This window comes from Streptomyces sp. 3-6 (assembly GCF_056323165.1).
This window is the reverse complement of record NZ_JBWHZP010000008.1, coordinates 57,233-112,814: the sequence shown is the minus strand read 5'-3', so window position 1 is coordinate 112,814 and position 55,582 is coordinate 57,233. Positions and strand designations below refer to the sequence as shown.

Genomic DNA, 55,582 nt, shown 5'->3' with positions numbered 1-55,582 from the left:
CGGTTTCGGACCACTCGGGGCCGGTCAGCTCCCGGTCGTTCGGATGGAGCCGGACGTCGAGATGGAGGATCGCGTGCCGGTCGTCGTCCGAGCTGGCAGCGAACGGGTGCTCCAGGTACGGATCTTCGAGATGCTCGGCCCACTCAACGGACGTCCAGGTCCTCTGCTCGTCGTCCGGGGTGTAGTAGTCCAGGCCCGGCCAGTGGGCGACCACGGTGTACTCCGTCAGGCCCTCGTTCGGGGAAACGGGCCGCCCGAGCGCCTCGGCCAGCGGCTCGCGCGGCGAGTGGGCCCTTGGGTGCAGGCGGGGGATCACGACGGCACCCCGCTCGACGCGCGGGTGGGTGACCGGTGCTGATGAAGGTCGCGGGCTGCACAGAGCAGCGAGCGCTCGCGCACCAGGTCGGCGTGGACCGAGATGTCTCCTGGCGGAAGACAGTCGATCGCCCTGTCGATGGCGCTCAGCCCCTCGTCGTACCGGCCCAGCCGGCGCAGGGCGCCGGCCACGCGGAAGAGGACGATCGGGTCGGTGCCGGTGGCGAGGGCGGGCCGGGAGCTGAGGGCCAGGAGACGCTCCGCACCCTCGTCCAGGTCCTGGCCGAGCCACAGTCCGTGCAGCAGGACGTGCAGGGTCTTGGGGTGCTCCTCGGCCTCGGTGAGGACCTCGTCCATGACAGTCAGGCCCTCGGGGCGGGACTGGCCAAGCAGCGCGAAGGCGTACAGGGCACGGGTATAGCAGTCCAGCGGCTGACGCGAGGTCTCCGCGAGCTGTTCGACGAGGCGCTGGAGGGTGGGACAGCGGAAGTCGAACCGCAGGGCGCTCAAGTACAGATGCGCCAACGTTCGGGTGGTGATCGGATCGCGGTTCGTTGCGAGGACATCCTCCGGGGACAGCAGGCCCAGGACGCTGCGGCCGGCTGACCGTGCCGCCCAGGCGGCGTCCGCGCACACCTCGGCTGAGGTTTTCCAGTCGGCCCGGATGCCGTGGAGGTCTTCGGCCAGGTGCAGCGGCCAGGAAGGATCGTCCGCAGTTGCGGTGGCTCGGGCCCTGGCCTTGTGGAGCGCAGCGGCACGGTCCGGGCGGTTCGTGGGGGGAGTCACCGGCCGCCCCTGGCGTCTGCGGTGTGCACGAGCTGGCCCAGGGCGGTGGTGGTGTACCAGCCGCAGTCGATCAGCTCGTCGCGGCCGGCGAACCGCGTAAGGAGGGCGTCTTCCATGGCCCGCAGGTAGATCAGGCAGTCCGGGCAGCGGCGCGAGAGGTGCACGAGGTAGCGGGGATGGGCGGTGACGTAGGACTGGGCACCACCGGTGGGGTCACGCAGTCGCCATCCGTCCTCGTCGGTGGGGGTGTGCCAGGAGGGGGCGACGATGCGCATGGAGTCTCCCCAAAGTTCTCCGCCGGCCACCCCCTTGAGGACGACGACGGTGTCCCCGGCCTGAAAGTGGGCGTGAGTGATATCTCGGGTGGGAGTGAGCGGGTCGGGGGTGAGGGCGGTGACGGGGGTGGGTTGATGGTCCCAGAACGGAGGGAGCACGCGGTTCCTTCCACGCGATGGCTGTCGGGGTGGGAGCATCAATAGTCCGGAGGAACGCCGGTTTGGCTAACCGGCGTTTCCCGGCTATGTTGCCCCGCCGTCAGCGGAACGGATTCTCCGTCCCGCGGTCCGCCTCGGTGGCTGCGTCGAGCAGTTCGAGCAGGTCAGTACCTTCGGCGTCACGCTGGTCGATCCACCACCCGGCACGAGTTACGGAGCGGGCCTTCTCCTCCAGCTCCGCCCAGTCCGCCTCGTCCCAACTGCCCTCGACGACCAGGGCGGTGTGCGCGGCCATCATCAGCTGATGGCGGGAGCGCTCACCCCAGTCCAGGGCCTTGGCCGGGCCCTCCAGCTGCGGCATGTCGAACTGCTTGGCCCAGGTGGCGGCTGCCTCCTGCTCCTCGGCGCGCTTCTCCGCGAGCCACTTCTCCTTGGACTCGGAGTCGGCGTCGCGCGCTGCCTTCCAGCAGTCGGTGCAGTCCTTCGACGCGAGCCAACGGGCGAAGCCGGCCCGCTTGTCGGCGGGGCGGTTGGACAGGTCGTGATCTACCCGGTGGGAGCAGGCGTGCTCCACGGTCCAGTGCGTACTTACCCCCGGGGAATTCCGTTTGATGGGCGTTACGTTCGAGGTCGGGCTGCTGCTCTGGGGCTTCAAATCGAGTGCCTTTCGTTGACGGTTGAGGTTGCACGAGTCATGCGACGGACAGGGGTGGTCTGAAGTGCTTGGCGGTGGTCTCGGGGACGCTTCCGCCTTCTGCGTCGTCTCAGCGGGTCCTGCGGATGGCGTCTGTGGCCGCCTTGGCGATGGCGGCGGGAGCGCTGGAGGGCTGGGGCAGGTGCAGCAAGGTGGTCCCGGGCAAGTGGCGGGATTCCGCGGTGAGGGTGAGCTGGAGTACGGCGCAGCCAGCGGTCGTGAGCTGCTTGACGCGGGTGACGGCTTGAGCGGTTTCGTCGCTGCCGTAGTGGGCGTCGGTGACGATCACGAGGAGGCGGCCGGCGCCGGGGCGGCTGAGTTCGAGGCCGTGGTCGAGTGCGTCGATGGCGTTGGCGAGGTTGTGGTGGCCGCCGGTGGCATCGAACGTCGTCACGCGCTCTGGTGCTCGGTGGGTGGGTCGGGTCAGTGCGGTCAGGTGCCTGTCGTAGGCGATGGTGGCGGTGCGGGAGTCGGGGTCGGTCAGGGCTGCTGCGCGTGCCACGATCCAGGCAGCGGAGGCGACGGGCTTGCAGGCGGCGCGCATGGAGCCGGAAACGTCGACGGCGATACCCACACGCAGCGGTGGGGTGGGGGAGTTTCGGCGGCGGGTGTGGGTGAACGGTTCCGCGGTGGGGACCGACCCGGCCGCGCGCTGAGCATCGCGGGCGAGGGCCGCGCGCATGTTGAGGCGGCCGGGCGGGGTGGGGCTGGTGGTCCGCTCCTCGGTCCGCTCGCGGTAGGCGGCGGCACGCAGGGCGCGGCTCAGGCGCGCGGCGGCACTCTGTTCGGCGGCGGTGGGCCTGCGTGTGCCGGTGACCGGGTTGCCGGAGGGTGCCGGTGTGCCGTCGGGGTGGACGGTGGTGCTACGGGCGTTGAAGACCGACTTGGCGGTGGCAGCGGCTTTGCGTCGCTGGCGGGCCCGCTGGGCGCGGTCCTGAGCCTGCGCCTTGGACCGTGACGCCATGGCGTTGGCCGCTGTGTCCTGTGCCGCGAGGTCGCCCGCGTCGGTGGCTGCCGCGTGGTCCATGACGACCCCCACGGCGCCGGTCAGCAGATCGGAGAGGCCCTCCGGCACGGGCAGGGCGGGGGCCGCGGCGTCCAGAGCGTCGCACCATTCTTGACCGTACGCGAGCATGGTCGTGGCGTCGTGGTCGGCGCACTGGTGGGCTGCGGTCCAGATGCGGGTGAGGGTGGTCAGCAAGGGCGCGCCCAGCACCTTTTCGCACAGATCGGCGACGGCCCGGGTCTCGCCGGCGTCCAGGATGCCGACGTCCCGGCGGCCGAGGATCAGGGCTGCCGCGGCGGCGGCCTGCTCGATGCCCTGGAGGGTGGGGTGGGCGATGTCGGGCATGACCAGGGTTCGGGCACTGGTGCGCAGGTACGTGCGGTCCGTGGGCCGCGTGATCAGGTGCGCGCCTTCGACGCGGCTCTCCTCCAGCAGGAGCGCGGCCTCGACGACACGGGGGTTGGCTCCGGCAGGCTGTGTCCAGACGGAGTGGGCCGCGTGCGCGGCCTCGTGGACGAACACTCCCCAAGCGGCGGGATACCGCTCCTCGTCGCCCACGATCCGCGGATGGATCTCGTGAGGCTGGAGGGGTGCGAACAGGCGGGCGTCGAACTCGACCTCGCCCAGCGTGGGGAAGAACGCGGCCGGTGCGCCGCTGCGCGTGCCGGGGCGGCAGGTGACGAGGAGGTCGTGGCGGCCGGAGAGGGCGACGAGCCGGTCGCCGAGTTCGGCTCCCACGCGCAGCCACGCGGCCGGGGAGGAGCGGGGTTGCGCAGGCGGGGCGCCGTCGTCGTCCCAGCGCGCGAGGTCGGCGTCGTCTTCCGGCGTGGACTGGATGTGGTGATGGGCACTCATCGCGGGCGGCCCCGGTGTGCGGAGCCGGTGCTGGCTGGGGGCTGCCGGGCGGCTGAGGCGGGGAGCTGCTTGCCGAGGGTGAGAGGTGCGATCTTCTTGATCCCGACAGCCTTCGTGACGGCGTCGGCGACGGCGTCGCGATCCTCCACAGGAGCGATGCCGACGAGGTTCGCGAGCGCGGCTTTGGTGCCGAGGACGGCCTCGGTCTTCTGGTAGCTGAGCAGTTCCCGCAGTTGGGGGGCCCAGCCCAGCTCGCCGAGTTCGACCTGCTGGGCGAGGTGTCGGGCGACCCGGACCACCCGGGCATCGATCCTCAAGGCCAGGGCGAGGTCGTAGTCCGTGCCGATCTGGATCTGCACGCTGAACCGGCTCGCGAGTGCCTCCGTCAGCACCGCCCCGTGGACGCCGGGATTGTGGCCCGCCACCACGTAGAAGCCCGGCTCGGCATTGATGGTCTCGCCCTTGTGGGCCTTGACCTGGATCTGCCGGCGCCCGTCCATCGCGGGATACAGCGCCGCCAGGACCTTCGGTGAGATCAAGGTGGCATCGTCGATCAGCAGGGCGCGGCCCTCGGTCATCGCGGTGACCAGCGGACCGTACTGGAAGACGTAGGCTCCCGCGTCGTCCTGTGTGTACTCGCCGATCAGGTCGCCGACCGTGGTGTCGCCGTCACCGGCGACGGTGAGCAGGTCCGGGAACGCCGCCTCGACCAGACTCGTCTTGCCGGTGCCCGGAGGGCCGTAGAGCAGCACGGGCACGTCGGCGTCGCGCAAGCGGTTCAACGCCTCGACGTCGGGCAGATCGGCCAGCTCCCGGGGGTGGTAAAGCTGGCCCCCCGCGCGGCGGATCGGGCCGGTCTGCCTGGGCGCGGCTGCTGCGGTGTAGGTCGTACGGGTCGTGGCCGCCTGGGCGCGGGGAGAGTGGGTGCCCGGTGGGCTGATCACAGCCCTCTGCGCGGCTGCGGCGGTTTTCGCGTTCGCGCGGAACTGCGGTTGTCCGGTCCCGCTTTGGTCCGCCTCGCCCCGTCGCACCAGGGTGAGGGCGGCGTTGCGGACAGCGCCGTGGGAGTGGCCCAGCTGCCTGGCCATGTCCCCGATGGTGAGCTTGTCCGTCGGCCGGTCGGCCAGCAGTCGGGCCACCTTGGCCCGTAGTTCGCCGCCCTTGGTGCGCGCTGGTCTGGTAGGCCCGGGTGTGGTCAAAACGAGAACCCTTCAACAGGTGTGGGTGGGGGCGGGGTGGGCGATGCGCTAAAGAGGCCGGCCGCTCTCGGAGGGGGTCACGGGCTGTGCCGACATCGGCGACCGGGCCAACCGGGGCGTACCGTCGGCGCTCACCGGCCGGCCGAGGGCTCGGTCCAGGGGCACGGGACGGCCGGCGACGAGCAGCTGGCTGGCTGCCGAGCAGGCCCGTGCGTGAGCTCCGTACCGGGTTCCGTCGCTCGGCAGGCGCAGCCGGGCGTTTCTTCGAAGCCGTCCTGGAGCAGGATCCGCCGGGCGGCGGCGTTGTAGCCGGTGGTGGTGATCTCGCCGGTGATGGTGTGCCGGATCGGCATGAACGGCTCTGCTGGTGCCTCGGGCAAAGCGGATCTCCTAACGGTGGCGGGCGGTCGTGCTGGCGCGGGGCGGCGGCGCCAGCGGTGTGGTGTCCACGGCCGGGCGCGGGCGGGCGCGCAGCACGGGGGTGCGGTGCGGAGGCAGGACGGCGACGGTCGCACCGAGGTCCTCGGCTGCCTCTTCGACTTCGCGGGTGAGGAACTCGATCTGCCGTCCCAGCGCTGAGAGGCGGGCGGCGATCTGACGGCCCTGCACAGTCTCCAGGGCGCTGGCGAACTGGCTGCTCGTCTCCAGAAGTTCCTGCAGGCGGACCATCGGGCCGGCGGCGTAGCCGCGCTGGACAGCTCCCAGGAGAGCGTTCGATGCGTCTCCGGCACTGTGGCCTTCGACGACGTCGCGGATGAGGTCCTGCAGGGACAGCTCCGGGGCCGGTGCCGGGCGGTTGAACCGGGAGATGTCCGAGCGCAGCACGCCGGGCGGGACCGGAGCGGGCAGGGCCTTGCCCGCCTCGTACTCGTGGGCGAAGTGCCCGATCACCTGCCAGCCCGGTACGCCCGGGTCGCCGCGCAGCGCGACCACTGTGGAGTCGTCGTCCTCGACCAGGTAAGCGAGGGTGATCGGCTGTCCGTCGGCGGCATACCACGACTCGGTCAGCTCCAGCGCGCCACGCGTCTGCGCGGCCCGGGCCCTGTCGGTCCACAGCTGCTGTTCCTCGTCGGTCAGCGGAGCCTGGTGGTGCTGGCCCTCGCGCTGGTCGGCGAGGTTGCTGGCGATCGGGCTGTGGTCCGCCCAGGCAGTGAGATGCGGCCACAGAGCCGCGTGCTGAGCACGTTCGGCTGGAGAGCCGGGCGCGGCCGGCCGGTCGAGGGCCCGGCGGATCTCGGCGGCGGAGGATTCCAGGCCGTCCAGGACGGCCCGCCACCCGGTCAGGTGCCGGGCGGGCGGCAACTCGTCGAGCGCGAGTCGGGCGGCAGCGAGGAGAGCCTCGGCGTGGGGGGCGAGGTGGGTGGTGTACGCCTCCAGCGCCGCCTTGTCACGGTGGGCTCGTGCGGCTGCGGCGGCGTCTGCGTGGACGGTGCGGCCGCGGCGGTCGCGTGTCCTGTCGAGGGCGGCATCGGTCTCGCAGTCGATGACGGCCATCCGCAGCCGGAAGTCGCGTGCCTTGCTGGCCAGTGCGGACGCTGTCGGCAACGGGCTGTCGGGGGCCGGGCTGCTGCTGCGGGTCATCGGGACCGCCCGCTGGCTGCGGCCGTCAGGTGGACGGTGGGAGCGTAGGTGGGCTTCGGCGGGATCGGCCGGGCCGACGGTAGGGAGGTGGTGAGCGTGGTGGAGCGCTGCGTCGTTCGGCCGGCGGCGGCCTGAGCGAGCCGGCTGCGGCGCTCCTGGAGTCCGTGGGGCCGGACGGGGCGCGGCGGGCCGGTGGAGAGGGCCGGGTTGAGGCGGATGTCGGCCTGCACGGTGTAGCCGTGGCGGCGCAGGTCGTGGACGGCCTGGCGGGTGCGTCGGACTCCGTCGCGCTCGGGATCGCTGAGGCGGTACAGCCCGGGTTCACCGGGAACGGGCTCGAACTGCTCGCGCTCCAGGAACCAGTGGGCGAGGTGCTGGGGAATCAAGGAGGTGAAGGAGGCGACGAAGCCGTGTTCCTTGTGGTCGCCGAAGGAGAAATGGGTGCCGGGTTGCAAAGGGGCGGAAGTCTCCAGACGTTGTCGGGGTGGCACGGTCAGTGGCTGCGGTACGCCGGCCGGGCCGCAGGGAGGGGGCGGGCTGGGGCTGTGACGGGGAAGGCCGGGCGGCGGTGGGGTGCGCTCAGACGGGCCTGGCGCAAGAACGCGTCGCCGTCGGTGAGCCACGTCTCGATGGCCGGCCACGCGCGTGCTCGGCGCTCCTGCTCCGCCACAGCACCACCGTGGACGAGGTCGTCGACCAGGGCTTCGGCATCGCTCACGGCGCCGGCCAGACGGGAGAGGGCTGTAGCGTCCTCGGGCCACGGGCTGTTCGCGGGCCGGCACCGGTCGAGCAGCGTCGGGGCGTGGTCGACGACGGTCAGGAAACGGCGCCAGGCGTGGTCGAGGAACAGCTCCGTCGAGGCGCCGAGAGCGGCGGCGCTCAGCGGGGTGGCGTCGCTGTAGCGGCCGGAAGCGTTCATGGCCTGCCAGGTGTCGTACTCGGAGCGGACGTCCCCGAGCACGCCAGCGATGGCCGCCGTCTGGCGGGCATGGACGGCCTGCTCGTAGGCGGGAAGGTACCGGTCGGTGAGGGCCTGAGCAGCCCGCCCGGGAAACGGCGGCAGGACGATGCTGCGCGGAGCGTGGGGATCGCCGTAGCCCCCTTCGAGCCCTTCCGGCGAGAAGGCGCCCACCAGGTAACCGAGATGACGGCCGGGCCGCTCGACGAACAACAGCGTCGTGCCCTGCGCCGCGTCGGTGAGGACCGCAGCGTAAGGGATCCGCTCGCTCCGGACGGCGCGGCCGAGGTCGCCGCTGTCCCAGATCCACGGGACCAGGTCCTCCTGCCAGGCCGGGTGCGCATAGACCTCGACCGAGGCATGCCACTGGCCGGGCAGCAGGCGCGCGAGGTCACGGGCGGCGTCGCCGATAAACCGGCGGCTGCTCGTGTGCACGCTGGCGCGGTGCCGCTTCGCGCACGTGACCAGATCGACCACGGTGGTCTGGGTGCCGTCCGCCGGCAGGTGCCAGACCCCGTCGTCGTCCCGCTGGAAGCCACTCTCCGCGAGGGCGGTGTGCGCCCACGGATACTGCTCGCCCGAGGCAATGGCGACGATCCCCGACTCCCGGCTGTGCGACAGGATGATCTGAGCCTCAGCCACGGACCAGGTCCTCGCCACCGCGCAGGACGGCGCGCAGGCTGCGCCCGTACGCCCAGGCGTGCTCCCGGGCCGCCGCCTCCAACTGGTCATATCCGGCCTGGACTGTCATCTGCCCGGGGTGCTTGCGGTACCGGTACACCGGCACCGGAAGCAGGATCCCGGGCGCCAGCGAGGTCACGCCGAGGGCCGCGCAGTAGTCCTCGCCCTGGACGAGGCCGCCCATGGGGGCGGCGCGCACGAGGTCGGTGCGAGCGAGGATCGTGGTCGGCCCGATGGGGATGGTGTCCGCAGGCGACTTCCAGTACGTCCACACCTCCCCGGCCTGGTGCCGGCCGGGCGGCGTGGGGCAGCGCCAGAGGGTGGTCGAGCCGTCGGGATGCTGGTCCTGGCTCCAGCCGGCGCACCAGCCGACGCCGGTCGACTCCAGGATGTCTAGCCGCACGGACATCGCGCTGTCCGTGAACTCGTCATCGTCATCCGCCCAGTTGACGTAGCGGGTACGGACGTGGGTGAGAGCGAGGTTACGGGCGCAGGCGGCGCCGACCGGCCGGGGCAGGGCCAGCGTGCGGACCCGGGGATCCTGCGTGAGCGAGGCCGGCAGGCGGTCCGGCGAGGCGCCGTCGAGCGCGATCACGGCCTCCCACGGCACGGACTGCCGGGTGAGGCTGGCGTGCATGGCGGTCAGGTAGTCGAGGCGGTCGTCGCGCAGGCGGGTGGCGATGACGACCGTAATCAGGGGAGCGGGCAGGGAAGTCTCCGGCAGTGAGAGGCGGTGCGGGTCAGCGGCGGGCAGCCGTGCGGGGCCCGGTCGGCGCTGCACCGGCAGCGGGGCGCGCGGTGCGCGAGGTGTTGGGCGTCCGGCGTGTGGTGATGGCGGGCCAGTGCGCCGGGTGGTCGCTGAAGGGGGTGCTGGGGTCGGTGTCCCAGGCCACGAGGGGACCCGCGCCTGTGTGAGCCATGCTGATCACTTCGATGCCCTGCGGATGCAGGATGTAGCCCCACGGCATGCCCAGTTCGCCGGCGGTGGTGGCGGTGACCGTCATGCGCACCGGGGGCGAGCCGTCCGGAGTGATCAGGTGATCGAGGGTCCGGCTGGGCCAGTGTTCGCCGCCGGTCAGCGCGGCCACGAGCGTGGGCGGGGCGCCGTCGAGGAGATCGGTGCCGAGTTCGTCCCAGCCGACGGCGATGTCGTCGATGAGGTGCTGGGCCATGGCCTCGACGTCGCGTCCGAACTTGTACTGGTAGGCGGCCAGGAGGAGCGAGAGGTGGTGGCTGGGCACGCCGTCGAGCTGGACGTGGATGCCGCTGTACCCCGTGCCGGCGGTGGGGCGGGCGATGAAGGAGTGTGTGGACAGGGAGTTCTCCGGAGCGAGCAGGGGCGGGGGATGTCCTCGGTGGCCGTCGAAGCGGCGGGCGGTGCGGCTACGCGCGGTGTGACCAGGAGGGGACCGGGGGGCCGGAGGCGTCGGTGCGGGCGCAGGTGTAGCCGATCAGGCGGGAGGGCTCGGCCTTCGCGGGGACGGTGGCGGCGTCGTTGCACACGAACGTGTACTGGATGGACATGCGGGGCACGTCGTGGAGCCAGGCCCGGTCTTCCTTGCCGGGGTTGATCTGCAGGCCGGAGTGCGCGACGGCGTCGGTCTGGGTGTGCGTGTGGGAGAAGAGGACCAGCGCGCCGCCGTCTTCCGTCTTGAGGGCGTAGGCGTCCGTGAAGCGGTTGTCGGCTTCGTCGAAGACGCTGGTTCCCTTGTCGCCGAAGCGTGTTGCGGCATCGCTGTGGACCTTGACTTGCCGCTTGCTGGCCTTGGTCGGCGCGAACACCTTGCTTCCGGTGTTCGTGCCTCCGGTGGTGAAGTTGTCCAGCACGGCAGTACGCAGCAGGTCGGCGTCGGCGGCCAGCTGCTTGTTGTCGTTGGCGGCGACGGCGGTCGCGTATCCCTCGCGGTCCAGGGCGACGTCGGGCAGCTTCTGGCTGTCGAGGTCGACGACAGACACCATCTCCCAGCGCTTGTGCTGGGGCTGTTCGGCGAACACGGCCAGGCGGGAGGGGGCCTTGCCCTTCTCGCTGGAGAGGGCGGCAGCGAACCAGCGGTCCTGCCCGGAAGCCAGGCGGGGGATGTACAGCTTGGCGCTGGCGAGGTCGTAGGACCAGCGCTCGTACGGCTCGCGGTCCTTGGCGGGGAGTCCTTCGGTCTCGGTGTAGTCCGAGACGGACATCGCGTACAGCGGTCCGTCCTCGACGGTGTCGAGGAGGCGCCGGTCGCGGTCGGCGTTGGCCTCGTTGTTGATCTTGGAATAGCGGGTGATGACGTCGCGGGCCTGGGCGGTGCTGAGAGCGGGCGCGGGCTTCGGGGCGGTGCTGGCGCTGGGCGTCTGCCGGGCCTGGGCGGGGCCGTCTTCGCCGGAGCAGCCGGTGAGGGCCAGGGTGAGGCAGGTGGCGCCGGTGATCAGCGGCAGGGTACGGCGGGCGGTGCGGATGGAGGCTCCAAGGGTTCGCGGGGGAAGGAATCAGGGAGTGCGCCTGGCCGGTGGGGCGGCTTTCGGCGATGCCGGCGGGAGGGCCCGGGCTGGGGGCACGTGTGAGTTTTGTGGGGCAAGACGGGGTGCGGTAGCAGCCCGAGCTGGGCGAGGCGGTGGTCGATCGCCTCGATCAGAGGTTGGGCGCTGCCGCCGTGGCGGGCTTCGGGCCGCTGGGGAGCACTGGGATCGTTGGAGGGCGCCGAGTCGTAGATGACCTCGAACAGCATCTGGTCGTCGGGGTGCTCGCGAGTGGCGATCCAGCCCTCCGGGTCTCCGGGCGGTCGCTCGGAGGGCGGGTCGTGCGGCGGACTGATGACCAGGTAGCTGTCGTCGGGGAGCGAGACGCGCACGTTGTAGGTGCTGAGGCCGAATTCGATGTCGCACTGCAGTCCGCGTGCCCGAAGCGGCGTGATGACGTGTGCGTGGCGACGCCACAGCTCCTGCCACCACGACGTGTGCACGTTGCGGTGGTCGGGCAGCGGCGCGAGCGGTACCTGGCCGGGTTCCGGGGCTCTCGTTTCGTCAGCGGCCATGGCTCCTCCTGCGGCTGCCGCCGTTTGCGGCCCGGAGGTAGGCGTGCGGGTCGTCGGGGCGCGGGGGAGAGGTCAAAGGGTGTGATCCTTCCTGCCGGCGGGCAGAGCGGCGACGGCTGTGGCGTCGGGGTGATCCGGAGTGCAGTGGGTCAGGGCGCGCACGGGCACGGCCGGTGGAGAAGAGCTAACGGCGAGGCGCGGGTCCGGTGGAGGGGGGAGTGGGTGGCAGGCTCGCGGTAGCTCCACGCGAGGCGTCGGCCGACGCTGTGGGGGCGGGGGCCGGGTCATATTCAGCGCGCAGCCTCTTCAGGCCGGCTTCGTCGGCGAGAGCGAGGGCGGACAGCGCCCGGCTGGCGGCTGTCATCAGCAGGTGCGAAGGCGATCCCTTGGCCGCGTCGCGGTTTTCCTGCTTCCACCGTGCTGCGGCGACGAGGTAGTCACTCAGGGCGCGCAGTGCGGGTTCGGCGGCGTCCAGGACGTGGTCGGTGACCGCGTCGATCTCCGCCGGGGTCCGGGCTGCGGCGAGGGCGTCCAGGTACGGGGTGAGGTCGGGCGCCGGCCAGGGCTGGTCGGGCAGGGGGTGCGCGGCGCGGAAGGGCTGTGCGTCGCGTCGTGCCCACCGCTTCAGGTCGCTGCGGGTGGCGAGGTTGTACCGGGCGGCTTGGATCTGGTCGGCGTCGCGGCCGACGTTGTCGTAGAGCTCGAAGTCTGGGTCGCGGGGGATGATGCAGGAGTCCTTCGGGCTGGTGCGGGCTGCAGGTCGTTGCGGGCGGACTGCACCGGGGTGGCGATCTGTTGCACGAGCAGTTCACGGCTCTGGCGCGGTCAGCGGTGGAGACCGCCAGGCCGGGACGGCGGTGGTTCCGGCGGTCCCTCCCGGCGGGTCAGAGGCGCAAGGAAGCGCTGGACGCCGAGGTGGTCGTCGAGTTCCTTGGCTGCGTCGCGGAGGGCTTCCGAGGCACGCCGCAGAAATGCTCGCGCTGAGGCGTGGTCGATGACCATGCGATTCGTGAGGTAGTGCCGGTCGGTGGGGTTGGTGGTCCGGGGCAGGGACAGGGCGGCCTCTGCGGTCTCGGTGAAGTGCGGGGCTGCGTGGCTGGAGATGGTCGCGGCCGTGGCGAGTTGCTTCAGGACGGTCCGGCCGGTCCGGGTGGTGTGGTGAGGGCTCCGGGCGAAGGCGTCGGCTAGGCGGAGGACCTCGCGTGAGAGGTCCTGCGCATCGGTGGCGTGCTGGAGCAGCGCGGTGTAGGACGGCGCGGCCGGAACGTGCCCGTTCTCGTCGAGCAGCTCCCACCGCTGGGCGGCGTCGTGCAGTTTGTCCTTCATGGCGTTGAGTGCGCCGATAAGGTGGAGCGCGTCGTCGCGCGGTATCAGGTCGCGTTGGAAATCGGGCTTCACGGGCCTTTTGCTCCTCAGTGCATACGGGCGTCGGTGTCGAAGAGCGCCAGTTCGTGGCTGTGCAGGAGGTGCTGCACGATGAAGCTCCGACCTGCGACTTTCCACAATCCGCGCCCTCGGTTGAGGTGGGCGATGGCGTCCATTTCGACGGAGGTCAGGCCGAGCAGGGAGGCTGCGGCGTGGAGCTGGTCGGTCTCCTGGCGGTAGATGATCCGGGTGGAGCAGTCCGCCAGGAGGCCCTCGGCCAGGGCGCGCCCCTGTGATCCGGCGTCGCCAGCGGTGAGCAGGTCGGACAGCCGGTGGATCACCATGAGGTTGGCGATGCCGAGGCCGCGGGAGAGTTTCCATTGGGCCTGCATGCGCTGGAGCAGGCCGACGTGCCGCATCAACCGCCATGCCTCGTCGTACACGATCCAGCGTCGGCCGCCGCCGGGGTCGGAGAGGGCGGATTCCATCCAGGCGCTCGCGCAGGTCATCGCGAGGACGAGGGCGGTGTCGTCCCCGGAGCCGCCAAGGCGGGACAGGTCGATGGTGAGCATCGGCGCATTCGGATCGAAGGCGACGGTGGAGGGGGCGTCGAACATGCCGGCCAGGTCGCCGTGGACCAGGCGCCGCATGGCGTGGGCCAGGTCGCGGGCTGCGTCGCCGAGTTGGCCCGCCATCATCCCGGCGGCCTCATCGAGGTCGGTCGGGTTGTTGAGGGTGGCGGCGATGTCGCCGAGGAGCGGGGTGCGGTGTGTGTCGGCGGCGCGGGTGACGACGGCGTCGAGGGCGACGTCCAGGGCGGTGTGCTCCATGGGCATCAGGTCCCGGCCCAGTACGGTCCGGGCCAGGGAGCCGAGCAGGAGCAGGCGCCGCTTGCGGATCTCGCCGACCCAGTCGGCCTCGGCCACGCTGTCCGGGCGCGGGGCTGCGTCCAGGGGGTTCAGGCGTCCGGGCAGTCCGGGCCCGAGGGCGACGGACCGGCCGCCGAGGGCTTCGGCCACCGGAGTCCACTCGCCCTTCGGGTCGCACGGGACGTAGACGCGGTACCCGAAGGCCACCGACCGCAGCGCAAAAGACTTGGCCAGCGCGCTCTTGCCCTGGCCGATCACGCCGGCGAGCAGCAGGTTCGGGTTGGTGAACCCCTCGACCTTGCCGTACAGCGCGAACGGGTCGAAGACGAATGAAGCCTCGGCGTGGACGTCGCGGCCGATGTAGATGCCCTCGGCGCCGAGTCCGCCTTCGGCGAGGAAGGGATAGGCGCCGGCCGCGACGGCGGTGGTCATGCGGTGGGCCGGAAGTTTCAGCCGGTTCCCGCGGGCGGAGGCGGGACCGGGGCGTCCGCTCGGTGGGTAGAGCGGGACGGGCATCTGCTGCTCGGGGCGGGTGCTTTCGCTCTGGTGGGCGCTGGCTTCGGCACGGGCTTTGGCGGCGGCCTCGGCGAGCTGGCGGCGGGCGGCCTTGCGGCTGGCGCGGTCGGTGCCGTGGGGGGTGAACAGCGGGCTGGCGGACGCGCGGCGGGCGCGACGGGCGGGCCGGTGGCTCATCGGGGGCCCTCGATTCTGCGGGTGGTGCTCATCGCGCGCAGGCGGTGGTGTGCGGGCGGAGGTCGGTGGGGGTGGTCTTGCGGCGGACGACGTGTCCGGCGGCGAGGTGGCGTTGGCAGATCGTCAGCACGGGCGGGCCCTCGGGGAGCCGTTCCGGATGACAGGCGCTCGTCGCGGTGGTGGCCTCGGTCGTGCCGGGCAGCAGATGGAAGGCGGCGTGGACTTCGGTGGTGGCTTGCCAGAGCCTGGTGTGGGCGGTGGCCAGGTGGCGTCCGGCGGCCGGGTGAGGGGGCCGGGAGTGGTCGGCGAGCAGGTCCAGAAGCTGGAGCAGAGCGGTGAGGTGGGCGTGCAGTACGTCGATGTGCGGACGGTCCACGGGCCTGGGCGGGTCTGCGTCCGACGGCGCCAGGGCTCGCGCGTGGTGGCGGATGCCGGCGCTCGCGGCGCGGAGGTAGGGGTGCGCGTCGTCGGGGCGCGGGGGAGAGGTCAAAGGTGGTGGTCCTTCCTGCCGGTCGGCAGGGCGGCGACGGGAGTCCCGTCGCGGGTGATCCGGAGGGCAGTGGGCCAGGGCACGCTCTGGTTCATAGGGCGGTGCGGGCGAGCGGGAGCGCGGAGAGGGCGAAGGCGTCCGGCTGCTGGTAGTTGAGCCTGCGGAGATCGACGCCGGAGGTGACGGCGTGGGTCTCGATCTGTGCGCAGGCGGCGTCCAGGAGCGCGTCGGTCTCGGCGGTGACGGTGACCAGGCCGGTCAGTGCCACGTCCGCGTGCCCGGCGATGAGCTGGCGTTCGCGGGTCTTGACGTCGGCGTACTCGACGGAATCCTCTTCGGAGTCGACCTGCCCGCGGCGGGCGCGCTCGTTGGCGTCGGCGATGATCGCGGCCTTCTTGCGCTGGACGTCCCGCAGCGCCGACTCGAGCCCCTGCGGCACGTAGATAAGGGAGAGGCTGCGGCGCACACCGGCCGTGAACATGATCCCGTGCAGGAACCCTGCCCCCATCTCGGTCCTCGGCCAGTTCTCCACCCAGTACGTCGCGTGCCGCGCGCTGTCGGTGGCGAGGCGGTCGTACTCCTCGAACTGCACGACGGGCCCGGCGGCTGCGGGGTCGGCCTCGGCACGGCCGGTCTCGGACCACTGCTGGAGCGCGGCGAGCGCCTTGGGGTCGTAGGCGGTGCGGATGACGGCGGCGATCTCCCGCGCGCTCAGCCAGCCGGTGACCATCAGGCCGGCGTTGCGGGCGGCCTGGGCGATGGAGGCGGTGGTCTGCTGCATGACGGTGAACGCACCGGGCAGCCCTCCGCCGGCCTGATTGATCAGGCGCCGGGCGGCTTTGAGGTCGAGGGAGATGGCGAGGTAGGTCTCGTGCGGAGCGGCGGCCGGGCCGGCCGAGGCGACCAGTTCGGAGTAGACCTGCCCAGCGACGGGAGCTTGGGGTTGCCCGTTCTGGGTCCAGTGGCGGGTGAGCGTGTCACTGCTGTCGGGCACGGTGCGCTCCAGTACCTGGACGGTGGCGACGTGCCCAGTGCGGGCGATGCCGGCGAGGGCGCGTCCCCAGCTGGTGACGTTGTGGTTCTGGGTGGCGGGGTCGAGGAGGGCGAAGGCGCGGCTGGTGACGCGGGCGATGGCGGTCAGGGTTTGCTGGTGCGGGTCGTGGACGGCCGCAGCCTGGTTGGCGGAGTCGCCGGGGGTGACCACCTTCAGGGAGGCGGCGGTGCCGGGAAGGTGGAGGACGCCGTCCTGCCGGGGCCGGGTGACGGGCCGGGCGAGCCAGAGGGTCTGGCCGGTGCGGCGGCGGTGCGCGTACCGGGTGACGATCGGTGCCCAGTCGATGAGGGAGCGGCCGTGGCGGCGGATCGCGACCAGTGCACCGGATGCCGCCCACAGCGGTGCCAGGGCAACGGCGCCGAGTAGCCCGGTGGAGATCACCGTCATCAGCAGCAGGGCCAGCGTGCAGGAGAAGAGAACGAGTTGGGGCAGGGAGAGGCCGAGGAGGATGCCGCGGCGGCTCCGGTGAGGAAACTTCACCGTGACCGGAGCGACAGAAAGATCAGTCATGGGGGCGGGTCCTGGAGGCGCGGGGGGAGTCCGGGGGCGGGAGGTGGTGTGCACGTCCCGCCCCCGGGAGTCGGGCAGGGGTCAGAGGCCGGTCGGAGGCGGCGGCGGAGCCGACCCGCTCGACGCGGCATCCTGTGAACCGGAGGACGGGGGTGCGCCCTGCGGAGGCGGTGTCGTCGTCGGCGGAGTGGTCTGCCATCCGCCGCCCTGGCCGGACGCGGCATTCGCGCCGGATCCGCCAGAACCTGGGGTGCCTCCCACCTGGCCGCTGGTGTCGTCGGACACGCTGGTCGGCGCGGGCTGGACGGCTTTCTCCAGGCCGGACTTGACGGCATCGCCGCCGGGCGAGCCTCCCGTACCACCGCCCTGCGAACCGTCCTTGCCTTCGCCGCCGGTCGGGTCGGTGGCGACGTCGCCGGGGAATCCGCCGCCGTCGGGGCCTTGCGGTGCGGCACTCCCCATGGCGGCAGCGCCACCTGCTCCGGCTGCGGCGCCACCGGTTCCGGCGGTGGCCGCGGCTGCGGCGGCCTTGCGGGCGGCCTTCTCGGCATGGGCCTTGGCGATCTGGGCCCCGGCGCCACCGGCACGGTGGATGGACTCGCCGTCGGTGCCGTCGGCTGCCCAGTGCACGAACTTGAAGACCGCGTACGGACACAACAGCACCAGGACCATGATCACGATGCCGGACATGACGTCGGCGAGCGCGGCGATGCCGTCATTGGCTTCGGTCTTGCCCATGGCGGCGATACCGAGGACGAAGATGACGGTCATCAGGAGCTTGGAGACGACGAGGGTGGCGGTGGCTTCGATCCAGCCCTTGCGCCAGCGCCGGGCGACTTCCCAGCCGCCGCCGGCGGAGGCGAAGACCGCGAGGGTGACCATGACGAGGATGCCGACCTTGCGGACCATCATCACGCACCAGTAGAGGAAGGCGCCGATGGCGGCGCCGAGCCCGGTGACGACCGGGACGAGCCAGCCGAGACCGGACAGCGCCCCGATTTGGCCGACCTTCACCACGCGGCGCACGGCCGATTCGATGTTCAGGTGTGCGGCTTTGAACAGGCCGTCGCTGACGGCGTCCACGACCTCGATGGCGACTGTGGTCAGGGCGATGGCGCAGAAGGCGAACAGGACTCCGGACGCGGTGCCCGTGCATGCTTGGGTGAGGGCTTGCCCGTCGCGTCTGATGGCGGCCCGGACCAGTTGCGCGCAGAAGGTGGCGACCAGCAGGACCAGGCCCAGCGGCAACAGCATTTCGTAGTTGTCGCGGAACCACCCGGCGTTCAGATCGACCTTGGTGGTGGTGTTGACGGCTTCGGCGGCCAGGTCGGCTGCTGCGGCTGCCAGTTCACCGGCGGACTTCGCCATCCAGTCACCGATGGCTTTGCCGGGGTCCGAGGCGAAGTCCACCGCGTCGCCGACGGCGCACAGTTTGTCCGCCAGGGGGAAATCACAGAAACCCACGAGGAGTTACTCCTCCTTTCGTGTCTCAGGCGCGGGTCACTGCGTGACGCTCGGTGCGATGGCGGCCAGGGTGCAGTCGTGGTTCGGGCGGCACTGGACGGCCAGGGTCACGGCGCGTTCCTCGGCTCCGCCGCCGCCCTTCTTCCAGCTGAGGGTCTGCTTGCCGTTGACGGTGACGACGTAGATGTACGCCTCGGTGATCGCGGACGGATCCTCGGCCAGCGCCTGTTTAAACGCGCCGGGGTAGTGGCCCTCGGTGATGTGGGCGGTGGCGTGCTGGTCCTGGTCGGCCATCCGCGACCAAAGCACCGGGTCGGGGACCTGGCCAGCGACCGAGGTCCAGTCGGCGTACTTGGTCTCGGTGGTCATCCAGGCGCGTATGCCAGCGAGTTGCTGGTCCCGGCTGGTGTCGCGGGTGTCGTAGGACCAGAGCATCTGGGCCGCTGCCTTGGCGTAGGCGACCGGCTCGGCGATCTGCGGCGGCTTGGGCACCGACCCGGACCCGGAGGAAGGCTTGGGAGCAGCCTCGGAGTGGGACGGGCCGCCCGTGGGAGCCGGTGGCGCGGCATCGTGAGTCTGCTGGCCGTTGCCACCGCCGGTCAGCAGGGCAACGACCCCGGCGAGGGCAAGTAGAACGGCGACAACGGTGGCGCCGATCGCGATGCGCTGGTTTGTCGACCAGCCCGAGCCGTACGAGGACAGCGAAGAGGAGGGGAAGCGTTTCCGCATCAGTGGACCTGCGATCCCAGGCCGGAGAAGAAGGCCACGATGCCGTTCGCGGCACCCAGACCGAGAGCGGCGCCGGCGGCGACGACGGCGCCCTTCTTCCCGTTGGCCTCGGCCTGGTGTCCACCGGTGTGGTGGCCCCAGGCCCATACGCCTAGCGAGACGGCGAGGGCGCCGACGACGGCGATGATCCCGAACATGTTGATGCTGTTGACCACGTTCTTCAGCACGGCGAGGCCAGGCAGCCCGCCGCCTTTGGGCGTGATGCCTGGGTCGTAGGCGAGCTGGACGACGCGGTCTGCGAGAGGGACGGACATAGGTGGTGCGAGGCTCCTTGCATACGCGGGCCCGGCGAGGCCCAACGGGAAGGTGAAAGCGGAGGGAGAGGCGAGCGAAGGGCACGGAAGTGGCCGTGTCAGCCCGGCCCGCCCGGGCTGACACCGGGCGGGGCGGCGTCAGAGGACGCGGCGGACGGCGAGAATGTCCCAGTCCTTGATCGGGGTGATCCGCACCGGCTTGGTGGTGCGCGGCGCCTCGATCACGAGGCCCTCGCCCATGTACATGCCGACGTGCTCAGGCCGTGCGGCGGTACCGCGGCTGAAGATCAGGTCGCCGGGCGTGAGGTGAGCGGGCGAGACAGCCTTGCCTTCGTTGACCTGCGTGTACGTGGTGCGGGTGAGCGTGATGCCGGCATGGGCGTACGCCTGCTGCATCAGGCTGGAGCAGTCGCAGCGGCCCATGGGGTCGGGGCCGTGCGCGTTGGTGCAGGAGCCGCCCCACTGGTAGAGCGTGCCGAGCTGGTGCATCGCCCACTCGATGGCCTTACGGGCCCTCGGGTCGGCGTCCTTGGGGATCGAGTAGCCCTTGGGGACGCTCCCTTCGGGTATGCGGCCGAAGCCGGAACCGTCCTGGCCCGGCGCGCAGCCGGTCGTACTGGTCGACTGCTTCTCGTCCTGGTTCGCGTCCTTGTCATCCGTGGCATCCCCGGCGCCGGGGAAGGTCTTGACGATGGCGGCCTGCAGCGCGGTGGCCAGGTTCTCCCACTGCGCGTACGCGTCCGGCAGGCCGGATTTCTGCACGGCTTGGGCGGCCTGGGTGACGGTCATCTGCTGCCAGCCGTCCACCTTGAGCAGGTGCTTGTAGAACTGCTCGCTTGCGTAGGTGGGGTCGCGGATCTGCTGGGCGCTGCCCCAGCCCTGGGAGGGACGCTGCTGGAAGAGGCCGAGGGAGTCGCGGTCGCCGTAGCCCAGGTTGCGCAGCCGGCTCTCCTGCATCGCCGTGGCGAGTGCGATGATCTGGCCCTTCTTGGGAACGTCGAGCGAGAGGCCGGCGGCCACGATCGTCGCTGCGTTGGGGACCTGCTCGGCGGGCAGGTCCAGGCCCTCGATGTGGACGTCCTTGCCGGACGCGCCGTCGAGGATCTTGGTGACCTGCTCGGCGACCTTGTCGCTGTCGATGTCGGTCAGGCAGTTGCTGAAGGAGCTGCTGCTCTGTACGGCTTCGGCGGAGGAGGCGAGCATCATGCCGGTGCCGGCGAGCAGGATCGGGGAGAGGAAGACGACGCCGATGCCGGCGGCGAGTGCCTTCAACCCGAGCGGACCGCTCGCCGGTCAGCGGGTTCGGGCATGGATGGGTGGTCAGACGTCATGAACGAGTCCTTCGGGATGTGGTGTCCGGCGTGTCGCGTGCGCGAGGCGTGGTGGAAGGGCGCGGCAGCCGGGGTGGGCGATCGGAGGCGGGCCGGTGCGGGGGAGTTGCCGCTCGCTCCGCGCGGCCGTGCTGTGAGCTAGGTGTGCCGGGGCAGGGGTATCTCCATGAGGTGTGGCGAGGATGTAGCCAGCGGCGGTGTGCGCCGGGCGGTTCAAAAACAGTAGGTGCGGATCGGCGGTTGACCAAAAAGCTCGGCGTGAGGTGCCGGAAACCGGTACATCGGTAAGGGTTTCTTGGTCGTCGGCGGATTCGCCTCTACAGTTTTTTGACTCCCCCTCGCCCTCCTCGGTCTGCGGCCACGGGCTTCTGCATGCCTGCTTTCGGCCCGCGAGGACTCCTGTGTGAGGCGGGGTTTCCCTCCGCGATTCCGCACCCGAATAGGGGTTCCTCTTTGCCTTTTTCCCTGCACCAGGGCGACGCTCTGGCCGTTCTCTCCGGCCTACCGGACGGCTGCGTCGACTCCGTCATCACCGACCCGCCGTACAACAGCGGCGGCCGGACCGCGAAGGAGCGCACCACCCGCTCCGCGAAGCAGAAGTACACCTCCGCCGATGCCAAGAACGACCTTGCCGACTTCACCGGCGAGAACATGGACCAGCGCTCCTACGGCTTCTGGCTGACGCAGATCATGACCGAAGCGCACCGGCTGACGAAGACCGGCGGGACCGCCCTGCTGTTCACCGACTGGCGCCAGCTCCCCACGACGACGGACGCGATCCAGGCGGCCGGGTGGCTGTGGCGGGGTGTGCTGGCCTGGCACAAGCCGCAGGCCAGGCCCCAGAAGGGCCGGTTCACCCAGAACTGCGAATTCATCGTCTGGGCGTCCAAGGGGCCGATCGACGGCTCCCGGAACCCGGTCTACCTACCGGGTATGTACTCGGCTTCGCAGCCCTCGGGGTCCAAGCGCCAGCACATCACGCAGAAGCCGGTGGAGGTGATGCGCGAGCTGGTCAAGATCAGCCCCGAAGGCGGCACGGTCCTCGACTTCTGCGCCGGCTCCGGCTCCACGGGCGTCGCCGCCCTGCTGGAAGGCCGGGACTTCATCGGCGTGGAGAAGACCGAGCACTACGCGTCGATCGCGGCCGACCGGATCACCGAGACGATCCGCGCAACCCTCACCAAGGACGACGTGGTTCTCGCAACCTGAGCCGCGCCCTCTCCTGCCGCCACCGCAACCGGCTCCCTGCTGAGCCGCCGGCGGAGCACCGCCGGAGTGGACGTGCAATTTCACTGCCCGGTCCGTGCAAGGACGCCTTCGCCTTTCTCCCAACCCGTGTCTCGTAGGAGGCTGAACTTTCAATGTCCGAATCCGCAAGGCCGTCTGACGATGGGGAGCTGGAGCCGGTTCGTATTCCGGATCCGCAGTTGGAGGGAATCGAGGCGAGCGTGCGGCGGCTCATGGAGCAGTCGGCGCAACAGGCTCAGCAGCTCGACCACCTCGCATCCGCGCCGGCGCCGAGCGGGTCACCGTTCGCCGCGTTCGGTATGCCGGGACTCGGCGGGCCTCCGGCCGCCGTTCCGCCGGAGCCTCGCCCGATCCTGGAACTCGACGGGGAGGAACGGGAAGACGAACTCGACGCCCTCTCGGACTGGGTCGACGACTTCTTCCTCCCGGTCTACGGAGCGGAGGTCACCACCGCGGCACCTTGGTGCCTGCAGTGGCAGGAGCACGACGACGTCGTGGCCTGGCTGCACGCCCTGTGGCTCGCCTACCAGCAGCACAAGGACCCCGAAGCCGGGCTCTCCGGCCTGTTCGTGTGGCACCGCGACTTCCTCACCCACGCCGTCGCCGCGATTCGCGCGCCGGGCGGACCGCTGTCGGCCTGCATGACCTCCCCCGACCGGCCCGCTCACCGTCTCCTGCCCGGCCCGCCGCCGTCCGTGCGCACCGAGACGGCGGCCACGGCGGATGGCGCCGGCACTGCCGGGCCGGGCGAGCCGACGTCATGACCGCGGGAGCGGGACAGCCCGCCTTCGGACTGAGCTTCGACCCTCGCGCGCTGACCGATCTCCTCCAGGCCCCCAGCGATATCCGCGACCTCACCCTCGCCTACCTGCAGGAAGTCGTGAACGCCCAGCGCTTCGGACAGCGCCTCGACGGCGACCTGGAGGGATTCCGGAAGCTGTTCGTGGACCGCCGCAAGGACTGGCGCGTCGTCTACGGCGTCCGCCCGGCGCCCGCGGAATCCGCCCACCCCAAGGAGATCCACGTCGTCGCGGTACGGCCGCGTGCGGGCAACGACGTCTACGACGAGGTCGGCCGCCGCCTGGGGATGACCCGCCGGCCGCTGAGCGCTCGGACGCACGCGGCCCGCTCGCGTTCCCCGCAGCTGACCACCCGTCCTCCCGCGCCCCGGCCCGGTCCGCCGCCTGCCGCCCTGCCGGGCCTGCCCCGTCCCGCACCCAACCCCGCGCACCATCCCACCCGCTGAACGCACGGAGCGCCGCCCATGCCCCCTCAACCCGCGCCGACACCCACCCGGCGTGCGGTCACGCAGCTCGACCACCGCCTCGAAGCGGTCACCGGCCACGACATCGACACCCTGTGGACCTACCGCGACCGCGGCGCCCTCGACGAGCCGCACACCCAGCTGGTCGACCGGCACCGCACCCTGGCCAACGCCCAGATCGGCGTCACCTTCTACCTCAAGCTGCTCAACCGTCTCACGAGCGGTGAGTTCCCTGTCGACGGTGCCCTCTTCGTACGCATCGACCGCACCGTGGACCAGCTGGAGGAAGCCGCCAACGCGCGCGACGCCGCCGCCCAAGAGGTGCTCGCCGCCCTGGAGCCCATCGAGGCCGCCGCCGCAGCATCTACGCCCGACGAAGGACGACTCTCGACCGACGACCGGGCGGCACTGCTCGCCATCGCCGGCGGTGCCAAGCTCCACGAACACCTGCTGACAGGCCGACTGTCCGTGACCGCCTCCTCCGGCACCCGCATCCCCTATCCCCAGATGCAGCAGCTGGAACGCGCCGGCCTCACCGTCCGGGACACCAGCCACCCTGTGCACGCCGGCCAGCCCGTCTCCCTCACCGACGCCGGACGAGCCGCACTGCTGGACGCCCGCCGGACTCCTGCAACGCATGCGCCGACGAGCCCGGCTCGCCCCGGCGCCCCGCCGTCCACTCCAGCGAAGCGGCGCTGAACTGCACCGATCCACCGAAAGGCTCTTGTTGTCCCCCACCGAACCGGCGCCGGCCCGGAAGACCATCCCCCACGTCGACTTCGAGCTGGACGACCTCGACTCCGACGAGGAGAGGTACCTCGACTTCTACCGCAAGGTCGCTGTCCACGAGGACATGCTCGTCCCCCTCGCCGAACACCACGACGGCCCGAACAGCTACTACGTGCTGTTCGACCGCACCGCCACCTGGGGACGCCCCGGCATGCCCCAGGTGCTCGCCGTGCATCTGCAACGGGACCACGAAAAAGGCATGTTCAGCTTCGAGCACGCTCAGCTGCCGCTGTCTGCGATGGCGCAGTCCTGGCTCATCCACCGCGGCTGCCCGCCCGACGCCATCGGCCTCCACCCCGAACTGGGCCCGCCACCGGCGGACGAGGCCACGCGAGCACTGGAGCGACGCCTCGTCGGCGACGGCGACCACTACGCCATGGGCTACTCCTACACCAGCGACGACCCGGACGACATGGTCATCGTCGTGGTACTGCGTGCACAGGACGAGCAAGTCCCCAGCCCATTCCGCGTGGTGGTCGAGGAGGTCGATACCGAGACGTGGACGCACACCCTGCGGGAGGGCGGCTTCGACACGGCCGGTGAGGCCCTGCAGTGGTGCGACGACCGCCTCACCGGCGAGGCCGGGCCGCTCCCGCCGATCCGCCCGGCAGCCACCCCCAGCCGCCCGGCAGGTGTAGCGAAGGCCCCTGCCCCACACCCGCCCGGCCGCTCTCGCTGAGCGCTGTTCCAGTCGCGGGCGGCGCAACATAGCCGACGATCGCCGGTTAGCCAAACCGCCGATTCTCCGGACTCTTATACAGCCGCCGGGACAACTCCCGCGGCACTTTCCCCGCATTCCCTGTGCCTTCACGGAGGTTTCTTCCGCATGCGCTCCACCCGAATCGCCATATCCGCGGCGATGCTCGGCACGCTCGCGCTGCCGGCGCTGTCCGCCACGCCCGCCAGCGCCGCGACCGTACCCACCGCAGCAACCGCCACCCCTGCCGTGAGCTGCCACAACCTGCCGCCGCTCCCGTACGCGGTGCACACCAAGGCCGTGACCATCCGGTCCAAGGCCAGCTCGAAGTCCACCGCGCTCGGTGTGCTCTACAAGAGCCACAAGTTCAGCGTGTCCAAGAAGAGCGGCAACTGGCTCTACATCACGGACAAGACGACCGGCGTCAAGGGCTGGGTCTCCGGCACCTACGTCTACCGCGACGTCCGCATGTGTCTGGACTGACTGACCGGATCCAGCACGTCCCGCCCAGCGGCGGGGGCACCGAGTACGGCCACCCCTCACATTCCGCAGGCACCGGCCCATCCAGAACAGGAGATTCCCTTTGACCGACGGCATATCCGATGAGTCTGCGGATGTCGTGGGCGTGCTCACCGAACGGATCGAGGCCCGCTTCGACATGGGCATGGACCAGTTGAAGGCCGCGGTCGCCGCCGCTCCGACCGCGAACCCCGACGCCACCGACGTCGTCAAGTGGCACGGCCTTCTCGTCGAGGCCCAGTCCGTGCTGGAGCGCGCGGAGGACGACCTCCTCGCCGCCCTTGAGACCCAGCCCAGCGAGGTCGACGACCCGACGATGGGCCTCGCCCATCGGGTGAACGCCGCCGTCACCACCCGCGACGGCCGGGCCATGGTTGTGCGGTGGCTCCTCGACCCGGACGCCCCGGGAAAGAAGGACCTCGCCGCACAGCGCCTGGCCCGCCTCCGGCCCCGAAGCGGCCCGGCGGTGCAGACCAGCGCCCCCAACCGGCCGGCAGGGACACTCGCACCGGCGTCGGCGTGGCGGCCGGCGAGGTCCGCCCGATGAGCCGGGACAAGGCCAGCACCATGGACACCGACCTGCAGAAGGTCTTCGGGAACCCGGTAACCGAGCTGTACGAGGCTGCTGCCGGCCACGATGCCTCGCCTGCGCTCGCCCGTGCTCTGGAGCTGCGCTCGTTCCTGGCGCTCACCGAGGAGCAGGTCGCCCGCGTCCGTGACCGCGTCCACGCCGACATGGACCCCGAGCGGGACATGGGCGAACTGTCGGCGGACAAGCTCCGCTTCGACGCGCAGTGGCTGGAAGCGGCACTGGAGGCCCGCGACGGCTACCGCGCCGCCCTCGGCGAGCTGCTGCGCACCATGCCCCCGCCTGCAAAGCAAACCCGGCCCGCTCGCACGGCACAGCTCAAGGCCACCGCCACCCTGCCTCCGTCTGCCGCCCCGGCACCTCAGCGTGCCGGGGCGGCCCGGGCCCGCCGACCGTGAAAGCCCTCGATTGCCCCACCTCACGTCTACCGACATAGCCGACCGGATCGAGGACCTGTACGGCGCACCGCTCGCCGACCTCGAAGCCTACGCACAGGACCAGCCCCCCGGCATGCTGTCCGCCCTGCTCGGCATGCACGGCGCCCTCGCCCTGGCCGAGCGCAGCATCGGCTTCCACCGCGACCAGCTGGCCCGGCTCGTCCACCCCGAGCGGCAGATCGGCCCGCACGAGGTGTCCCACCTCCTCGACGGCACCCGCCGGCTCGCCGAAGCCGTCGCCGTCCGCGAGGCCCAGGCCACATCGGTCGCAGCCGTCCTGCAGAGCCTGGCCCGCGTCCCGGCCCCGACGTCTGCCTCTCCGACTCCCGCGCCGCCTGCTCCGGCCGCGCCCCTTGTGGCGCAGAGCGCGGCGCACAGCCGCTGACCCGACCCCCAGGCGATTCCCCCTTCTTTCACCCAGGAGTTCCTCCCTTGGCCATCACCGCTCTGCCCCCCGATGCCGACGCCGACATCGCCCGGGTCACCGAGGCCCTCGCCATGATCACCCCGCGCTGGAACGTGAGGATCCTGCTGGCCCTCTCCGGCCCGCCGCTGCGCTACAGCGAGCTGGCGGCCAAGGTGTCCTGGCTGCAGAACGGCCAGCTCCACCCCAAGTTGAAGTCGTTGTGCGACGCCGGTCTCGTCGAGCGCACCGAACACACCGCACGGCACGTCACCTACGGCCACACCGAGCGAGCCGCTGCCCTGCTGCCGATCCTGCCGATGATCGTCACCTGGGCCGAGGAGCACCTGGAGAAGGCGGAGCGCCCGCTGGCCGCGATCGAGCAGATCGAGGACAGCCTCACCCTGCTCACCCGGCGCCATGCTGCCGCCATCCTGTGGGTGCTCAAGTCGCGTAAGGAGGTCAGTGGCCGGGTTCTGGCCCGGATCGTGATGCCCAGCAGCGACTGGACCAACATCTATCCGCCGTTGCGCCAGCTCGTTGCCGACGGTCTGGCCGATACCGAGGGAAACGGCCGGCCCTACCGGCTGTCCGCCGCCGGCGACGCCCTGGGCCCCGTCCTCGGCACGCTGTCCGCCTGGTCCGCCGGGCAACCCCTCGACCAGGCAGCCAGCCACCCCGTCTGGGGGCAGCCGCAGGCCAAGAGCGCGCCGAGGCCGTGGGTCAGCAGCCCGTCACGGCCGGCGCCCGTGGCGCTTCCACCTGCTCGGGCGGTTGGGTCGTCCCCGGTGTGGCACCACCGCGACCTCTTCTCGCACGCTGCCACCGGCCGCCCGACGGCAGCCCTCCCGGCGGGAGGCCCGCGCCGATGAGCACTTCCTTCCCCCCTGCCGAAGCGCGCCAGGTCATCGACCTGCTGGCCTCACGCTCCTTGATCCGTCTGGTCACCGAGATCGACGACAACGGCGCCATACCGCCGCGACGGCTCGCCGGCACCCTGCCCGACCTTTCCGCGCACCAACTGCGCAGTGCATCCGACACGGCCCGTGCCCACGGCCTCGTCCGGGTCGCGCCCGGCGCCGTTCTGGAACTCACGGACTCCGGGACGGAACTGGCCGACCTGTACGACGCGCTAGCCCGGTGGGCGCGGCGTCACTCGGCCCCCGCCGCCGTCTGCGAGTTCAGCAGCCGCATCCAGCACGTTCTCGGCCTGCTGGCACCCTCACTCACCCCCGGGAACGCCGACCGCCCCGCACCCCTGCCCGACGCGCACCCGATCAGCGCGGAGGCTGAGGCGGACCTAGCGCGCGTCCGCACGCACCTGATCCAGTGGCTGGCCGGCAACCCCCAGGTGACCCGGGCCGAGCCCGAGCGGGCCGCGTGAGCGCAGCGGTCACACCCCGGCACGCACGCCACACGGCCGGGCTGATGAGCAGCATTTACCTGCCGCGCACGGCGGACGCGTTGGCGTTCGCGATGTCCACCTACGGCATCCCGTTGCTCGTTCTGGCCACGACTGGATCCGCCGTACTGACAGGGGCCGCCTTCGCCCTGGAGTGGATCCCGCGCCTGGCAGCGTTCGGGTGGGCCGGGTCGATCGTCGACCGACGCGGCGCCTCGGTGGTCTTCCACCTCGCCTCCCTGGGGCGGGCGCTGGCTCTCGCCGCCGGCGCTGTCCTGCTGTACCTCTACCCGTCCGGTGCTGCGGCGAGCGTGACGGTGATGGTGCTGGCGGCGGCGACCGGTGTGCTCACTGAGTTCAGCTACATCGCCGTCGAGACTGCAGGTGCCGCCGCCGGCCGCCGAGCGGGACCTCGGGCTCACCGTGTCCAGGCTGCCCTGCTCGGCATCGACCAGACGGCGACCTTGGCCGGACCGGCGCTCGCCGGCGTGCTGCTGCTCGCCGGGCCGCCGTCGATGCTCGCAGTGGTTACCGTGCTCTCGCTGCTTGCCGCGCTGCTCGCCCTGCGCACACCGCCCTCACCCGTGGCCCCGGCCCGCGCGCCGAAGGGGCGGCCCGGCGCCGGGCTCGTCACCGGGTGGCGCACCATCCGCGCGCTCCCCGCGCTCGGCTGGTTGGTGGCCGGGCTGACTCTGTCCAACCTGTCTATCGGCCTTCTCCAGGCAGCCGGTCCGGTGATCGTCGTCCAGCACTTCGGGCAGTCCACCACGGCCGTCGGCCTGGTGTGGTCCGCCGCAGCGGCGGCCACTTTGGTGGCCGTCACCGTCTGTCGGTTCGCGTTGGACCGCCTGGGCCTGTGGCCGGTGGGAGTCGCCTGCTCCGTCATCGCTTCGCTCGCCTGTCTCGCAGCCGCCCTGGCCCCCGACTACCTGTCCTACCTGGTCATGGTCGCGGTCCTGATGGCAGCCGATGGCGGCTTGGCGGTCGTCCTGCGCACCCTGCGCTCCCGCCTGATCCCCCCGGAGGCATTCGGCAGCACCCTGTCGGCCACCATCCTCATCCTCCTGCTGCCCTTCCCCCTCGCCGGCGTGCTCACCGCGCTCACCCCGCCCGACGCGCTGGGCCACGTCATCACCGCCTGTGCCGCCCTGCAAACCCTCGGCCTGCTCTGCGCCTTCGCCCGCCTGCGCACCGACCCTGCCCTGCGCGCCTGACCCGGCTGTCCCCAGCCCGTGGAGGACCCCTATGACCATCGCCGCCCTCGGGTCACACCGAGCGACCGGCCGCACCATCAGCGAGCAGTTCCACGCCTTCGATGCCCGCAACCCGCACGTGTACCGATCCCTCGAACGCATGGCCGCCCGCCGCCTGGCCGCCGGCGCCACCCGGATCAGCCTCAAGGACCTCTTCGAAGACCTTCGCCGCCAACTCCCGTACGGCGTCGCCGGGCTGAACAACAACTTCACCGCTCTCTACGCCCGTCGCCTCATCGACGAACACCCCCACTGGTCCCACGCGTTCGAGCTGCGCCGGCGCCGCGCCGCCTGAGACACCCCCTTTTCCCCGCCCTGCCGTCCCTCGATACGGAGAATTCCCTCTTGCCCGCTCGCCCTGTTGTACTTGTCGTCGCTCCCGGAGATGAGAACTACCGCGGCTACTGCCTTGAGCAGGTCGCCGACGCCTACAGAGTCGTGCTGCTCACCGGCACCGAACCCTCGTGGGAGAAGCCGCACATCACCGATCACGCCGTCGTGGATCTAAGCGATCCTGCCGCGCTGTTGGCGGGGGGCTGGGCCCTGGCCGCACGCCACGACGTCGCCGGTGTCATGACTTGGGACGAGTGGAGTGTGGTCCCGACCGCCCGCCTCGCCCGCCAGCTCGGCTTGCCCACCACCGCGCCCGAAGTGATGCAGGGGTGCCGCAACAAGGCCACCGCTCGGTCGCTGTTCGCCCGCCACGGCGTGCCCTCGGCCGCTTCGGTGAGCGTGCGTACCCGGCAGGAGGCCGAAGCCGCCGCCGAACGGATCGGCTACCCCGTGGTGCTGAAGCCCGCCTCACACGCGGGTGCCATCGGCGTGCGCCGCGTCGATGACCGCGACCAGCTCACGGCCGCCTACCGGGCGGCCGAACGGACGGCCGGTCAGGGCACCGAGAGCACCAGCGTCCTCGTCGAGGAGTTCCTCGACGGGCCGGAGATCTCCGTGGAGTGCGTCACCTACCGCGGCGCCACCACGGTGGTGGCGGTCAACCGCAAGACCATCAGCCCTCCGCCGCACTTCGAGCAGCTGGCCCACAGCGTGGACGCCGACGACCCGCTCCGGGAGACCGTCGCGCCGGCCGCCCGGGCGGCGATCAGTGCCCTCGGCATCACCGACGGCGTCAGCCACATCGAGATGCGCCTCGTCGAGGGCAGGCCCCGTCTCATCGAGGTCAACGCTCGCCTGGCCGGAGACATGATCGGCCACCTCGTGCGTCTCGCCACCGGCATCGACCTGGTCCGTGCCGCCGCCGACATCGCCTGCGACCGTGCCCCCGACCTCACGCCCACCAGGTCCTCGGCCGCCGCCATCCGGCTCCTCTATCCGGACACCTCCGGCACCCTCACCCGCCTCACCTACGACGGGCCCCGCCCGCATTGGCTGGACCGGGTGCACTTCCAGTGCCGCCCCGGCGACCAGCTCCTCCTCCCCGCTGACGGAGGAAACCTGTACACCGGCCGGATAGGCTACCTCATCACCACCGCCACGACCGGCCAGCAGGCGCGTGCACGCGCCGACCAGGCTGCTCGTGCCGTCACCGCGGTCCTCGACCGGACCTCCGGCCCCCGTAGCGCTGCGGCGTGAGCGCGGTGTCTGCGGCTGACCGGCACAGCCGGGCGTTGCTGACCGGCTATTTCCTCGGCCTGGGGGCCATCATGGCGGTGTGGGGCGCCCGGATGCCCGCCGTGCAGCAGGCTGCCCACCTCGGCACCGCAGGGCTGGCCCTGGTCCTGCTGGCCGCCGCCGTCGGCATGGTCGCTGGGCTTCAGCTCGGAGGCCGCTACGCCCGCCCGGCGCGGCTACCAGCCCAGCTCACCAGTGGGTCCATCGCCCTGGCCGGGTGCCTCGTCCTGGTGGGGCAAGGCGAGAGCCTGTCCGCGTTGCTGGCGGCGGCTCTCGCGTTCGGTCTCGCGCACGGCGTCCTCGATGTAGCCGCCAACACTGCGGCCGTCCGCTGCGAGAACGCCTTCGGCCGGCCCATCATGTCTGGTCTTCACGCCGCCTACTCCCTCGGCGCCCTCGCCGGCGCCGCACTGGCCGCCCTCACCGCCCAGGCCCCGCACAGCACACTCTTCACCGCAACAGGCGCCCTCCTGGCCGGGGCCGCTGTCGCAGCGGTGCCGGTCACCCGAAGCCTGAGCGGCGCAGACCGACCCGCAATGCGCGCCGGCGCCGGGAAGCTGCCCCTGCTTTCGTCGCCGGGGAAGCTCTGGCTTCTGGCCGCGCTGGCCGCTGCGAGCCTGCTGGGGGAGGGCGCCGCCGCTGACTGGGCCGCCGTGCACCTGCACACCCTGGGCGCCCCGACGGCCGCGAGCGCCACCGCGTTCGCCCTGTACAGCGCGGCCATGGCGGCCGGACGGCTGACCGGTGACCGGCTCACCGCTGCCTTCGGCGCCCCGACAGTCGTACGGGCCGGAGCCCTTCTCGCCACGGCCGGACTCACCCTCGGCGTCATCGGGAACAGCACCCCGCTGGCGCTGACGGGCTGGGCGGTCTTCGGACTCGGCCTGTCCACCACCGTCCCCTCGCTCATCACCGCGGCCGGCGCCGGAGGCGCCAAGGCCGTGGCCACGGTCACCGCCACCGGCTATCTCGGCCTCCTCGCCGGCCCGGCCCTCATCGGAGCCCTGGCCAGCGCCACCACCCTGCCCACGGCCCTGCTGCTGCCCGCCCTCCTCGCAGCCGCCGTCGCCGTCCTCGCCCACCGCGCCCTGGAGAACACCACCCCTTGACACCCACCACTGCCCACGCGGGCCTGGACGCCGTCATCCTCGACTACAACGGCGTCATCGGCCTGCAACCCACCACCGACCAGTGGCTCCGCCTGGCCCGCACCGCCCTGTGGCCCGAGGACGACCTTCCCGCCTTCCAGAACGCCTTCTGGAACGCCCGCACCGCCTACGACGCAGGCCACCTCAGCGACCTCGCGTACTGGGCCACGGTCCTCGGCCACCACCCCGGTGCCCGCAGGCTGCGTGGACTCCGCGACGCCGATACCGACATGTGGACGTCCATCGACGATCACGTCATCGATGTTCTCCACCAGGCCCACGAGTCCGGGCTGCCGCTGGTCTTGCTGTCGAACGCACCCCGCCACCTCAGCGATGTCCTCGACCGCCGCCCGTGGCGCCGCCTGATGACCCACGCCTTCTACTCGGCCCGGCTCCAGGTCTGCAAACCCGACCCGGCCGCCTACCAGCACGCGATGAACGCCACCGGCGCCGCAGACCCCGACCGCGTCCTCTTCGTGGACGACCGAGACGACAACTGCCATGCAGCCCGCCACCTGGGCCTGCGCACCCTGCACTACACCGGCCACCCCACCGACCTCGCAGCCGCCCTGCAGCCCCCGAACTGACCCGCTTCCTCCCCCCCCAGGATTCAGTGCCCCACGACGACCACGACACCATCGACGGCGACGTCTACGTCTCCCCACGCCACCTGGCCCGCTCCACCGCGGTCAGCGACTCCGGCCTCGACCCGCTGCGCGACCTCGGCTGGGATCTGCACCACGACCACCTCGGCAACGCCTACCTCACGGCCCCCGACGGCAAGGTCCGCCTCGGCTACCTCCCCGAAGGCGACGACGACGGCCTGTGGCGCATCAACGCCTACAAGGACGCCTTCGGCCCACCGGCCTGGGGCGTCTGCTTCAACGACAGCGCGCCCACGGAGTTCGTCACTGCCTTCACCACCGCCCTCGCCGAGGCGTACCGGCAGGGCCCAGACCGCTACCTTGCCCGCCCGCTTGCCGGAAGCACCGACCGTGACCCGTTCCAGGCCGTTGACCCGCTCATCAACCGAGGCTGGCGCTTCGACCGCCCGGATCTGAGGACCTTCGCCATCACCGCACCCGACGGGCTCGCCACGCTGGAATACACCACCGGCGACCTCGACCCGGCGATCGAGCTGGAAACCCGCGACGCGCGCTGGCACCTGTGGGCCGGCACCTCCTCAGCTCGGCCCTACTGGTACGCCACGGCCAGCACCGACACCCCCGCAGCCCTTCTGCGAGCTGTGACCGAGGCCGTGGCCGACCCCGCACCCCTGCCTCGATGGCGGGACGACACTTCCAGCTACGTCAAGGACCACGCCCAGACTTCCCCGATCCACCCGCCCTCTCCGCCGACGCCCACCCCGCTCGACGTCCGGCGGGCCGCAGCGTCCCGCCGCCCGGCCGCGCTTCCCGCGGCCAGCGTTCCGCGCTGGAGCACCACCAGCCGACATGCCCTGCCCGGCCAACGCCGCTGACTCCACTCAACTCCGACCGGAGACCCTCGTGTTCCTGCAGGCTCCCGAGTTCTTCACCGAGCTGTGCCTTCCTTTCCACGAGCACGCCGTCGTGGGCAACACCTACTACGCCGCCCCCGTGCCGGGCACGCCGCTGCGTTTGCGGATTGACTTCACCCGCACCATCCACGCGGACACCTACGGCGGGCTGCGTGTCGCAGTCGTCCACCCGGAACGCGGGGAGATCGACGCGGTGGCACTCAGCTTCGTGGACCACGGAACCTTCCACCGCCGCGACGAAGCCACCAACACCCCTCCGCACACCAAGCAGTACGGCATCTTCGGCACCTACCACCGCCCCGGCCGCCCACCGTGGGACGGAGCCGTCACCACCGGGCTGCGCGACGCCATCGAGCAGTACACGGCCGTCTGGTTCCCCAGCGCCTGGGCTGCCTCCGCGCCCAAGCGTGCGGCCGGCCCCACGCCGCGCAGCACTCCAGCTCCGCCGACCGTCCCCGCCGGGGCCCGCACCCGCTGAGCCTCGTCCCGATCCCCGCGCCACCTACTCAGCAGGAGCATCTCCTCGTGTTGCCCGACCCACCACGCGACCCCTTCAACAATCTCGACCCTGCCCAGACCGTGAGAGTTCTCCCGCGTCACCTCGCGGGTCCCGGCCAGGCAGACCTGGAGACGATCTGGGCCTTCCCCTTCGACGACGGATGGCACCTTCACCAGGGACTCGAAGGGATGGTGTTCGCCATCAGCCCCTGCGCCCGGCTGTGGACCCGCTTCGCTCCCAAGCCCGAGGAGCGAGGCGCAGACACGTGGACCATCGGCATGGACCGTGCCCCCTTCGGCCCGCGGGCCTGGGAGATCACCTTCGACGCCACCACCCCCGCCGAACTCCTGCGCGACGTCCACACCGAACTGCTCGACCTGTACCTCGAAGACCGCCACAGCGACAAGAACCACCTGGTCGAGGATCCGACGGCCCCGCACGAGGTGTACACGCCGCTCCTCACCCACGGCTGGAGCCACAGCGTCAAAACGGACGGTACGCAAACCTTTCTGCCACCAGAGGGCCTTGGCGGTGTGCGTCACCGGTACGCCACCACTGGGTCCGACGGTCCGGCCTGGCGGGCGTGGGGCGGATACCCGAGCGAGCCGCACTGGCAGGCCCAGTTCTCTGCCGGCGCGCCCACCACCCTCGCCGCGGCTTTCACCGCCTCGCTGATCTCCACCGAACCGCTGCACCGGGCCGTGAAGCAGATCCCCTTCCACACCCGTCGTCACCTCTACGTCGCACCGGCTGCAACCCCGCAGCCGCCCAGCCATCTGCCGCCCGCTCTGCCGTCCGCACCCCACCCCGCCGGCCGCGCCCGCTGACCTCCCCCGACCGATCAAGGAGTCCCCTTCCTCGTGCACGCACATCTCGTCCGATCCGCCGCCGCCATCGCCGTCGCTGCGGCCGGCACCCTCACCTGGGCACCGGCCGCGAGCGCCGAGCCCACCGAACCGACCCCCTCAGCCTCCGCCGCCGCCGAGACTCCGGCCGCGGACGCGGGCAGCGTCGAGATCACCACCAGGGACACAGCCGGAGACGCCCTGCCCGGCGCCGTGTTCCTGCTGCTCGACTCCGCCGGCCAGGAAGCCGGACACGGGAAGACCGACGCACAGGGAAAGCTGACCTTCTCCGACCTCGCGCCCGGCGTCTACCGGCTCAAGGAGACGGCCTCCGGCAGCCCGCTCCACGAGGTCGTCGCCGACCAAGACGTCATCGTCACCCCGGGCGCGACCACCCGGCTGACAATCACCGATCCCTTCAAGGCCGCCAAGGTCCTCCTGCAGGCCAAGGACGACAAGACCGGCAAGCTCCTGCCCGGCGCGACCGTGAACATCGGCACCGGCAGCTCGACGCTGCTCCCTCTGACCACGGGAGCCAAGAGCACGGCCTCCGGAGAGCTGCCCATGTCGAGCCGGAAGGCCCAGTTCTGGGTCAAAGAGATCAAAGCCCCTGCCGGCTACGACCTGTACAAGCCCACCAAGACGTTCACCGCTGGTCCCGGCGACCCGGTGACCGTGACCGTCACCAACGCCAAGACCACCACCACCCCGAAGCCCGAACCCTCGGGCAAGCCCACGCACACGCCCACCGCCACCCCCTCCAGCCCAGGCAAGCCGAACAGCGGTACGGACAGGGCCACGCCGTCCGTAACGGATAGCGACACACCGGAAACCGACACTTCCGCTATCGCAGCCACCCCGGTCGGCGACTCCACACCGAAGACGCCGACGGGCTCCCTCGCCCACACCGGTGCTGACGCCACGCCGTGGCTGATCGGCGGCGCGGCCGTTCTGATCGCGGCCGGTGGAGGCGCCCTCACCGTGGCACGCCGCAGTCGCACCGACAGCCACACAGAAGACAACACCGGGAGCTGACCGCACCCACCCTTCTTCACTACACGGAGCCCCCGCAGCCCCAGCTGGACACGCTGTTCGCGACCGCCAACAGCGTCCTCCTGGATGTGGGGGCCTCGGTGTTTGTGAACCGCCCCTCTATAGTCGAACGTGTGAGCGCTACTCCGTCCCGTCTGGAACTGCTGCAGTTCACGCGCCGCGTGGTCGAGCAGCAGGCGCGGGCGAGCCTTCGGCAGCTAGACCGGTGGATCGCGGACGAGGAGCGTCGCGAGGCCGAGCGACGGCAGGCCGAGGAGCGGCGACTGCCGCCCCCGGAGTGGCTGATCGAGCGGGGCCTTGACCGGAGCAGCCTGGTGGCGGTGCACACGGGGGACTGCTGGGACCCGGGTAAGCGCCAGATGCCGGCGACGCGGGAGCAGGCACGCGACGCGATACGTCAGCAGGTTCCGGCGTGCTCGAAGTGTCGGCCGGACACGCGGCTGGGCCTGCTGGAGTAGTCCGGCGCGCGGGCGGTCCGGGCGGCGTTTGAGGGTGGCGGGGTGGAGTTCCCTGTCGACGTCGCCCTGGCCGAGCTGGTGCCGCAACTGCCGACCGGGCCGCGCTGGTGGTATGAAGTGAAGCTCGACGGTCACCGGACAGTTTTGTGGCGGCTGGCTGAGACGGTTCGACTTCAAGCGCGCGGTCGGGTCGGGACGTGACGACGCCCTGGATGGATCTTGCCGTGGCGGGGATGGCCCTGCCGCCTGGTGTCGTGCTGGACGGCGAGGCAGTCGTCATGGTTGACGGGCAGGTGTCGTTCGAGGCCGCTCAGGCTCGGGCGGCTTCCTCGCCTGCACGGTCGCGGGAGCTGGCGGCGCGGCACCCTGCGCTGCTCATCGTGTGGGACGTTTTGTCGTTGCCCACCGGGGACGTGAGGGGGCGTCCGTATGAGGAGCGGCGCGCCTTGATGCTGGACATGGTGGCCGGGCTGCCGGAGGGGTCGCCAATCCAGGCAGTGTCGGCGACGGAAGACGTGGAGGTCGCCCGGGTTTGGTACGAGACGCTGACCGGCTCCGGTGTGGAGGGGGTGGTGGCGAAGTCGGGGCGGTCGCCGTACCGGGCGGGTCGGTCGTCGTCGTGGAAAAAGGTCAGACACGCGGAGACGATCGACGCGGAGGTGGTGGGGTTCACGGGGGCGGCGGGTCGGCCGCGGGCGCTGGCGGTGCGGTTGCCTGACGGCCGTGTTGCATTGTCTCAGCGGCTCGGGGCGCAGCTGGCCGCGCAGGTCGCGGCGGCGCTGGTGGCCGTTGCTCCGGCCACGCGAGGTCGGGCGGCTGGGGGCGAGTCGTTCACGGCGGCGGAGTCCGGACTGCTCGTCGAGGTGCTGGCGGGGACGACGAGGCATGCCGTGGTCACCGTGACGCGCGTGCGGTGAGCTGCCGCGGACGAATCGGGAGGAACAGCTGTCCTTCAGCTCGGCGAAGGACCGCGGGTCCCAGCGCACGAACTCCTCGCTTCGGCGTGGGTGTGGGCACGCTATCTCTGAGCTGGGGCTCCGTTATCCACGAACGCGCGGACACCTCGTTACGCTGCGGCCGTGACCGAGCCCTCCCCGCTGCCAGGCGACTCCTCCGAGCTACACGTGCGCATCTCCTACGACGACGGACTCTGGGACACTCCCCAGGCGGACACGCTGGAGTGCTGGAACGTGGCCGTCCTGCACCGCCGACGCGCTCATGGTGAACATCACGAGCCGGTCAGCTCCAGCGGGTGTACGACTGCTGATTGCTCCTCGTGCACGGTCGAGGACGTAGTCGTCGGCTCCATGACGTTCTACCGGGTGCACCTCGACCGGGGCCGCAACGCCTACTGGGCCATGGAGGAGGAGTCGGAGGAACTGTACGAGACCGCGCAGGTCCTCCTTGATCCCGAGACGGGTTCTTTCACCGACGAAGTCAGCGAACAGTTGGAGTACGTCGGCTCAGCGCTGCTCGTCATGAATCGCGTGACGCTGGATCCGCCATGGCGCGGGCACGGCCTGGCGGCCGTGCTTGCCTGCGAGGTGATCACCCGGCTCATGGCCGGCTGCCGGGCCGTCGCCTGTTCGCCCGGCATCACCGATCTCAGCAGCCATCGGCTGACGGCCAGAGCCGAGTGGGACCGCGTGAACGCCAAAATCGCCCAGGGGTGGGAGAGCCTGGGTTTCCGTCCCTACCGGGACAACGTCTATCTTCTGTCTCCCGCCTCGCAGGATCTTGAGGAGCAGCGCGGCGCATTGCGCAGGCATCTTGCCGAACTCGGTGGTTCCTGGCGGGCGGGCGCTTCCTGACCAGCCCGCCAGCGCGTGAGGCGAGTTGCCTGCTAACCCAGCGCCCCTCTCGATCCGCAGGCAGCCGCGACGCCTGGCATCCGCTCAGTGGGTAAACGCGTGGTGGCAGCCCGCAGGATTACTCGGCTGCTGGAACATGAGAACCAGAAGTCGACCTAATGGGAACTTGTGTCTCGCGGGTGACGATTTCGAGGAACTCGGTGACGGACTCGGGCCGCATGGCGGGGTCTTCTCTCGTGGCGGTCTCTACGACCGCACGCCATGCGCCGCTCTCCGGTAGGAGGGGAATATTCGCGCGGGGGCGCTTTCCTGTGATTGCCCACCCGACGAATTGGCCCAGGCTGTATATGTCGGCCTGCGGCCCCGCGCTGTGAGCGTCGTCTTCCAGTTCGGGGGCGGCAAACCCAGCCGATCCCAAAGCTACACCCATCCTCGTCCTCTGAGGGTCGGTCGTCATCCCTCGGGGACGCCTAACAATGCCCCAGTCAGCAACCACCCACCGGCCGTCCAGCAGAAGAATGTTGGCCGGTTTGATGTCACGGTGCACATAGCCTTTTTCGTGTGCTACCTCAAGGACCGAACATACGGATTGCAGGAGAAGGGCCAGCGCGTCGTCGTTCCGTAGGTCATCACGGTAGTCCAGGGCCGTTCCCTGCGCATACGGCATGACGAACCAGCTATGATCTGGCGCGTGGTCCAGAATGGGCATGGCATGAGGATGACCGCTCAGGAACAGTCCGACTTCAATCTCCCGCCTCATTCTGGCGACGCGGCGCTCTAGCGGTGTGCGGAGCTTCTTCAGGGCTACCACGGATCCCGTGGACTTGTCTCTCGCCCTGAAAAGCTGAGCTTGGCCGCCATCTATAGGGATGGGATCGCACGCGTAATTTTTGCGCACGCCAGCCATATGACGGGCAGTGAAGTTCGGCTTCTTGTCGTACTCTGAATGCTCGGAGCAGACTTTCAGGAAGGCCATAAGCGCCAACTTGCATTCCTGCGGGTCTTGCCGATCGAGAAGTCTCAGCGCCTTATCGACCCTGTCGAAATGCATCCCCTTTTCCGCTTCAGGTCGGGGTATCTCGTCCCAATGGTCGCAGCGGAAAAAGGGGTGGTTGTTGAAAGGTTCCCTTCCTGCGGTGTGCAGGTCGAAACCGAGTTCCGCGGAAGCGGGTACAAGTACGCGGTGGCATAGGGTTCGAGCCGAATAGGATCGAGCATTGTGTGCCTGCTGCTTGATAGAGCGAGGGTCAACGGTCTCGTCGAGTGTTCGAGCGAGGAGTGCGGTACCCAGTGCGGGGGTGTAAGTGCGTGGCGCTTCTTCCTGGCGCAGTGAGCGCGAAAGGTGCAGCCACGCCTCTGGTAGCGAAGTTGCTTCCATCGCTTGCCTAAACGCCTCGTCCAATGTCTGGCGGGCGATATGCGGGTCGAACCTGACTGCCATCTTTTCCCCCGGGTCGATCAGCCCTAATCCTTCAAGCGTTGGGTTCGCCGCTACCGAATCCCGCGGGCCATGTTATCCATCTGCCAGCATCGGGTCGCATCGCACTGGTGGTGCCGAAGACCGTCGCCGCCCGGTGGCTTTGCTATCGATGGACGGCAGTTCGCCGGGGGCAGACAGGAAAGATCTCGGAAAGACTGGCCAACGTGCGCGAGAGCATGTCAACGTAGACGACCTTGCTAGAAACCCCAGGTCAGAGAGGTGATTGCTCGTGACCGTAGCCCCTGCGGGCCCCGGTTTCTCCACCACTGTCGAGGCCCTGCGACTGCGGGAGTGGCAGCTCGGCCCCGGTCAGCCGACTCTGGTCATGGACCAGTTCTCGGCCGAGGACTTCCACCTGATCGTTGATGATCGCGCGGACGTGCACGTCAGCTCCAAGGACGGCCGGTTCTACCTCGGCTGGTTTCCGCACGGCCGACCCGGCACGGACGGCGAGGGGTGGAAGATCGCCGTCACCGGTACCGCTCAGGTCCGCGGCTACCACATGTCGTTCGACACCGAGACGCCGGCCGACATCGTCGCCGCCACCGTGGCGAGGGTGCTGCAGACCTCATGGCGCCTCTGACAGCGCGGCCACCGATACATAGCGCCCGCCCTGTGAGCGCTGGCGGTGCCGTAGGCCGGCCCGGCTCCACCGCCCCCGTTTCCCTCGAACCCCAGGAGGCTGTCCGTGACGTCCCCGGAGACGACCGTCGGCGATCTCATCGATCTGTTGTCCGGCTGCGACCGGAGCGCTCCGGTCCGCCAGGCCATGAACCCGTTCTTCCCGATGGCGCACCGCTTGGCGCAGGTCCTGCAGTCGGTCGACGAGACCGGCCGGACCGTTGTCTACCTCGCCGAAGGGCGGGACGAGGACGCACAGCTCGGCCACCTTCCGCCGGAGGTCGCCATCGCCCTGACGTGGCAGGGCCCCGTCCAGGCGCCCCCGCGCCGCCCTCGCCGCCGTGCCGGCGGCAACTAGACACGCACCGAGCCCTTGGAGGCGCCCCTGTACCCCGACCTTCCGCCCGACCCGTCCGCCCCGCGCGGCGGCCAGCCCGCGTTCTGGGTCGGCCCCCGGCACCTAGCCGGTGACGATGGACGCCTCTACGACGTCGTCGCCGACGCGCTCGCCGGCCTGGGGTGGACGAGCCTGACGATCGTCCGCGGACGGCACGAGCCGGACGAGGAACCGGAGGACCGCCAGGTCCTGCGCAGCACCGTCCTGCACATCAGCCCCGACGCCTTGCGCTGGGCCCAGTGGGGGCTGGCGGACGAGCCGTTCCACCTGGGTGGGCTGCCGATCGCCTGGCAGATCTCCGCCCGAGCCGAGGCGAGCAGACCGCTCGCGCAGTGGTCGGCCTACTTCACCCGTGACGTCCCCGGCGAGGCGGTGGTCGACTTCCTCGTCGCGCTCGACGCAAGCAACCAGCCTGCCTCGGCGCTCGCCGGACCCGAGCTGGTCCTTGACGCTGTCGCCGCCCACGGCTGGTTCCGCGACATCGACCAGCCCGAGGCGGCGGCGATGGACCCGACGTTCACCTCGCACATCAGCCTGGGGGAGGTGCCGCCCCTCATCCAGGACGGCGACCTGCGGGCCCTGTCCGCCGAGGACGACGAGACTAGACCGGCCGGGTGGCAGGCGTGGGCCGAGCCTGTGCTCGGCGCCCCGCTTCTGTGGGTGGCCTCGTTCGCCGCCAGCGTCCCGCACGATCTCGTCGCCGCCTTCGCCGCCTCCCTCAGCTCGACCGCACCGGTCCTGCGGCGGGTCCTGCCCGAGGCCACCCAGGAGCGCCTCCTGCGCGCGCCGGCCATCTAACGTCCCGCGCACCCCTCTCGACGATCGCAGTCCGGCATCCTCCCAGTTGGGGGTGCCGGACTTTCTTGTTTCCCGGGCGAAGTGGCCGGTCGGGTCGTTAGTGCTTAGCCCATAACGCACTGCTGCCCCCGACCGCGACGGTCGGAGGCAGCAGCGTGACGCGCGCGCAGGTCAGCTCGTTGCCGTGGCCTTGGCGAGGGCCTTGTCGAGGTGGCGGTCGACGAGGGCCGGGGAGCCGGAGAGGACCAGCAGCAGGCTGCCGTCGCGGATCGCGGTCTGCTTGACCACGGTGCTCCGGCCCCCGGCGATGAACGTCAAAAGCAGGCTCCACTGCTCATCACCGCCGACGCTGGGCGCGGGCAGCTTCTGCGAGGTCACGTCGACCTGGGTGCCACCGGCGACGACCTGATAGGCCGGGCAGCCTGTCATGGCATCGAAGATCCGGCCGGTGCCGTCGGAGAGCTTCTTCACGCTGTCGCTGTACAGCTCCTCGGAGATCTCCGAGGAGCTGTAGCCGTAGGTGAAGTCCGCCTTCGCCTTGTGCGGGAAGGCGAGTGTGCCGCCAGTCGCCGCGTCACCGCCCAGCTCGCTCAGGGCCGGGCAGCCGAGGACGGTGACGTCATCGTGCTGGGCCGGACGCTCCGGCTGGGGAAGGTAGCCGCTGCCGAGGTCGCGCGGGTCGAGCAGGCGGGACTCGAGCGCGGCCGAGGAGAGCGCGGCCGGCTCCTGGGCGACCTCGGTCGGCTTTCCCGTACGGGAGGAGGAGGGCTGGTGCTTGGACCCGGGGGTGTCGGTGGAGCAGGCGGGTACGGCGAGGAGGGCGGCGGTGATGCCGAGTGCGGTGGTGGCGACGCGAACGCGCATGACGGAACTGACCCCTTGGTGCTAGGCGACGGGTGGTCAGTGCGGGCCCGCGGGCCCGGTGGGGTCGTAGGAGTGGTGGTCAGTGCCCGAGGTGGCGCAGGCAGTCCTCGAACGTGGCGTGCGTCGAGTCCGCCGGCCCGGAGTGCCGGTTGTACCAGGCGGTGTCGATGCGCGTCTCCAGCTGCTGGTGTCCGGCCCGGCAGCGCAGCCAGATCTCACCGCGGGTGGAGAGGATGAGCCAGTCCCGGTACGCGCCGCACTCGGCGCAGGTGGCCATCTCGCCGTCGAGGACCAGGGGCTGCTTCCACGGCATCATCTTGCCTTCGACCTGGTCGTGGCTCGGCACCCGCAGCTCCGGCGGGAGGAAGTCGTCCACGATGGCGGTCGGCTCGGCGGGCTGCGGCTTGGGCGCCGGCACTCCGATGCCGGGCGGGACCTGTCCCTGCATCTGCGCGTGCAGCTCGGCGAACCGTTTCTGAGCTTCGCTCGGCCCCTTGGCCCTGCGGCGTATCCGGTGAAACACCCTGGCGTCCTCCTCTACCTCGGCACCTCGTCCTGCGCGTTTCATGATCGTGCCCCACGCCGTCGGCGGTTTCAATTCACAACGTCCACAGTCCCTTCGGCCAGGTCAGCACGGGTGTGGCCTCTCGGCTGCCCGGGTGACGAGGAGGCCACGACGCATGTCTCGGTACGGCACAGCGGCGATCCGGGGAGCCTGCGTGCCGTCCGGTGTACTTATCGGGCCTGACGCGGTGACTCCTCTCCGCTGCGCCGCCTGCCGGGCGCGGAGGGCCTGGTCGTCGCCCTGCGCGTCGCGGACCGGTTCGCTGCGGTGCTGGTCTCGGGAAGCTGGGAGGCATCGGCGGGCAGGTCGGCTGTCCGCCGCATCCGCCATACGAGCACGTCGCTGATGGAGTCCGCGGTGCCCAGTTCGCGCCGAGCGGCAACGTCGGACAGGAGGGCGGCCGGGTCGTGGCCGGCGGCTTCGGCTTCCGCAATGGTTGCAGCCAGGGCGTACCAGCCGGGTTCGGCAAGGATCTGCTCGGCCAGCTCCGGCAGCGCCTCGCGCAGCAACACCGATTGCCGCTGGAGCGTCGGTCGGCTCAGACGCCGACCACGCTGGTAGAGCACACCGAGCGGCTGGGCCGAGGCAGCCCGGTAGGCGGCGCGCAGGTGCTCGGCGGCCCGGGCGGCGGCTTCTGCCTGCTGGGCATGCCCCTTCCTGGCGTGCCAGTGCGCGGTGGCGGTGATCAGGAAGAACAGCATGTCGATCGCCATCGCCGTAGTGGCTCCGTCCTCACCCCGGCCGAGGGCCGGACCGCCCTGGACGAGGTCGCGGGCGGCCTGTCGCAGGGCTCGATCATGCCCGCGTACGGCGCGGACGTGAGAGCGCGAGGCCCGTTCGAAAGCCGTTGCAGCGTCGCGCAGTTCGTGGCGGGTGTGTGCGGCGGACGTCTTCGCGAGTGCGTCCAGGACCTCGCCGACCGCGGCGATGTGGGCGGCGGCGACCCCGTCCTCGCCGTGGTCGACGACGAGCACGGCCTGCCACACGGCCGATGCCGTGCCGCGGCGCGCGGAGGCCGGACTGCCCGGCCCTGTACGGCTCGCACCCTCCCGCCGGACAGCCGGAACGTCCTGCACGTCACCGGCCCAGCGCTCGCGGATGCGGGGCAGCGACAGGTCGGGAGCCAGCCGCGCGCCGGGGTAGAACACCGGCTCGCCGTCCTTGTTCAGGTCGTCGGGCAGGGCGACCTTGTATCCGAGGAGGTCGCCGGAGGGCGCGGCGCGCTTGCGGATGAGGAGGCCGGCGGCCGCAAGCCGGTCGAAGAACTCCTCGTCGCCCCGCGCGCCGGCCACCGCACGCCGCACGGATTCCCGCAGTTCCTCACGGGCGGTGCGCTCGCGGCCCTGGCGCTCTGCCTTGTGCCGTTCGGCGCTGGTGGGCCGCCGCGCGGCGGTGCCGTCGCCGGGAGCGACCTGGTGGAGGCCGAGTTCCTTCTCGATGAGGCGGGCTTCCGCCTGCGCACGCTTACCGGATCGGTGATGGTCGGGGCGTCGGCCGTCTTCCCGCACGAGGGTGGCGACGATGTGGATGTGGTCGTCCGCGTGGCGCACGGCTGCCCAGCGGCAGCCCGCACCGTCGCGCGGGTCGATCCCTGTGGCGGCGACGATGCGACGCGCGATGTCCGCCCACTGTTCGTCGGTCAGGACGGGATCGTCGGGCGCGGCGCGCACCGAGCAGTGCCACACGTGCTTGTCGGGGCGCTGGTCTGCGGTGAGGAGGCGGAGCGGCTGGTCGAGTAGCTGCCCGAGATCCCTCTTGGTGGCTGTCGCATCGCGTCCGGGGTCGGGCGACATGTCGTCGAAGGAGGCGACGAGATGAGGATCGACGTGTTCCTCATGGGTACCCTTGCCGTAGAGGTAGTACAGCAGTCCCAGGGTGTTGCTGCCCTGCTTGTGAATCTGTGGGATCAAGGTGCCTCACCTGCCTGGCGATTGGCTACCTTGTCTGCGGCCGTCCTCACCGCGTCGGCTGCTCGGTGGACGTCCGCCAGCACGTGTGCCAGACGTGGAACGTCGCCGCCGGAGTTGAGGATCTTGGTGGCTTGGTTGAGGTTGCTGCCGGCCCAGCCGAGCTGACGCCGCATCGCGAACAATTCGGTGAGGACATCGCGTTCAGTGGCGATGGCGGCGGCGGTGCGGGACTGGTCGCGGGCCATGGCTAGTCCGGCATAGGCGAGGAACCCCGCCACGCTCATACCGGCGGTGTCTGCTCCGGCCTGGATGAGGGCGAGTTCGGACGGGTTGAGGCGGACGCTGTGCGCGCGACGCTGCTTCTTGTCGCGCGGACGCGCTCGCCCCTTCGGCCGCCCCTTGCGGGCGGCGGTTGGCTGCGATCCGCCCTCGGTCGCAGCATTCCCGACCGGCGCCCCCTGGTGCCGGTCGGGCCCCGCCACCCCAGGGGCGGGGGCTGGGTCGGACGCTCCCCCCTCGGGGGAGTGTCCGAACCTCCATCTTGCTCGCCCCGAGACCGAGTTGGAGCCGGGATCAGGTTCCGGGGTGGTGCCGTTCTTGGGTGCGTTCGTCATCGGGATTCGGGCCTCGTAGAGCGGGTGCGTTGCTGGATGGTTGCGGCCAGCGCGAGGACATCGGCTGGGCTGGCAAGGACGCGAACCGGTCTGTTGGGACGGTCCTGGACGAGCCACTGCCCGGTCGGCGTGAGGACGACGGCGTGGAGGAGTTGCCGGCGGACCAAGACGTCCGCCCAGGCACCGGCCTCGGCGGTGGTGGGCCCGGAAAAGCGAGGGGGACGAGGAATCATGGCGTACCTCCTAAGCGGGGCGGTGGCCCGGCGTGGAGCCGGGCCACCTTTACGGACACGGGCTTTGAGCTGGGATTTGCCGGTTCAGCCGCACTCGGGGCAGCGCCCGACGTGGCTGTTGAGCGCGCGGGCCATCCGCTGTTTCGCCGAGGCAGCCTGCTTCGCACTGGACTTCGCCGCCGGCCTGCCCGCATGCCGCTCGGAGTGAGCGAGCATGAATCCGATCTCGCGCTCGTACTCCGCGCGGACCGTCTTGAACTGGTGGCAGGTCTTCATCGGGCGGTGCTCCTCGTCGTCGTGATGTCCGCGTTCCGCAGCTCCTGGAGGACCAGGCCGAGTCGGTCGTTACCGACACCCGTCAGGCCCTGGCGGCGGATGATTTCGCGCAGCTGCACTCGGGTGATCGCGCCGTTGCCGTCCCGTTCGAGCAGAGCCGGCACATGGGGACGCACCTCACGGACAAGCTGGCGCTCGGATTCACCCAGCTCGCGTGCCTGGCGCTCCGTCTGCGAGCGGGACCGTGCACGCCGGTCCTTGTTCTTCGACCGGGTCGTCCTGGCCGGCTTCCGGCGAAGCGGGACCTTGTGACCTCGGTCCTGGGTGGTGTCGGTCCCGGACTGTGGGGCGGTCGGTCCTCGGTCCTGGGTGGTGTCGGTCCCGGACTGTGGGGCGGTCGGTCCTCGGTCCTGGGTGGTCTCGGTCCCGGACTGCGGGGTTGCCGGTCCCCGGCCTTCGGGGGTCGCGGTCCTCGTCTGCGCGATGCCCGGTCCCCGATGATCCGGGTCCTGAGCTGCTACTTCTCGCGTGCTGTGGCCGGTCCTCATGGCCGCTGCGTCCCGAGCTGCGGCTTCCGGTCCGGCGAGTTCGGTCCCTGGGACCGCACCGTCTTCAGAGGGCTTGGTCCCCGCGGGCGTTCCCGATTCGTCGCCCCCGGTCCTTACGCCGACCTCGGCTTCCGGGTCGGCCTTCTCGGGGACCGGTCCCCGAGGAGCCCACGGTCCTCGGTCCCGGACCGGCTCGTCGGAACCGTCGGAAGTGGGGACGGGGACCGGCACAGTCGACGTCACCGTGGCCGTCGATGCGCTGCTGTGCGCCGGGGACCAGGGAGAGGGGAGCGGGACCGTGGCGAGCGCCAGCGCGTGGCGCCGGGCGGCGAGCTGGTCGAGCAGCTGCGCCCGCTGGAGAGGGTCGGTGCCGACCGAAGCCCTGCCGACCGCCTTTGATAGGCGTCGCGTCAGCCGCCGGCCGCGACGGCTCTGCTGCTGCTCGGGTGTGCGCTCGGCGAGGCGGGCGGCGAGGGTGACCGCACGGGCGGTGGCCCGGTCCCGGGTGATCTGCGCGGCGTCACGGTCCCGCGCGGCGATGCCCAGGCGGGACAGCAGCCGCTCGCGTGCCTCCCGGCCCAGGACGGCGAGCAGTCCGTTGGAGGCTGCACCTGGGGTGCGCAGGCGCAGCTCGATGCCCATGGCCAGGTGCCACAGCATCGCCGCCATGACCGGGCCGACGAAGGCGCGGACCGTGCCTCCGACGGGGCCGCTCTCGGCATAGGCGGGGATCACCTGCACCGTGGTGATCACCCAGACCAGCGTGCCCGGCAGGCCGGGAGCGCCCTGGACGGCCAGATTCTGCCGTGCCATCAGCGCGGTGGCGAACAGGGCGAGTTCGGCGGCGGCGAACATGCCGGCACGCTCGGCGGTGCCGGCCATGTCGAGGTAGTCGGCCGCGAAGCGCCAGCTGGTGTCGGCGCTGTAGGCGGTGCAGCCCAGGGCGGCGACGGCGGCGACCTTGACCGCCGGGCCGCCGAGACGTTTCTGCGAGCGGGCCCCCCGGCGCCGGATGGCCCAGGCGGTCAGCACGAGCGCGAGGGCGGCGGGCACGACGGCGGCGAGGAGGAGAGGGAGGTCCGAGGTAGCACCGAAGGCGAGGACAGGGTGGGTCATGCTGCCTTTCCGAGAGGGGCGCGCGCCGGGGTCGACGCCGCCGGGCGGCCTGTCGGCTGCTGAGTGCCGGGAGCTGTGGGCGCGGTGGTGCCCTTGGCCTTGGAGGTCTTCTTCCGCTTCTTCTTGGAGCGGGGCACGCCGTAGTTGCGGTCGCGGTCGAAGACCTTGTTGGCCGCTTGCCGGAGCAGGTCGCGGGCGTGCTTGTGGCTGATCTGCAGGGCGGCGGCGAGCCGGTCGGGCTGCCAGCCCCGGACGTAGGCGTGGTCGATGGCCACCTGCCGCTCGGCTTCCGTCAGGTGCACGTCGCGTCCCTGGAAGAAGGCGGTCACACGTCGGTAGTCCAGGCGCCGGTGCAGGTTGTCGTGCAGCGGGCGCCGCTCGGCTTCGGTGAGCCCGCCCCAGACGCCCTCCTTGAGGACGTTCTCCAGGGCGAAGTCCAGGCACGCGCGGCGTACGGGGCACCAGCCGCACAGCTCCTTCGCCTCCGCGATCTCCTCGTGATCCCGAGGGCCGGGGAAGAACACGGCGTCGGCGTCCTCGACGTCCATGCCGTGGCAGGCTCCGCGAACGTGCCAGCTGGTGTCTCCGATGCCGCGCAGGCCGGTGGCCGGCGCGTCATGGGTGGTGATGTGGCGCAAGGCGAGTCTCCGATGTGCTGCCACACCGGCCGGCTAGCGCAGTGCTCGGCGGGTGCGGCGTCGGGTGCCGGCTGCGGCGCGTGGGCGTGCGCCGCAGCCGGTGCGGGACGGTGAGGTTGCGGCGGTGCAGCGGACGGGATGCACGCGCCGGAGGCGCCGGTCAGGCCAGGGCGGGCTGCTGGGCCTGTTGGGCGGCGAGGTCCACACGGCCGGGGTGCGGGGTGGCGCGCGGCGTGATGGCGCGTACTCCGTCGTTGGGGCCGATCCGGCGGCGTCGGCATGGCTCGCCGACCGGGGCCAGGCACCACTCGCACCGCACGCTCAGTGCGTCAGGCAGCCCCTGCGCGACGGCGGCTTCGCGTGCTGCCCGGGCAGGCCGGAACGGTGCGAGAGCGGCTCGGGCGGCGGGTGGTATGCAGGAGCCGATCTGCTCCAGTCGAGCCTGCAGCCTCGGGTTGATCTCCTCCTGGCCGCTGGTGATGGCCCGGGCCTGTGCAGGTTGCGCTATGCCGTTGGCGACGGCGCGGCGGGTGCCGACCAGCTCGGCGGTCCAGGCGGCCTGGTCGTCCGGGTCCGCGGACGGTGTGGGGTCGGAGTGGAGGGCCAGGCGGTTGCGCCGGTAGCTCTCCCAGGGGCGGACCACGTCCGCGGGCTGGATCTGGTACGGCGAGGCGCGGTAGTGCTGGCGGACGGCGACGCGGGCGTCCCAGCCATGCGGGGTGGCCATCGGCACGTCACCGAGCAGCTCGTTCCACTGCGCGAGCTGGTCGCGGGCCTCGCCCTCGTCGGTGCGGATGCTGCGGGGGTCGAGCCTGCCGATGTAGGCCAGCAGGGCAGCGATTTCACGGCGGTCCACGGTCAGCCCTCCGTTCCGGTCGGCTCGTCCAGGGCGGCGAGAAGGGCGGCGGTGTGCTTCTCGGCCCGCGTCATGCCACCGGGCGCGGCGGAGTTCTGGCCGGGCACGGCGTAGAGGTTCGGGCGGCTGGGGGCGTGCTCCCGGGTGATCCAGGCTCGCCAGTCGGCCGCCCAGGCTTCCGCCGGCCTCGGAGCATGGCCTGCTCGATGTGCACGCCACTTCGCGTCGGCGGCCTGCAGGCCCTGCTCACCGAGGCGGTCGAGGTGTCCCTGCTGGCGGGCCCAGGTGTGGGTGGCGGGGTCGACCTGCCACTCGGCAGCCGAGGTGACAGCAGCACCACCACTGCTGTACCTCCGGTTCAAATCAGGTTCACTACGGTTCTGTGTGCCGGTGGCCGGTACATCGTTGTGCCGGTGGCCGGTACGCCGCTGTGCCGGTTTCCGCCTGGACCTGCCGGTTTCCGGTACTGCCGGTTTCCGGACCCTCGCGGGGGATTCCGGCACCTCACGCGGGCGGATTCCGTACCGCCGCAGGGCCGACAGCCGGAGCTTGGCAGGGCCAGCGGGCTCGTCCGGCGCCGCCGTGTCACCCGCTTCCTCCTGCTGCTCTCGCAGCGCCTGGGCGACCGCTTCGGCGGCGAGAGGCAGGCGGTAGACCGTGCTCCGCTGCGGGCCCACCAGGTCATCGAGCTGTTCCAGCTCGCCGGCGAGGACGAGGCGCTCGACGGCTTCGCGCACCGTGGAGACCGAGGCGCGCGTGCGCTTGGCCAGGCTGGACAGCGAGGCCCAGGAGATGCACTGATCGTCGGCCACCCGGTCGGCGATCGACAGCAGGACCAGACGCGCGGCCCCTCGGCTGGAGCTGTGCTCCCACACCCACTCGCGGGCTTCGCTGCTCATCGGCCGCTCCCGGCAAGCGGGCGGAAGCGGCGGCTCGCAGGGGCCTGGATGGTGCGGTCCGGCTCGGGGCGCTGAGGCGCCGAGGCGGAGCTAGCTGCCGCGCAGGCCGGACGGTAGGGTCTTTTGCGCAGGGCGGAGCGCATGCAAGAATCTCCTTTGGTGTTGCCACGCTGAGACGCCCCGTGGAAGGGATCAGCGTGGTGATGGTGGCGATCTCCGCCCTTGCCGGGGCGGTACAGCCGTTAAGCGTCCGGCGTCCGGGAGTTGCCGCTCTCGGGCGCCGTCGCTGTGTCCAGGGACCTATGAGGCCCGGAGGTTGTGCACGTCATTGCTCCTGTGCTCGTCCATGCGGGCGGTCTGCCCGGCGGGGGACGACGAACATACGCACGGCTCCGCGTCAAGGTCCAGAGTTGGTTCTTAAACCCTGTAGAAGTCGCGTGAGCTGCTGCGACGGGGGTGGAGCGATCATGGGCGGTCCTAGCGCGTACGTAGGTCACGAAGGCCGGGCAAGGAGCGCTCACCGCGCTCTGCTGGCCTCGCAACACTTCAGTGAAGCTGTGATCGAAAACCTACGCCAAAGTGATCCCAGTCTGTCAACACTTAAGTGAAGCGTCTCGGCCTTTGGTCCCGGGAACTACACTGCAGTACAGTCCGGAGTCGGCGTCTAGATGAGAGGAGTCGGTGATGGTGGAGTCCAGCGGGCCGGCGGAGGCGCCCGGCGGCGCGGCCGACGCTCGGCGCTCATTCGCCGACAAGCTCAACCACCTATTCGAGACCAAGAAGAACCCGGGGACCGGCAAGCGCTACACCAACGCCGAGGTCGCCCGGGCGATCTCCGTGTCCGAGAGCGCGATCTCGCAGCTGCGGACCGGCGCGAAGCCCAACCCCACCTACACGACGGTGGAACGACTTGCCGGCCACTTCCACGTCAAAGAGCAGTACTTCTTCTCGGACTACGACGCCGAGGAGGCCGAGAAGGTGCGCGCCTCCCTGGAGCTGATCGAGGCCGTAGCCGACAGCGACGTCCGCGGCCTTGCGCTTCGAGCCAACGGCCTCTCGGCGGACAGCTTGAGGATGATCACGGATGTGATCAATCAGGCGAGACGGTGGGAAGGGCTCGACAAGCCCGGGCAGTGATGTGACCTCCCTCACCTGCTGGGTGGATTTGACTGGTATGCCGCGCATGGATCTTCAAGATCGCCTTGGGCAACCATCTGTACCTATGCAAAGCTCCGCTAGAACCACGCGGAATGGTGGGTTCCGGTTAGCGCAGGCCGTGTCAGCGCTCATTCGGGGGCTACAGCAAGGATCTCGTCCATGTTCAAGCGGCAATTCGCGCGCAGAGAGGCGCAGCTGAGGCGACTGTGTGAGGAGCAGTTGCGGGGGATCGAGATATCCGATCCCTACGCGGTGGATGAAATATGCCGGCAGCTCGCCGTCAAGCGTGGCCACCCCCTGCACCTCCACGAATTGCCTGAGACCGGAGGGGCCAACGCTCCCTGCGGAATGGTCCTCTCGTTCGACCACGGGGATTACGTCTTTCACGTCGCGGCTACCAGCGAGCGGCATCGTGCACAAATCGTGCGCCACGAGCTAGCGCACCTGCTGCTCGGGCACGCCGGGAACAACGAGAGCGTCGTCAGGTCTCTACTGGGAGTCCTGCCTGACGGGGTCGACCCCTCTGCCGTGCTCTCCGCTCTCGGCCGGACGAGCTACGACAGCGAGACCGAGTACGACGCCGAAATGGCCGCCTCCTGCCTGGGAGAGCTCTTTCACGATCTTGCCCACTCGGGCCGGGAACGCGGTCGGTCCGGTGCCGTGGCGCGGCTCGACGACGCCCTGGTCCACCCACGGAGGAACCGCCGCTCATGAGTACATCCACCCTCATCGCCGGCGTCCTCTGGCTGGTGGCTCTGTGGCGACTGCCATCCCTCCGGCACTCTCGCAAGCAGCGAAGTCTGGCGCTGACCCTGGTGGCTCTCGCAGCTGCCATGACGTTCGAGGTTCCGCCGGTCAAAGAGGCAGTCGATGCCGCCGTCGGCGCAGACGCCAGGCTGTCGCCGCTGCTGAAGCACCTGCTCGGCGTTACCTCGGCGGCATATCTGCTCGACTTCGTCATCGCAGTCGTTCGACCGCAGGGCCTGGCAAGTCGCACCCGGCTGGTGGCCGCCGGCGTGACGTTGCCCCTCATGCTCGCCTTCTACGCCCTGGCCAACTGGACGTCAGGAGGGCCCGTCAGGCTTGGGGAGGGCCGTGGCGCCCTCTTTCCCGTCCTCTACATGACGGTCTTCACGCTGTACATCGGCATCGCCATGGTCGTCGCTACATGGCTGTTCCTCGGCGGCGTACGCCACAGCCGGACTCTCCTGGGGAAGGCCGGCCTCGGATTTCTGGGCTTGGGAACCCTGCTCGGAAGCCTGTACGCCCTCCAGCGCATCGTCTTCGTGACGGTTCAGCTTGCCTCCGGCACCAGCTATCCAGCCTTGGAGAACCTTCTCTCCACAACGCTCAAGCAAGCCACCGTCCTGTCGGTCGCAGTCGGCGTCTGCTTGCCTCCCCTCTCCGTCGCCGTGGAATACGTCGCCGCGTGGAGCACCCTGCGGAAACTGCGTCCGCTCTGGGCGCAGCTCACGGAAGCAGCCCCGTATGTGGTGCTGGCGACATCTGTAGGCAGGTGGCGTGTCCGCTTCCGGCTGGAGCGGTGCGTCATCGAGATCGAGGATGCCTGCCTGGCGCTTCGCGAGTACGTGTCAGTCGACATGCACACAAAGGCCCGGAGATTCGTCCGTCAGGAAGGGATCGCTGCGCAACTCTCTGACGCAGTGGCGGAAGCCTGCTGGTTGCGTGCAGCCGTCCAGAGCGCACGAAATGGGGAACGGCTGCGGGGAGTTGAATATCCAACCCTCGGCGTCACTGGCCGAGACAGAGCGAGCGAACTGTCATGGTTGCGCACCGTTGCCCGCGCGTACCTCTCCTCGCCAGTCGTTTCCGAATTCGTCCGGCAAGAACATTCGTCCGTTTCCCACGAGCAGGGCGCTTCGGAAAGGATCTCCTCAGATGACAACTGATGTCCGCCCCAGCGAGTCGCGGCTGGCCCGCCGCATTACAGACTGGCTTGAGCCGAAGAACTGGATCATCGCTGTCACGCTGCTGGTCGGCTGGCACACCGCAGAATGGACAGGTGTTGCTTGGGGTGTGGTCGGCGCCCTCTTCGCGGCCGTCATCCCGATCACCTTCATTAAGTACGGCATTCGCAAGGGTCACTGGGGCGACAGACACGTCGGAGCGAAGCCAGCACGGCTAGTCGTGATGGCCGTCATCCTGCTCTCCGTAGCCACCGGCATCGTCCTGATGCTTGTCGCGGGGGCGCCGCGCACCATGGTTGCCCTCATCGTCTCGATGCTCGTGACGCTCGCGATTCTCACCGCGATCACCTTCGCCTGGAAGATCTCCGTCCACCAGGCCGTGTCCGCAGGTGCCTGCGCGATGCTCGTGCAGACCTACGGCCCGTGGATGGCCCTTGGCTTCCTGTTGGTCGTCGTCGTCGGCTGGTCCCGCGTCGAGCTGCGGGACCACACACGCAACCAAGTGATCGCAGGCACCATCCTCGGCACCATCGTGGCTGCAGCCGTCTTCCACCTGGCGCGCTGATCCGAAGGAGGGGCGTGGTTGAGAGCGACCGCTACGGCTCCCAGGTATCTCACCCGGCTTTCGGGCCCCTGCATCCCCGAGCTCGCGGGCCGGCAGGATCGGGTTTCAGTGCTCGTAGGACCAGGCCCGTCCGGTCTGCCGGTACTCGGTCACGGAGATGGGCTGCACTCCGGGGCGCATCCGGGCGGTGTACAGGTGGCCGTCGAGGTGGTCGATCTCGTGTTGGACCAGACGGGCGAGGCCGCGTTCGTAGTCAGTGGTCACGGTCGTCCCGTCGAGTGTCGTGGTCTCGACCGTGATCCGGAGGGGGCGAGGGACGAGGCCGCGTACGTCGAAGAAGCTCAGGCATCCCTCGTACTGGTCGTCGGTCTCCTGCGAGGCGGCGATGACCTGGGGGTTGAGCAGTACGATTGCGCCCCCTCCTGGCTCGGCGGGCTGGACGACGGCCGCGGCCCGGCCGATGCCGATCTGTGGGGCTGCAATGCCCATGCCCTTGGCGAACGTGTGGACGCCTGCGATGCGCTCCATGGAGGTGAACAGGCTCTCCACGGCTTGTTCAGCGGCCTCACGTTCGGCAGGGAGTGAGAAGGGGCGTGCTGGCTCGGCAAGGACGGAGGCGCCTTCCTGGACTACGCCGAGGTTGCGCATCTGCTCGCTGGGCCGCACCTCGTTCACGAGAACTCCTATTGATTCGCGTCGTGTTCGCACGACCAACCGCGGTTGCAGTGGACATACGACGGGGTGCGCCGCTCGGGGTGCCGGTCATGCGGGCCAGGCGTTAGCTCGGCAGCTAGCGTGGCTTTGCCAGACATCCGCTGCGACTGTTGAAGCGTCCCGTATGGCCTGATCCAGAGGGTCGGGGATGCTGCCCCGTCCGAGGCCGGCGGAGGCGACTGCAGTGGAGAGCGTTCTGCGCTCGTCCTGGCTCAGCCCTTCGCGGCACACAGAGTGGGCCAGGACGTCTCGTGCGACGTACCCGTCGGGATGCGTCGTCGCTTCGCTGGTGAGGCGGCGCATCAATTCGGCTTGTCGGGACTCTGGGGAGAGGTCGAGCACAACTAGTCCTACACGAGAGCGGAAGACGGCAAGGTCGGGGGCCGAGTCGAGAGCCAGGTAGTGCTGCACCATCTTGTTGATCGGCTCGACTGGCTGCTCGTCGGCTGCCCTGTGGCAGAGGACGGCAAGGGCTGCCGCGACGGCGTGCTCCCATGGCTCCACCAGGGTGCTCTCATGTAGGAACTTCAACGCATCGCTGGGCTGCTCGCCGAGGCAGCGGACGAGCACCTCGACTTGGCGCCCGTCGAAGAGGCGCTGTCCCACGCCCCGGTGTTGCCTACTGTGCGCCCGGGCGTAGTCCCATTCGCCTGCTGCGACGAGGGCACGGGTTCCGTCGCCGAGGAGTACGGCCCACAGCCATTGGCATACCTGTTGATGGTCGGAAGCCGACTTCGTGAGGCGCTGGAAGGACGTGGCGCGGTCGTCGATGACCGCTTCCGTCTTCGATCTGACTGCTCGGTTCAGGGAATCGAGCAGGTGATACGCGCCAGTCCCGTCGCCGTCGCGGATGCGTAGTCGGGCCAGGTTGACCAGGGGTTCCAGGGCGTGCCGGGCTTCCTGCGCGCCCAGGGGCTGGGCGCGCAGGACGGCCTCGGCGTGGCGCCAGCACAGAGAGCGTGCCAGGTCCGGCATACCGCAGTCGCTTGCGATCAGTGCCGCCTTGTTCAGGGCGACGGTTGCGGAGGTCACGTTGTCGTCGCGCTCGGCGGCGGCAGCGAGGTCGGTGATTTCGCGGATGCGTTCAGCGAGGGGCGGGCACGCTGGACGTGGCCGTGCAACGAGCGGGAACCGCTTCGCTATCTGGCTGACGTCCATGTCACTGCCATTCGATGACGATGCGGTTCAGCGGGTTGTCGAAGGTGAAGCGGCCGGGCTTCGGGGCGAGCGGGGTCGCGTCGAGTGGTTGGATTTCGAACCCGACGTCGAGCGCCCGGAAGCCCTGGTTCCAGGTGCGGATCTGGTCGGCGACGTCCGAGGCGAGGGCTTTGGCGTCGGGGCCGTGGCCGATGACGCCGAATTCGTAAAGGGTGGCGCCGTCGGGGGCCTTCTTCGCGTAGGGGCGCCGGGTGAGGTAGGTGAGGGTGCCGTCCTCGAAGACCGCGGTCGAGGACGGGTAGGGCGCGGTGACCAGTCCCTTCTCGATGGCCTCGTCGT

General features: G+C 70.5%; 65 protein-coding genes (2 of these 65 cut by a window edge). 30 read left to right on the top strand and 35 right to left on the bottom strand.

Features of this window, described 5'->3' with window-relative positions; translation table 11 throughout:
* From AC02VZ_RS13300 to AC02VZ_RS13195, 22 genes are all read right to left on the bottom strand, one after another.
* Positions 1–316: the start of a relaxase/mobilization nuclease gene (locus AC02VZ_RS13300; RefSeq protein WP_381311558.1), read on the bottom strand. Its footprint begins 533 nt before the window's first position; only the first 316 of its 849 coding nucleotides appear in the window; its start codon is at positions 314–316; its stop codon lies beyond the left edge, outside the window.
* Positions 313–840, bottom strand: coding sequence for a hypothetical protein (locus AC02VZ_RS13295; protein WP_381311560.1), 528 nt, complete (start codon positions 838–840; stop codon positions 313–315). The genes AC02VZ_RS13300 and AC02VZ_RS13295 overlap by 4 nt, the downstream gene beginning before the upstream one ends.
* A gap of 257 nt (positions 841–1,097) precedes the next feature.
* Positions 1,098–1,535, bottom strand: a complete 438-nt coding sequence (locus AC02VZ_RS13290) for a hypothetical protein (RefSeq protein WP_476475419.1) — start codon at positions 1,533–1,535, stop codon at positions 1,098–1,100.
* A gap of 100 nt (positions 1,536–1,635) precedes the next feature.
* A complete protein-coding gene (locus AC02VZ_RS13285) occupies positions 1,636–2,109 on the bottom strand; it encodes a hypothetical protein (protein ID WP_381311564.1) in 474 nt (157 codons plus the stop codon).
* 190 nt (positions 2,110–2,299) lie between these two features.
* The gene (locus tag AC02VZ_RS13280; RefSeq protein WP_476475418.1) at positions 2,300–4,090 is read right to left on the bottom strand and encodes a vWA domain-containing protein; all 1,791 of its coding nucleotides are present in this window, start codon (positions 4,088–4,090) and stop codon (positions 2,300–2,302) included.
* Positions 4,087–5,229: an AAA family ATPase gene (locus AC02VZ_RS13275; RefSeq protein ID WP_432054705.1), complete on the bottom strand. Its 1,143-nt coding sequence runs from the start codon at positions 5,227–5,229 to the stop codon at positions 4,087–4,089. The genes AC02VZ_RS13280 and AC02VZ_RS13275 overlap by 4 nt, the downstream gene beginning before the upstream one ends.
* Positions 5,230–5,420: 191 nt before the next feature.
* Positions 5,421–5,642, bottom strand: coding sequence for a hypothetical protein (locus AC02VZ_RS13270; protein ID WP_381311654.1), 222 nt, complete (start codon positions 5,640–5,642; stop codon positions 5,421–5,423).
* A gap of 37 nt (positions 5,643–5,679) precedes the next feature.
* Positions 5,680–6,870, bottom strand: a complete 1,191-nt coding sequence (locus tag AC02VZ_RS13265; protein WP_381311570.1) for a hypothetical protein — start codon at positions 6,868–6,870, stop codon at positions 5,680–5,682.
* The gene (locus tag AC02VZ_RS13260) at positions 6,867–7,325 is read right to left on the bottom strand and encodes a hypothetical protein (protein WP_432054683.1); all 459 of its coding nucleotides are present in this window, start codon (positions 7,323–7,325) and stop codon (positions 6,867–6,869) included. The genes AC02VZ_RS13265 and AC02VZ_RS13260 overlap by 4 nt, the downstream gene beginning before the upstream one ends.
* 38 nt (positions 7,326–7,363) lie before the next feature.
* The gene (locus AC02VZ_RS13255) at positions 7,364–8,470 is read right to left on the bottom strand and encodes a hypothetical protein (protein WP_381311573.1); all 1,107 of its coding nucleotides are present in this window, start codon (positions 8,468–8,470) and stop codon (positions 7,364–7,366) included.
* Entirely contained in the window at positions 8,463–9,206 is a 744-nt protein-coding gene (locus tag AC02VZ_RS13250; RefSeq protein ID WP_381311656.1) for a glycosyltransferase family 2 protein, read from the bottom strand. Before AC02VZ_RS13250 ends, AC02VZ_RS13255 begins: the two co-directional genes overlap by 8 nt.
* A 43-nt stretch (positions 9,207–9,249) precedes the next feature.
* Positions 9,250–9,750: a hypothetical protein gene (locus AC02VZ_RS13245; RefSeq protein WP_432054684.1), complete on the bottom strand. Its 501-nt coding sequence runs from the start codon at positions 9,748–9,750 to the stop codon at positions 9,250–9,252.
* Between the two features lie 142 nt (positions 9,751–9,892).
* Positions 9,893–10,894, bottom strand: a complete 1,002-nt coding sequence (locus AC02VZ_RS13240) for a DUF8094 domain-containing protein (RefSeq protein ID WP_476475449.1) — start codon at positions 10,892–10,894, stop codon at positions 9,893–9,895.
* Positions 10,895–10,917: 23 nt separating this feature from the next.
* Positions 10,918–11,523, bottom strand: coding sequence for a hypothetical protein (locus AC02VZ_RS13235; protein ID WP_432054686.1), 606 nt, complete (start codon positions 11,521–11,523; stop codon positions 10,918–10,920).
* An 825-nt stretch (positions 11,524–12,348) separates the two neighbouring features.
* Entirely contained in the window at positions 12,349–12,921 is a 573-nt protein-coding gene (locus AC02VZ_RS13230) for a hypothetical protein (RefSeq protein ID WP_343239182.1), read from the bottom strand.
* Positions 12,922–12,935: 14 nt separating this feature from the next.
* Positions 12,936–14,450, bottom strand: a complete 1,515-nt coding sequence (locus tag AC02VZ_RS13225) for a VirB4 family type IV secretion system protein (RefSeq protein WP_381311581.1) — start codon at positions 14,448–14,450, stop codon at positions 12,936–12,938.
* Positions 14,451–14,478: 28 nt separating this feature from the next.
* Positions 14,479–14,940, bottom strand: a complete 462-nt coding sequence (locus AC02VZ_RS13220) for a DUF6238 family protein (RefSeq protein WP_381311583.1) — start codon at positions 14,938–14,940, stop codon at positions 14,479–14,481.
* Positions 14,941–15,031: 91 nt separating this feature from the next.
* The gene (locus AC02VZ_RS13215; protein WP_432054688.1) at positions 15,032–16,504 is read right to left on the bottom strand and encodes an SCO6880 family protein; all 1,473 of its coding nucleotides are present in this window, start codon (positions 16,502–16,504) and stop codon (positions 15,032–15,034) included.
* Positions 16,505–16,585: 81 nt separating this feature from the next.
* Positions 16,586–17,968 carry an SCO6881 family protein gene (locus tag AC02VZ_RS13210; RefSeq protein ID WP_476475417.1) on the bottom strand — a complete coding sequence of 461 codons (1,383 nt, stop codon included), beginning with the start codon at positions 17,966–17,968 and terminating at the stop codon, positions 16,586–16,588.
* A 36-nt stretch (positions 17,969–18,004) separates the two neighbouring features.
* On the bottom strand, positions 18,005–18,697 hold the full coding sequence (locus AC02VZ_RS13205; RefSeq protein WP_381311589.1) for a hypothetical protein: 693 nt from the start codon (positions 18,695–18,697) through the stop codon (positions 18,005–18,007).
* On the bottom strand, positions 18,697–19,011 hold the full coding sequence (locus AC02VZ_RS13200; protein ID WP_125769029.1) for a DUF6112 family protein: 315 nt from the start codon (positions 19,009–19,011) through the stop codon (positions 18,697–18,699). Before AC02VZ_RS13200 ends, AC02VZ_RS13205 begins: the two co-directional genes overlap by 1 nt.
* A gap of 138 nt (positions 19,012–19,149) precedes the next feature.
* Complete coding sequence (locus AC02VZ_RS13195; RefSeq protein WP_125769026.1) at positions 19,150–20,283, bottom strand: C40 family peptidase; 1,134 nt, start codon at positions 20,281–20,283, stop codon at positions 19,150–19,152.
* A 512-nt stretch (positions 20,284–20,795) separates the two neighbouring features.
* Here AC02VZ_RS13195 and AC02VZ_RS13190 point away from each other — a divergent pair.
* The 23 genes from AC02VZ_RS13190 to AC02VZ_RS13080 all read left to right on the top strand — a co-directional run bounded on the left by AC02VZ_RS13190 (position 20,796) and on the right by AC02VZ_RS13080 (position 37,905).
* A complete protein-coding gene (locus AC02VZ_RS13190; RefSeq protein ID WP_381311593.1) occupies positions 20,796–21,551 on the top strand; it encodes a DNA-methyltransferase in 756 nt (251 codons plus the stop codon).
* Positions 21,552–21,802: 251 nt separating this feature from the next.
* On the top strand, positions 21,803–22,354 hold the full coding sequence (locus tag AC02VZ_RS13185) for a DUF4913 domain-containing protein (RefSeq protein ID WP_381311658.1): 552 nt from the start codon (positions 21,803–21,805) through the stop codon (positions 22,352–22,354).
* The gene (locus AC02VZ_RS13180; RefSeq protein WP_381311594.1) at positions 22,351–22,836 is read left to right on the top strand and encodes a hypothetical protein; all 486 of its coding nucleotides are present in this window, start codon (positions 22,351–22,353) and stop codon (positions 22,834–22,836) included. Before AC02VZ_RS13185 ends, AC02VZ_RS13180 begins: the two co-directional genes overlap by 4 nt.
* Before the next feature lie 18 nt (positions 22,837–22,854).
* Entirely contained in the window at positions 22,855–23,553 is a 699-nt protein-coding gene (locus AC02VZ_RS13175; protein ID WP_054100376.1) for a hypothetical protein, read from the top strand.
* A gap of 25 nt (positions 23,554–23,578) precedes the next feature.
* Positions 23,579–24,322 (top strand): hypothetical protein, encoded by a 744-nt coding sequence (locus tag AC02VZ_RS13170; protein WP_432054690.1) that lies wholly within the window; start codon positions 23,579–23,581, stop codon positions 24,320–24,322.
* 180 nt (positions 24,323–24,502) lie between these two features.
* Positions 24,503–24,823 (top strand): SH3 domain-containing protein, encoded by a 321-nt coding sequence (locus AC02VZ_RS13165; RefSeq protein ID WP_179342577.1) that lies wholly within the window; start codon positions 24,503–24,505, stop codon positions 24,821–24,823.
* Positions 24,824–24,923: 100 nt separating this feature from the next.
* Complete coding sequence (locus AC02VZ_RS13160; RefSeq protein WP_127436009.1) at positions 24,924–25,406, top strand: hypothetical protein; 483 nt, start codon at positions 24,924–24,926, stop codon at positions 25,404–25,406.
* Positions 25,403–25,846: a hypothetical protein gene (locus tag AC02VZ_RS13155; protein ID WP_381311600.1), complete on the top strand. Its 444-nt coding sequence runs from the start codon at positions 25,403–25,405 to the stop codon at positions 25,844–25,846. Before AC02VZ_RS13160 ends, AC02VZ_RS13155 begins: the two co-directional genes overlap by 4 nt.
* 10 nt (positions 25,847–25,856) lie before the next feature.
* Positions 25,857–26,270: a hypothetical protein gene (locus AC02VZ_RS13150; protein WP_381311602.1), complete on the top strand. Its 414-nt coding sequence runs from the start codon at positions 25,857–25,859 to the stop codon at positions 26,268–26,270.
* Positions 26,271–26,317: 47 nt separating this feature from the next.
* Positions 26,318–27,160, top strand: a complete 843-nt coding sequence (locus AC02VZ_RS13145; protein WP_381311604.1) for a winged helix-turn-helix transcriptional regulator — start codon at positions 26,318–26,320, stop codon at positions 27,158–27,160.
* Positions 27,157–27,672: a regulator gene (locus tag AC02VZ_RS13140; RefSeq protein WP_381311605.1), complete on the top strand. Its 516-nt coding sequence runs from the start codon at positions 27,157–27,159 to the stop codon at positions 27,670–27,672. The genes AC02VZ_RS13145 and AC02VZ_RS13140 overlap by 4 nt, the downstream gene beginning before the upstream one ends.
* A gap of 44 nt (positions 27,673–27,716) precedes the next feature.
* Positions 27,717–28,904, top strand: coding sequence for an MFS transporter (locus AC02VZ_RS13135; RefSeq protein ID WP_381311607.1), 1,188 nt, complete (start codon positions 27,717–27,719; stop codon positions 28,902–28,904).
* 31 nt (positions 28,905–28,935) lie between these two features.
* Positions 28,936–29,238, top strand: a complete 303-nt coding sequence (locus AC02VZ_RS13130) for a hypothetical protein (RefSeq protein WP_381311609.1) — start codon at positions 28,936–28,938, stop codon at positions 29,236–29,238.
* A 50-nt stretch (positions 29,239–29,288) separates the two neighbouring features.
* Entirely contained in the window at positions 29,289–30,533 is a 1,245-nt protein-coding gene (locus tag AC02VZ_RS13125) for an ATP-grasp domain-containing protein (RefSeq protein WP_381311611.1), read from the top strand.
* The gene (locus AC02VZ_RS13120) at positions 30,530–31,681 is read left to right on the top strand and encodes an MFS transporter (protein ID WP_381311613.1); all 1,152 of its coding nucleotides are present in this window, start codon (positions 30,530–30,532) and stop codon (positions 31,679–31,681) included. Before AC02VZ_RS13125 ends, AC02VZ_RS13120 begins: the two co-directional genes overlap by 4 nt.
* Positions 31,678–32,307 (top strand): HAD family hydrolase, encoded by a 630-nt coding sequence (locus AC02VZ_RS13115; protein ID WP_381311615.1) that lies wholly within the window; start codon positions 31,678–31,680, stop codon positions 32,305–32,307. Before AC02VZ_RS13120 ends, AC02VZ_RS13115 begins: the two co-directional genes overlap by 4 nt.
* A gap of 26 nt (positions 32,308–32,333) precedes the next feature.
* Positions 32,334–33,200: an SPDY domain-containing protein gene (locus tag AC02VZ_RS13110; RefSeq protein ID WP_381311617.1), complete on the top strand. Its 867-nt coding sequence runs from the start codon at positions 32,334–32,336 to the stop codon at positions 33,198–33,200.
* A 28-nt stretch (positions 33,201–33,228) separates the two neighbouring features.
* A complete protein-coding gene (locus AC02VZ_RS13105) occupies positions 33,229–33,717 on the top strand; it encodes a hypothetical protein (RefSeq protein ID WP_381311619.1) in 489 nt (162 codons plus the stop codon).
* Between the two features lie 47 nt (positions 33,718–33,764).
* Positions 33,765–34,565 carry an SPDY domain-containing protein gene (locus tag AC02VZ_RS13100; protein WP_061441557.1) on the top strand — a complete coding sequence of 267 codons (801 nt, stop codon included), beginning with the start codon at positions 33,765–33,767 and terminating at the stop codon, positions 34,563–34,565.
* 33 nt (positions 34,566–34,598) lie between these two features.
* Complete coding sequence (locus tag AC02VZ_RS13095; protein WP_476475416.1) at positions 34,599–35,618, top strand: SpaA isopeptide-forming pilin-related protein; 1,020 nt, start codon at positions 34,599–34,601, stop codon at positions 35,616–35,618.
* Between the two features lie 131 nt (positions 35,619–35,749).
* A complete protein-coding gene (locus AC02VZ_RS13090; protein WP_476475415.1) occupies positions 35,750–36,094 on the top strand; it encodes a DUF6233 domain-containing protein in 345 nt (114 codons plus the stop codon).
* Between the two features lie 197 nt (positions 36,095–36,291).
* Positions 36,292–37,011, top strand: coding sequence for an ATP-dependent DNA ligase (locus tag AC02VZ_RS13085; protein WP_432054691.1), 720 nt, complete (start codon positions 36,292–36,294; stop codon positions 37,009–37,011).
* 162 nt (positions 37,012–37,173) lie between these two features.
* On the top strand, positions 37,174–37,905 hold the full coding sequence (locus AC02VZ_RS13080; protein ID WP_432054692.1) for a hypothetical protein: 732 nt from the start codon (positions 37,174–37,176) through the stop codon (positions 37,903–37,905).
* Between the two features lie 118 nt (positions 37,906–38,023).
* Here the strand turns inward: AC02VZ_RS13080 and AC02VZ_RS13075 are convergent, their stop codons facing one another.
* Complete coding sequence (locus AC02VZ_RS13075; protein WP_432054693.1) at positions 38,024–39,346, bottom strand: restriction endonuclease, SacI family; 1,323 nt, start codon at positions 39,344–39,346, stop codon at positions 38,024–38,026.
* Between the two features lie 268 nt (positions 39,347–39,614).
* Here AC02VZ_RS13075 and AC02VZ_RS13070 point away from each other — a divergent pair, with 268 nt between their 5' ends.
* The 3 genes from AC02VZ_RS13070 (at position 39,615) to AC02VZ_RS13060 (ending at position 41,201) form a co-directional block, all read left to right on the top strand.
* Positions 39,615–39,968, top strand: coding sequence for an SPDY domain-containing protein (locus AC02VZ_RS13070; RefSeq protein WP_432054694.1), 354 nt, complete (start codon positions 39,615–39,617; stop codon positions 39,966–39,968).
* Positions 39,969–40,073: 105 nt separating this feature from the next.
* Positions 40,074–40,364, top strand: coding sequence for a hypothetical protein (locus tag AC02VZ_RS13065; RefSeq protein ID WP_432054695.1), 291 nt, complete (start codon positions 40,074–40,076; stop codon positions 40,362–40,364).
* Positions 40,365–40,379: 15 nt separating this feature from the next.
* A complete protein-coding gene (locus AC02VZ_RS13060) occupies positions 40,380–41,201 on the top strand; it encodes an SPDY domain-containing protein (protein ID WP_381311628.1) in 822 nt (273 codons plus the stop codon).
* Positions 41,202–41,372: 171 nt separating this feature from the next.
* Here AC02VZ_RS13060 and AC02VZ_RS13055 read toward each other — a convergent pair whose 3' ends face one another.
* The 9 genes from AC02VZ_RS13055 to AC02VZ_RS13015 all read right to left on the bottom strand — a co-directional run bounded on the left by AC02VZ_RS13055 (position 41,373) and on the right by AC02VZ_RS13015 (position 49,720).
* Positions 41,373–42,065 (bottom strand): hypothetical protein, encoded by a 693-nt coding sequence (locus tag AC02VZ_RS13055; RefSeq protein ID WP_381311630.1) that lies wholly within the window; start codon positions 42,063–42,065, stop codon positions 41,373–41,375.
* A 79-nt stretch (positions 42,066–42,144) separates the two neighbouring features.
* On the bottom strand, positions 42,145–42,588 hold the full coding sequence (locus tag AC02VZ_RS13050) for a hypothetical protein (protein ID WP_432054696.1): 444 nt from the start codon (positions 42,586–42,588) through the stop codon (positions 42,145–42,147).
* Positions 42,589–42,800: 212 nt separating this feature from the next.
* Positions 42,801–44,540, bottom strand: a complete 1,740-nt coding sequence (locus tag AC02VZ_RS13045) for a relaxase/mobilization nuclease domain-containing protein (RefSeq protein ID WP_432054697.1) — start codon at positions 44,538–44,540, stop codon at positions 42,801–42,803.
* Positions 44,537–45,154 carry a plasmid mobilization protein gene (locus AC02VZ_RS13040; protein WP_399450761.1) on the bottom strand — a complete coding sequence of 206 codons (618 nt, stop codon included), beginning with the start codon at positions 45,152–45,154 and terminating at the stop codon, positions 44,537–44,539. Before AC02VZ_RS13040 ends, AC02VZ_RS13045 begins: the two co-directional genes overlap by 4 nt.
* A gap of 317 nt (positions 45,155–45,471) precedes the next feature.
* Complete coding sequence (locus AC02VZ_RS13035; protein WP_007491133.1) at positions 45,472–45,663, bottom strand: hypothetical protein; 192 nt, start codon at positions 45,661–45,663, stop codon at positions 45,472–45,474.
* Positions 45,660–47,327 (bottom strand): hypothetical protein, encoded by a 1,668-nt coding sequence (locus AC02VZ_RS13030; RefSeq protein WP_476475414.1) that lies wholly within the window; start codon positions 47,325–47,327, stop codon positions 45,660–45,662. Before AC02VZ_RS13030 ends, AC02VZ_RS13035 begins: the two co-directional genes overlap by 4 nt.
* The gene (locus tag AC02VZ_RS13025) at positions 47,324–47,965 is read right to left on the bottom strand and encodes a WhiB family transcriptional regulator (protein WP_210962016.1); all 642 of its coding nucleotides are present in this window, start codon (positions 47,963–47,965) and stop codon (positions 47,324–47,326) included. The genes AC02VZ_RS13030 and AC02VZ_RS13025 overlap by 4 nt, the downstream gene beginning before the upstream one ends.
* 160 nt (positions 47,966–48,125) lie before the next feature.
* Positions 48,126–48,821, bottom strand: a complete 696-nt coding sequence (locus tag AC02VZ_RS13020) for a zinc finger domain-containing protein (RefSeq protein WP_054100443.1) — start codon at positions 48,819–48,821, stop codon at positions 48,126–48,128.
* A gap of 2 nt (positions 48,822–48,823) precedes the next feature.
* Positions 48,824–49,720 (bottom strand): helix-turn-helix domain-containing protein, encoded by an 897-nt coding sequence (locus tag AC02VZ_RS13015; protein ID WP_381311642.1) that lies wholly within the window; start codon positions 49,718–49,720, stop codon positions 48,824–48,826.
* Between the two features lie 684 nt (positions 49,721–50,404).
* Here AC02VZ_RS13015 and AC02VZ_RS13010 point away from each other — a divergent pair.
* The 4 genes from AC02VZ_RS13010 to AC02VZ_RS12995 all read left to right on the top strand — a co-directional run bounded on the left by AC02VZ_RS13010 (position 50,405) and on the right by AC02VZ_RS12995 (position 53,371).
* The gene (locus AC02VZ_RS13010; RefSeq protein ID WP_054100446.1) at positions 50,405–50,857 is read left to right on the top strand and encodes a helix-turn-helix domain-containing protein; all 453 of its coding nucleotides are present in this window, start codon (positions 50,405–50,407) and stop codon (positions 50,855–50,857) included.
* A gap of 180 nt (positions 50,858–51,037) precedes the next feature.
* Complete coding sequence (locus tag AC02VZ_RS13005) at positions 51,038–51,592, top strand: secondary metabolite protein (protein WP_381311644.1); 555 nt, start codon at positions 51,038–51,040, stop codon at positions 51,590–51,592.
* A complete protein-coding gene (locus tag AC02VZ_RS13000) occupies positions 51,589–52,788 on the top strand; it encodes an MAB_1171c family putative transporter (protein WP_358896997.1) in 1,200 nt (399 codons plus the stop codon). The genes AC02VZ_RS13005 and AC02VZ_RS13000 overlap by 4 nt, the downstream gene beginning before the upstream one ends.
* The gene (locus AC02VZ_RS12995; protein ID WP_054100449.1) at positions 52,778–53,371 is read left to right on the top strand and encodes a phosphatase PAP2 family protein; all 594 of its coding nucleotides are present in this window, start codon (positions 52,778–52,780) and stop codon (positions 53,369–53,371) included. Before AC02VZ_RS13000 ends, AC02VZ_RS12995 begins: the two co-directional genes overlap by 11 nt.
* A 105-nt stretch (positions 53,372–53,476) precedes the next feature.
* Here the strand turns inward: AC02VZ_RS12995 and AC02VZ_RS12990 are convergent, their stop codons facing one another.
* The 3 genes from AC02VZ_RS12990 to fxlM all read right to left on the bottom strand — a co-directional run.
* Positions 53,477–54,046 (bottom strand): peptide deformylase, encoded by a 570-nt coding sequence (locus tag AC02VZ_RS12990; RefSeq protein WP_358897001.1) that lies wholly within the window; start codon positions 54,044–54,046, stop codon positions 53,477–53,479.
* Positions 54,047–54,133: 87 nt separating this feature from the next.
* Positions 54,134–55,243, bottom strand: a complete 1,110-nt coding sequence (locus AC02VZ_RS12985) for a hypothetical protein (RefSeq protein WP_432054699.1) — start codon at positions 55,241–55,243, stop codon at positions 54,134–54,136.
* A 1-nt stretch (position 55,244) separates the two neighbouring features.
* Positions 55,245–55,582, bottom strand: partial view of a methyltransferase, FxLD system gene (fxlM, locus tag AC02VZ_RS12980; RefSeq protein WP_381311649.1) — the 3' end only. Its footprint extends 1,753 nt past the window's final position; 338 of the gene's 2,091 nt are visible here — the last part of the coding sequence; its start codon lies beyond the right edge, outside the window; its stop codon occupies positions 55,245–55,247.

What these genes read in the sequence shown, in the direction of transcription:
- AC02VZ_RS13280 (WP_476475418.1), bottom strand. Translation starts at nt 4,090, where the DNA reads ATGAGTGCCCATCACCACATCCAGTCCACGCCGGAAGACGACGCCGAC.
- AC02VZ_RS13205 (WP_381311589.1), bottom strand. Translation starts at nt 18,697, where the DNA reads ATGCGGAAACGCTTCCCCTCCTCTTCGCTGTCCTCGTACGGCTCGGGC.
- AC02VZ_RS13200 (WP_125769029.1), bottom strand. Translation starts at nt 19,011, where the DNA reads ATGTCCGTCCCTCTCGCAGACCGCGTCGTCCAGCTCGCCTACGACCCA.
- AC02VZ_RS13140 (WP_381311605.1), top strand. Translation starts at nt 27,157, where the DNA reads ATGAGCACTTCCTTCCCCCCTGCCGAAGCGCGCCAGGTCATCGACCTG.
- AC02VZ_RS13010 (WP_054100446.1), top strand. Translation starts at nt 50,405, where the DNA reads ATGGTGGAGTCCAGCGGGCCGGCGGAGGCGCCCGGCGGCGCGGCCGAC.
- AC02VZ_RS13175 (WP_054100376.1), top strand. Translation starts at nt 22,855, where the DNA reads ATGCCCCCTCAACCCGCGCCGACACCCACCCGGCGTGCGGTCACGCAG.
- AC02VZ_RS13000 (WP_358896997.1), top strand. Translation starts at nt 51,589, where the DNA reads ATGAGTACATCCACCCTCATCGCCGGCGTCCTCTGGCTGGTGGCTCTG.
- AC02VZ_RS13040 (WP_399450761.1), bottom strand. Translation starts at nt 45,154, where the DNA reads ATGACGAACGCACCCAAGAACGGCACCACCCCGGAACCTGATCCCGGC.
- AC02VZ_RS13135 (WP_381311607.1), top strand. Translation starts at nt 27,717, where the DNA reads ATGAGCAGCATTTACCTGCCGCGCACGGCGGACGCGTTGGCGTTCGCG.
- AC02VZ_RS13215 (WP_432054688.1), bottom strand. Translation starts at nt 16,504, where the DNA reads ATGACTGATCTTTCTGTCGCTCCGGTCACGGTGAAGTTTCCTCACCGG.
- AC02VZ_RS13265 (WP_381311570.1), bottom strand. Translation starts at nt 6,870, where the DNA reads ATGACCCGCAGCAGCAGCCCGGCCCCCGACAGCCCGTTGCCGACAGCG.
- AC02VZ_RS12995 (WP_054100449.1), top strand. Translation starts at nt 52,778, where the DNA reads ATGACAACTGATGTCCGCCCCAGCGAGTCGCGGCTGGCCCGCCGCATT.
- AC02VZ_RS13165 (WP_179342577.1), top strand. Translation starts at nt 24,503, where the DNA reads ATGCTCGGCACGCTCGCGCTGCCGGCGCTGTCCGCCACGCCCGCCAGC.
- AC02VZ_RS13185 (WP_381311658.1), top strand. Translation starts at nt 21,803, where the DNA reads ATGGAGCAGTCGGCGCAACAGGCTCAGCAGCTCGACCACCTCGCATCC.
- AC02VZ_RS13015 (WP_381311642.1), bottom strand. Translation starts at nt 49,720, where the DNA reads ATGAGCAGCGAAGCCCGCGAGTGGGTGTGGGAGCACAGCTCCAGCCGA.
- AC02VZ_RS13235 (WP_432054686.1), bottom strand. Translation starts at nt 11,523, where the DNA reads ATGGCCGCTGACGAAACGAGAGCCCCGGAACCCGGCCAGGTACCGCTC.
- AC02VZ_RS13155 (WP_381311600.1), top strand. Translation starts at nt 25,403, where the DNA reads ATGAGCCGGGACAAGGCCAGCACCATGGACACCGACCTGCAGAAGGTC.
- AC02VZ_RS13130 (WP_381311609.1), top strand. Translation starts at nt 28,936, where the DNA reads ATGACCATCGCCGCCCTCGGGTCACACCGAGCGACCGGCCGCACCATC.
- AC02VZ_RS13075 (WP_432054693.1), bottom strand. Translation starts at nt 39,346, where the DNA reads ATGGCAGTCAGGTTCGACCCGCATATCGCCCGCCAGACATTGGACGAG.
- AC02VZ_RS13225 (WP_381311581.1), bottom strand. Translation starts at nt 14,450, where the DNA reads ATGAGCCACCGGCCCGCCCGTCGCGCCCGCCGCGCGTCCGCCAGCCCG.
- AC02VZ_RS13180 (WP_381311594.1), top strand. Translation starts at nt 22,351, where the DNA reads ATGACCGCGGGAGCGGGACAGCCCGCCTTCGGACTGAGCTTCGACCCT.
- AC02VZ_RS13035 (WP_007491133.1), bottom strand. Translation starts at nt 45,663, where the DNA reads ATGAAGACCTGCCACCAGTTCAAGACGGTCCGCGCGGAGTACGAGCGC.
- AC02VZ_RS13030 (WP_476475414.1), bottom strand. Translation starts at nt 47,327, where the DNA reads ATGACCCACCCTGTCCTCGCCTTCGGTGCTACCTCGGACCTCCCTCTC.
- AC02VZ_RS13005 (WP_381311644.1), top strand. Translation starts at nt 51,038, where the DNA reads ATGTTCAAGCGGCAATTCGCGCGCAGAGAGGCGCAGCTGAGGCGACTG.
- AC02VZ_RS12985 (WP_432054699.1), bottom strand. Translation starts at nt 55,243, where the DNA reads ATGGACGTCAGCCAGATAGCGAAGCGGTTCCCGCTCGTTGCACGGCCA.
- AC02VZ_RS13055 (WP_381311630.1), bottom strand. Translation starts at nt 42,065, where the DNA reads ATGCGCGTTCGCGTCGCCACCACCGCACTCGGCATCACCGCCGCCCTC.
- AC02VZ_RS13270 (WP_381311654.1), bottom strand. Translation starts at nt 5,642, where the DNA reads ATGCCGATCCGGCACACCATCACCGGCGAGATCACCACCACCGGCTAC.